The organism is Pleomorphomonas koreensis DSM 23070, from assembly GCF_000425185.1.
Taxonomy (GTDB): domain Bacteria; phylum Pseudomonadota; class Alphaproteobacteria; order Rhizobiales; family Pleomorphomonadaceae; genus Pleomorphomonas; species Pleomorphomonas koreensis.
Window position 1 is genome coordinate 56832 of record NZ_AULH01000015.1, and the last position, 57671, is coordinate 114502.

The window sequence follows — 57671 nt, forward strand, 5'->3', positions numbered from 1 at the left end:
GCACGATCCGCTCAGCCTGCGCATGATGCCGCAGGTGTTCGCCGCCGCCGTCGACGCCGTCGAGGCGGCCGGCCGCGTCGCCGTCGCCGACACCGCCCGAAACGACGACAATCCCGTGGTGCTGGGTGGCGCCGTGCTGTCGTCGGGCGGATCGCTGCCGCTCGACCTGACGCTGGCCGTCGAGGGTGCCACGCTGGCGCTCGCCCATCTGGCGCGCAACGCCATGAACCGCTGCATCCTGATCGTCAACGGCCGTCTCGTCGGCCTGCCGGTCAATCTGGTGGCGCCCGGCACCACCATGACCGGTTTCGGCCCCGTGCTGAAACTGGCCGGCGAGCTGTTCGCCCGCGTCCGCCATCTCGCCGTGCCGGTATCGACGGAGCCGCTGACCGTCGCCGACGGCATGGAGGACGAGGCGACCTTCCTGCCGCTCGCCGTCGACAATCTCAGCCGTGCCCTCGACGCGCTCGATCTGCTCGCGGCGCTGGAAGCGCTGATCGCCGCCGCCGCCTTCGACGTCGCCGGCCTCAAGCCGAATGGCCTCGCCGGCTGCGTCCATGCGGCCGTGCGCCGCCTCGCCGAGCCGCACCAGCGCGACCGGCGGCTGTCGCTGGAGATCGAGGCGATCGCCGCCGACCTTGCCTCGCCGGAGCGGATCGCCGAACTGGCGAAAGCCGCGCCACTGACAGATTTCGACAATTTTTTTGCTATCTTCGACCTCGCCTGAGAATTCCATGCCTCTCAAAGGCGGGAAAACGCTGAAAAAATAGAACGGGATTACCCGCAACCAGTCAGGAGAACAGTCACATGAAAGCTCTGAAATACGCCGCCGCCGCGCTTGCCCTCGGCCTCTTCGCCGGCACCGCCGACGCCAAGGTCGTGGTGTCCTCGAAGATCGACACCGAGGGCGGCGTCATCGGCAACCTCATCCTGCTCGCCCTTCAGAACGCCGGCATCGAGGTCGAGGACCGCATCCAGCTCGGCGGCACGCCGGTGGTGCGCCAGGCGATCACCGCCGGCGAGATCGACATCTATCCCGAGTACACCGGCAACGCCGCCTTCTTCTTCAACAAGGCCGATGATCCCCTGTGGAAGGATGCCGCCAAGGCTTATGAAGAGGCCAAGACGCTCGACTACGACGCCAGCAAGATCGTCTGGCTGACGCCGTCGCCGGCCAACAACACCTGGGCCATCGCGCTCCGGAAGGACGTGGCCGACGAGGCCGGCGTCAAGACGCTCAGCGACTTCGGCGCCTGGGTCGCCAAGGGCGGCAAGGTCAAGCTGGCCGGCTCGGCCGAGTTCGTCAATTCGGCCTCGGCGCTGCCGTCCTTCCAGACCACCTACGGCTTCAAGCTGACGCCCGACCAGCTCATCGTCCTCTCCGGCGGCGACACGGCGGCCACCATCAAGGCGGCGGCCGACCAGACCAACGGCACCAATGCCGCCATGGTCTACGGCACCGACGGCGCCATCGCCCCGTCCGGTCTGGTGGTGCTCGACGACGACAAGGCGGTGCAGCCGGTCTACCAGCCGACCGCCATCGTCCGCGAGGAGGTGCTGAAGGCCAATCCGGCCATCGCCGACACGCTGAAGCCGATCTTCGAGAGCCTCGACCTTGTGACGCTACAGACCCTCAACGCCCGCGTCCAGATCGGCGGCGAGCCGGCGAAAGCGGTGGCCGAGGACTACCTGAAGTCCAAGGGCTTGCTGAAGTAACAAACCTGCCGGCGGCGGGGCCTGCCCCTCCGCCCCTTCCCTACCCGAGGACCGCCATGACGATGCTTGCCGACGCTGGACCGGACGAACCCGCCGCATCGTGGCGGATCGACCGGCTCGGCGTCGTCATCGCCCTGCTGCTCGTCGTGGCGCTGGCCCTGCCGTTCGCCACCTTCCGGGCCACCCGCATCGCCTCCGGCACCGGTCTGCTGCTGCACGAAGCGCTGCCGGCGCCGGCCGCCGCGGCGGCGGCGGCCGCGCTTGTAGCCGCCCTCGCCGGCGCGGTGACCCTTCGCCGTCCGGCCCTGCGCCTCGCCGCCGGCGTGCTGGCCCTCGTTGCTCTGGCGCTCGGCGTCGGCGCCGCCGCCGCCTTTCTCACCCCGGCCGACAACCCCTATGCCCGCATCGCGCCGGGCAGCGGCTTCTGGGTCGGCGTGTTCGCCGCCGCCATGCTGGTCACCGACGCCATGGTCCGTCTGAGGCTCGGCCCGGCCGGCCGGCTGATCGCACTTGCCATGACCGCGGCGCTGATTGCCGCGTTGCTGGCTTCCGGCGCCTGGAGCCGGCTGTCGCTGCTGGCCGAATACCGCAGCCGCGCCGACGTGTTCTGGCGCGAGGCCAACACCCATGTCATCCTTGCGGCCGGCTCGCTGGCCGCCGCCGTCGCCGTCGGCCTGCCGCTCGGCATCCTCGCCCACCGCGTCCGCCGGCTGCGCGATCCGATGATCAATGTCCTCAACGTCATCCAGACCATTCCGTCGATGGCGCTGTTCGGCATCCTGATCGCCCCGCTCGGCTGGATCGCCGCCAATGTGCCGGGCGCCCACGCGCTGGGCATCCGCGGCATCGGCATGGCGCCGGCCTTCCTGGCGCTGTTCCTCTATTCGCTGCTGCCGATGGTCGCCAACACCATCGTCGGCCTCAACGGCGTGTCGCGCGCCGTGGTCGACGCGGCGCGCGGCATGGGCCTCACCGGCCTTCAGCGCCTCTTTCAGGTGGAGATGCCGCTCGCCTTGCCGGTGATCCTCACCGGCATCCGCATCGTGCTGGTCCAGAACATCGGCCTCGCCACGGTGGCGGCGCTGATCGGCGGCGGCGGCTTCGGCGTCTTCCTGTTCCAGGGGCTCGGCCAGACGGCGACCGACCTCATCCTGCTCGGCGCGCTGCCGCCGGTGGCGCTGGCGTTTGCCGCCGCCGTCGTGCTCGACGCCGTCATCGAGATCTCCGGCAGGGGCAAGCCATGATCGAACTCAGCCACCTCACCAAGGTCTACGGCGACATCCCCGTCGTCAACGACGTCGACATGACGATCGCCACCGGCACCATCACCGTCATCGTCGGCACCTCCGGCTCGGGCAAGTCGACGCTGCTGCGCATGGTCAACCGGCTGATCGAGCCGACCGAGGGCCGCGTCTTCATCGAGGGACGCGACGTGTCGCATCTGCCGGCGCACGAACTGCGCCGCTCGATCGGCTACGCCATCCAGAACCACGGCCTGTTCCCGCACTGGACGGTCGCCCGCAACATCGCCACCGTGCCGCTGCTGCTCGGCTGGGACCGGGAGAAGGTACGGGCGCGCGTCGCCGAGCTGATGGAGCTGTTCCAGCTCGATCACGACCAGTTCGCCGACCGCTACCCGCACGAACTCTCCGGCGGCCAGCAGCAGCGCGTCGGCGTCGCCCGCGCCATGGCGGCGCGACCGGCCCTGCTGCTGATGGACGAGCCGTTCGGCGCCCTCGACCCGATCATCCGCGCCAAGGCGCAGGCCGACCTCAAGGCGATCCAGCGCCGCACCGGCACCACCATCCTGCTGGTCACCCACGACATGGCCGAGGCGATCCACCTCGGCGACCGCATCGCCGTCATGGACGGCGGCCTTCTCAAGCAATACGCGCCGGCCGCCGACATCCTGGCCCGGCCGGCCGACGCCTTCGTCGACGACCTGATCGGCGTCGTCGACCGGCCCTTCCACTACCTGACGCTCGGCACGGTCGGCGCGGCCGTCGAGCCGGGCGAGGCCGACGGCGCGCCGCTCAACGCCGACGCCAGTCTCTACGAGGGCCTCGGCGCGCTCTTGTGGTCCGGGCGCAAGGCGGCGCCGGTCGTCGACGCCGCCGGCCGGGACGTCGGCCGCGTCAGCCTCGACAGCATCGCCGAACGGGCGGCGCGCCCGACATGATCCGCGATACGATCCGTCCCGGCACCATCCTGCGGGTTCTGGTCCTCGTGGCGCTCATTGCCTTTCTCGTGGCACCGGAGCGCTTTGCCGGCCTTCTCGCGCCGCTCACCACCAACAACGCGCCGCCGATCTACAACCAGGGCAGCCTCGTCGACCTGACGCTGTCGCATCTCTTTACCGTGGCCATCTCGACGCTGGCCGCCGCCGTCGTCGCGGTCAGCCTCGCCGTCTTCGTGACAAGGCCGGCCGGCCGCGAGTTCCTCGCCCTGTCGCGCGCCGTCGTCAACATCGGCCAGACCTTCCCGCCGGTCGCCGTGCTGGCGCTGTCGGTGCCGGCCATGGGCTTCGGCGAGGCGCCAACCCGCATGGCCCTCTTCCTCTACGGCCTGTTGCCGATCTTCGAGAATACGCTTGTAGGCCTGTCGACTCTGCCGCCGGCCGTGGTCGAGGCGGCCTCGGCCATGGGCATGACCGGCCGCCAGCGGCTCCTGAAGGTCGAGCTGCCACTCGCCATGCCGCTGATCCTCGAGGGGCTGCGCCTTTCGGCCGTCATCGGCCTCGCCACGGCAACCATCGGCTCGACGGTGGCCGCCAAGGGCCTCGGCGAGGTGATCATCGCCGGCCTCCTCTCCAACAACCTCGCCTTCATCGTCCAGGGCGGCGTCATCACCGGCGTGCTGGCCGTGCTGATTTCCGACGGCTTCCAGGCCGTGGCGCGACAGGCGGCGAAAAAGAGCGGCACCCGGCCGCAGACGGAGACCTGACATGTCCGATTTCGACCTCGTCCTCGCGGGCACGCTGGTTCTGCCGGACGCCCTGGTGCCACGCGGTTTCGTCGCCGTGCGGGACGGCAAGGTGGCGCTGGTCGGCCGCGGCGCCGCGCCGGCCGCCCGTGAGCGGCACGACCTCGGCGAAGCGCTGATCCTGCCCGGCGCCATCGACGCGCAGGTGCATTCGCTCAGCCAGAAGGGGCAGGAGGACTTTATCTGGTCGACGCGGGCGGCGGCGGCCGGCGGCGTCACCACCATCGTCGACATGCCCTATGACGAGGGCGACGTCGTCAACTCGGCCGACGCGGTAAAGCGCAAGATCGCCCACGCCGAAAGCCAGGCGCGCGTCGACTTCGCGCTGCACGGCACCATCGACCCGGCCGAAGGCGCGAGCCGCATCCCCGAGATGATCGCCGCCGGCGTCGCCGCCTTCAAGTTCTCGACCTTCGGCACCCATCCGACCCGCTTTCCGCGCATTCCGCCCGAACTGCTCTACGACGCCTTCGCGGCGATCGCGCCCTATGGCCTTGTCGCCGGCGTCCACAACGAGAACCACGAGGCGGTCGAGGCCCACATGGCCAGGGTGAAGGCGACCGGCATCACCGACTGGCGGGCGCACGGCCTCTCCCGGCCGCCGATCACCGAGACGCTGGCCATGGCCGAGATCTACGAGATCGGCGCCGCCACGGGCTGCGACGCTCACGTTGTCCACTGCTCGGTGGGGCGCGGCTACGAACTGGCCGCCCGCTACCGCGCCGAGGGCCACGTCGCCACCGCCGAAGCCTGCATCCACTACCTCACGCTCGACGAGGAGCACGACGTCGCCCGCCTTGGCGGCAAGGCCAAGATCAACCCGCCGATAAGGCCGCGCGCCGAGGTGGAGACGCTGTGGCGCCACGTCGCCGCCGGCAACGTCTGGCTGGTCTCCACCGACCACGTCGCCTGGTCGGAGGAGCGCAAGACCGATCCCGACATGCTCAAGAATGCCTCCGGCGCGCCCGGCCTCGAAGCGATGCTGCCGCTGTTCGTCAAGGGCGCCATCGAGCGCGGCGTGCCGCTCACCTGGGCGGCAAAGCTGATGGCCGAGAACCCGGCCCGGCATTTCCGCATCGATCACGTCAAGGGCGCGCTGACGGTCGGCCGCGACGCCGACATCGTGGTGATGACGCCCGAGCCCTTCGTCTACGACGCGGCAAGGAGCGGCAACACCGTGGTCGGCTGGTCGCCCTACAACGGCATGACGCTCCCCTGGCGCATCGCCGCCACCTACAACCGGGGCGAACAGGTCTACGACGGCACCAAGGTGCTGGCCGAGCCTGGCCGCGGCCGCTTCGTGCGGCCGCCGATGACGCGGGTGATCGCGCCATGACCGCCCGCCCCGACCGCATCGCCGCCGACATCGACGCGCTCGCCGCCCTCACCGATCCCGACCGTCCCTGGACGCGCCGCGCCTTCACGCCGCGCTTCCTCGACGGCCGGAAATACATCGCCGAGGCGATGGCCGCCGCCGGCCTCGCCACCCGCATCGACGCCGCCGGCAATCTGATCGGCCGCCGGCCGGGACGCCGGCCGGGCAAGGTGCTCGCCGTCGGCTCGCATTCCGACACCGTGCCGGACGGCGGCCGCTTCGACGGTATCGCCGGCGTCGTCGCCGGGCTGGAGATCGCCCGCGTTTTCAATGAGACCGGCCTCGTCCTCGACCACGACTTCGAGGTGATCGACTGCCTGTCCGAGGAGGTGTCGATCTTCGGCGTCTCCTGCGTCGGCTCGCGCGCCATCGCCGGCGTGCTGCCGGCCGACTGGCTCGGCCGCGCCGCCGACGGCCTGACGCTGGCGGACGGCATCGAAGGCGTCGGCGGCGATCCGGCCCGGCTCATCAAGGCCAAGCGCACCGACATCGCCGCCTTCCTCGAACTGCACATCGAGCAGGGGCCGGTGCTGGAGGCCGGGCGCCGCGACGTCGGCGTCGTCACCGCCATTTCCGGCATCACCCGCGTCGAGATCGTCGTGGAGGGCCGCGCCGACCACGCCGGCACCACGCCGATGACCGCCCGCGCCGACGCGCTGGTCGCCGCCGCCGACCTGGTGCTCGGCATCCGCGCCTTGGCGCTGGCGCGGTCGCGCGGGCCGGCGCATTTCGCCGCCACGGTGGGCGAATTCTCCATCCTGCCGGGCGCCGCCAACGTCGTGCCGTCGTCGGCCCGGCTGCTGATCGATGCGCGCGCCGAGAAGCGCCCCGACATGGATGCCTTCCTCGTCGATCTCAACGGCCTTTCGGCCGAAGTCGCGGCCCGCCACGGCGTCGCGGCGACGCCGCGCCTCGTTTCCGACAATCAGCCGACGCCGGGCGATCCGCGCCTTCTCGAAGCGCTGGAAGCCGCCGCCGACGCGGTCGGCGCCAGCCATCGCCGCATGGCCTCGGGCGCCGGCCATGACGCCGCCTTCTTCGCCAAGGTGGCGCCGGCCGCCATGGTCTTCGTGCCCTGCCGCGACGGCCGCAGCCATTCGCCCGACGAGTGGGCCGAGGCCGCCGCCATCGCCCGCGGCGCCGACGTGCTGATCGAAACCATCCGCCGCCTCGACCGGCGCCAAGACACGGAGTGACACCATGGGCCGCATCCTCACCGAACGCGACGTCGAGGCCGCCGTGCGCGGCGGCTCGGTCTACGCCGCCGGCGGCGGCGGCTGGGTCGATCACGGCCGCATGCTCGGCGGCGCCGCCGTGCGCATGGGCAAGCCGGAGCTGGTCTCCGTCGACGAACTCGACCCCGAGGCGATCGTCGCCACGGCGGCGGCGATCGGCGCGCCGGCCGGCACCACGCCCTGGGAAATGCAGGGCGTCGACTACGTCAAGGCGGCGCAGTTGCTGCAAGAGGCGCTGGGTAAGAGGATCGCCGGCTTCATGGTCGGCCAGAATGGCCGCTCGTCGACGCTGAACGGCTGGCTGCCGGCCGTGGCGCTCGGCGCCAAGGTGGTCGACGCGGTCGGCGACATCCGGGCGCATCCGACCGGCGACATGGGTTCGATCGGCCTCGCCGGCTCGCCCGCCCCGACCATCCAGACCGCCGTCGGCGGCAACCGGGCCGACAACCGCTACATCGAACTGGTGGTGCGCGGCGCCACGGCCAAGGTGTCGCCGATCCTCCGCACCGCCTCGGACATGTCGGGCGGCTTCATCGCCTCGGCCCGTGCGCCCGTCACCGCCGCCTACGTCAAGGCCAACGCGGCGCTCGGCGGCATCTCGCTGGCGCTGGCGCTCGGCGAAGCCATCCTCGACGCCGAGGAGAAGGGCGGGCCGGCGGTGATCGACGCCATCCTCAAGGCGACCGGCGGTACAATTCTCTCGGAAGGCCGTATTACGAGTAAGGCCGTCGCCTATACCAAGGAAGCCTTCGACATTGGCACCGTCACCCTCGGCGAGGGCAAGGCGGCGACGACGCTGCACGTCATGAACGAATACATGGCCGTCGACGATGCCGAGGGGCGGCGCGTCGCCACCTTCCCCGACGTCATCACCACCCTGACCCCGACGGGCGAGCCGCTGTCGGTCGGCCAGCTCGAAGAGGGCATGACCATCCTGGTGCTGCACGTGCCGAAGACGCTGATTCCCTTGGGCTCGTCGGTGCTCGATCCCACCGTCTATCCGCCGGTGGAAAAGGCGATGGGCATCGATATCGCCCGCTACGCGCTCAGTGCCGACGTCTGACCGGAGGAAACACCATGGCCAATCCCCGTTTCCCCGTGCCCGGCGGCCCGACCTTGCGGGCAAAAGGCTGGCGGCAGGAGGCGCTGCTGCGCCTTCTCGAAAACGTGCTCGCCGTCGGCGAGGACCCCGACAACCTGATCGTCTACGCCTCGCTCGGCCGCGCCGCCCGCAACTGGGCGGCGCACGCCAAGATCGTCGAGACGCTCACGACCATGGACGAGGACCAGACGCTGGTCATCCAGTCGGGCAAGCCGGTCGGGCTTCTGAGGACGCACCCGCAAGCGCCGCTGGTGATCATGGCCAACTGCAACATCGTCGGCCAGTGGGCCAAGGCGGAAGTGTTCTACGAGTTGCAGGAAAAGGGCCTGATCTGCTGGGGCGGCCTGACGGCCGGCGCCTGGCAGTATATCGGCAGCCAGGGCGTCATCCAGGGCACCTACGAGATCTTCATGCGCATCGCCGAGAAGCGGTTCGGCGGCACGCTGGCCGGCCGCTTCGTGCTGACCGCCGGCCTCGGCGGCATGGGCGGCTCGCAGCCGCTGGCCGGCCGCATGGCCGGCGCCGCCATCCTCTGCGTCGACGTCGATCCGGAGAGGGCGGCAAAGCGCAAGGCCATCGGCTATCTCGACGTGATCGCCCCCGACCTCGACGCCGCCCTCGCCCTGGTGCTGGCGGCGAAAGCCGAGGGCCGGGCGCTGTCGGTCGGCCTCGTCGCCAACGCCGCCGACGTCTACCCGGAAATCCACCGGCGCGGCATCATCCCCGACGTCGTCACCGACCAGACCGCCGCCCACGACCTCGTCTACGGCTACGTGCCCAACACCCGCACGCTCGACGAGGCGCGGGCCATGCGCAAGACCGACCCGGCAACGCTGATGGCCGAGAGCCGCGCCGCCATCGCCGTCCATGTCCGCGCCATGCTGGACTTCCAGCAGGCCGGCGCCGAAGTGTTCGACAACGGCAACCTCATCCGCACCCATGCCCGCGACGGCGGCGTCGCCGACGCCTTCGACATCCCGATCTTCACCGAGGCCTATCTCAGGCCGCTGTTCTCCAGGGCCATCGGCCCGTTCCGCTGGATGGCGCTTTCCGGCGATCCCGAGGATATCCGCAAGATCGACGACAAGGTGCTGGAACTGTTCCCCGACGACCGCATCGTCGCCAACTGGATCCGCCTTGCCCGCGACAACGTGCCCTTCGAGGGCCTGCCGGCCCGCATCGCCTGGCTCGGCCATGGTGCGCGGACGAAGCTGGCGCTGGCCGTCAACGCCATGGTCCGCGACGGCGCGCTCACGGGGCCGGTCGCCTTCTCGCGCGACCATCTCGACGCCGGCGCCATGGCCCATCCCAACATCATGACCGAGAAGATGAAAGACGGCTCCGACGCCATCGCCGACTGGCCGCTCATCGACGCCATGACGCTCTGTTCGTCGATGGCCGACCTCGTCGTAGTCCATTCGGGCGGCGGCGGCTATGCCGGCTTCATGACCTCGGCCGGCGTGACGCTCATCGCCGATGGCACCGACGCCGCCGACCGCCGCCTCGGCCTGTCGCTGACCAACGACACCTCGCTCGGCGTCATCCGCTATGCCGACGCCGGCTACAGCGAGGCGGTCGACGAGGCGGAGAAAAAGGCGGTCGGCTGGCTGGGGCTCTAGGCTTTTCAGCGGGAACCGCCTGAAAATTCGCGTCAGACGGCCGCCGGAGTTGACTTTCACCGCCAGCCGCGGCCGCGCTCGCGGCTATGGGCGACGGCCGCCAGCACCCGCAGGCGGGAGAGTTCGAGCAGCCGGCGCATCGCCGCTTCGGCCCGTTCGCCGTCGCGCGCCAGGATGGCCGACAGCACCTCCTCGTAGGGCGCGAGATCGATCGGCGTGCCGCTGGCGTCCTTCTGCGTCAGGCTGAACGAGGCCTTCAGCGCCGTCTTCACCGCGCCGCCAATGGTCACGAACAGGCCGTTGTGGGTCGCCGCGATGATCGCCAGATGGAACTCGCTCTCGGCGCCGGCGGCCAGCGGCGCCTGATCGAGCATCGACACCATGTCGGCATAGCGCCGACAGATGCGGTCGTGGTCCTCGGCGGTGGCGTAGCGGGCGGACAGATAGCAGGCGCGCGGCTCGAAGCACTGCCGCACCTCGTAGAGATCCTCGATGATCCTTTCGTCGAACTGGGCGCTGAGCCGCCAGGACAGCACGTCGGGGTCGAGGAGGTTCCAGTCGGCGAACGGCAGCACCCGCGTGCCGAGCTTGGGCGCCACCTCGATCAGCCGCTTGGCGGCGAGATTCTTCACCGCCTCGCGCACCGTCGATCGGCTGACGCCGTATTCCTGACAAAGCTCCGCTTCGATCGGCAGCGAGTCGCCGGGGCCGAACTCGCCCGAGACGATGCGGGTGCCGATGATTCGCGCGACCTGGGCGCTCATGGTGCCGATGGTGGAATCTCTTTCGAACATGCTCTTCTTTCCCGGAGCTTCCGCCGATCGGCCCGATCCGGCCTGACCGAAAGCGGCTCTTCAGCCAACACCATTCGGAGCGTCGTCCGCCGGCCCAACCTCCGGGCCGTCGCTCGCTCTGGGGCTGCTCCCGACCGGGAAACGCCCCCTGTTCAAGTCCTTGCGCATATCCCCCGTCCCGGATCACTCCCATCCGGGCCGAATATGCTCTGGCCGTCCGGCCGACGCCCCGCCGGCTCCGGCGACACGCCCGTTCGAGGCTCCGGCGCGGGAAATATCCCGGCAAAACCCGCGCCTTCCAAGGGGCCGCGAGCCAGTTCTTACCTTTTACTCGCCGAAAATGTCCAACGCGAGGATTGACAAGCTCCCGGCTCGCCGTACAATCTTATCATCATACCATAAGAAGAAAACTGGTTTTGTGGAGGAGAATGCAGGTGAGCAGCATCGAACTGGATTCGGTGTCCAAGCGGTTCGGCTCCGTCGAGGTGATCTCGGAGCTGTCGCTGACCATCCACTCCGGCGAGTTCATCGCCTTCCTGGGGCCGTCGGGCTGCGGCAAATCCACGCTGCTGCGCATGATCGCCGGGCTGGAGACGGTCGATGGCGGCGAAATCCGCATTGGAGGGGAGCGTGTCGACAACCTTCCCCCCGGAGCGCGCGGCGTCGCCATGGTGTTCCAGCACTATGCACTCTATCCGCACATGACTGTCGCCGATAACCTGGCTTTTGGTCTCAGGAACATCGGCACGCCGAAGGACGAAATCGCCCGCCGCATTGAGGAGGCCGCCCGCATCCTGGAGATCGGCCATCTGCTCGCCCGCAAGCCGGGCCAGCTCAGCGGCGGCCAGCGCCAGCGCGTCGCCATCGGCCGCGCTCTCGTCAAGGACCCCAAGGCCTATCTGTTCGACGAGCCGCTCTCCAACCTCGACGCCGCCCTGCGCGTTCGCACCCGCGTCGAGCTGGCCCGCCTGCACCAGCAGACGCGTGCCACCACCATCTTCGTCACCCACGACCAGGTCGAGGCCATGACGCTGGCCAGCCGCATCGTGGTGATGAACGCCCGCAAGGTCGAGCAGGTCGGCTCGCCGATGGAGATCTACGGTCGCCCGGCCACCGAATTCGTCGCCCGCTTCGTCGGCTCGCCGGCCATGAATTTCCTGCCGGTGCAGATCCGCGACCGTGGCGGCCTCGCCACCGCCGCCCTCGGCGACGGTTCGATCGTCGAGACCGACGTGCCGCTCGCCGGCCTGCCGTCCGGCGGCGAGCTGCGGGTCGGCGTCCGCGCCGAGGCGATCCACGTCCGCGAGGACGGCAGCGTTCCCGGCCGCGTCGAGGTGATCGAGCGTCTCGGCGACCGCACCCACCTGCACGTCCGCCTGATGGATGGCTCGACGCTGATCGCCGAGGACAAGGGGTTCAGCCGCATCCAGCCCGGCGACACCGTGCATCTGGCCTTCGAGGGTGCCACCGCGCATCTGTTCGACGCCGCCGGCCTTGCCTATCACGCGCGCCAGTAACGGAGGGACAGATGACCGACGTCACGCTTTCCTCCGCCCGGCCCGTCGCCGCCAAGCGACCCGGCGGCGCCTCGATCGGCCCGCGCTGGACCAATGCGCTGTTCGTGGCGCCCTATATGGTGTTCTACGTCCTGCTGCTGGTTTATCCGCTGTTCAAGGGCATCTGGATGTCCTTGCTGCAGTCGGACATGTTCGACGACACGTCGAAATTCTCCGGTCTGGCCAACTACTACCGCCTGTTCAACGACAAGGTGTTCATCGGCACCGTCTGGAACACCGTGCTGTTCGTGGTGATGACGGTGCCGGTGTTCGTGGTGATCGGCCTCCTCCTGGCGCTCGCCCTCAACCGCAGCGACCGCACGGCGGCAGCCTTGCGCGCCATCTTCTTCGGCACCTCGGTGCTGTCGGTCACCATCGTCACCATCATCTGGAAGATGATGTACATGCCCGGCAATGGCGCCATCGCCAGCGTCATGCGCTACTTCGGTCTGGACCCGATCGCCTTCACCACCACGGCGTCGCTGGCGCTGCCGGCCATCGCCATCACCACCATCTGGTGGATCATCGGCCTGCCGATGATGCTGTTCCTCGCCGCCCTGCAGCAGATTCCCGGCGAACTCTACGAGGCCGCTGCCCTCGACAACGCCAGCCGCGCGCGCTCCTTCTGGTCGATCACCCTGCCGTCGATCCGGCGCACCATGCTGGTCGTCGTCATCTACGAGATCGTCGCCCAGTTCCAGCTGTTCGGCCAGGCCCAGCTGCTCACCCAGGGCGGCCCCAACAACGCCTCGCGCCCGATCGTCCAGTTCATCTACGAACAGGGCTTCCGCTCGTGGAATCTCGGCTACGCCGCCGCCGCCTCGGAAATCCTGTTCGTGATCATGGCGGTCGCCGCTCTTGCCCAGTTCTTCGCATCCCGCAAGCGCGTGGAGGAATAAGCCATGGCTGCCAGTGAACACATCGTCGGCCGCGGCATCGGCAACAAGCTGATCCTCTTCACGGTCATCCTCGTCGCCGTCTTCTGGATGCTGCCGATCGCCTGGACGCTTCTCCTGTCGTTCAAGCCCAACTCGGAGCTGATGATCTCGACGGCCTCGGCCTTCCAGCCGCCCTACACGCTCAAGAACTACACCGACATCTTCCAGTCGTCGGGCGTGTTCCGCTGGCTGTGGAACAGCGCGGTGGTGTCGGTGGGCGTCACCGCCGGCATCCTGATCCTGTCCTCGCTGGCCGGCTACGGCTTTGCCCGCGCCGAGTTCAAGGGCCGCGACGTCATCTTCATCCTGGTGCTGCTCGGCCTCGCCGTGCCGGAGCAGGCGGTGATCATCGCCCGCCACCAGATCTTCTCCGACCTGAAGATGCACAACACCTATCCGGCGATCATCCTGCCGGGCCTGTCGAGCGCCTTCGGCGTCTTCCTGATGACGCAGTATTTCAAGGCGATCCCCAAGGACATCGACGAAGCGGCGATGCTCGACAACGCCTCGCGCTTCAAGATCTTCTGGAAGGTGCTGTTGCCGCTGACCATTCCGGCCCAGGCCACCCTCGGCATCTTCTCTTTCCTCGGCGCCTGGAACGACTATCTGTGGCCGTTGATCTCGGCGACCAAGCCGGAAATGTTCACCATCACCGTCGGCATGGCCTCGACCCAGACCAACTTCGCCCAGTCCGAAGGCCTCGGCTTCCTGATGGCGCAGGCGATCTTCGCCGGCCTGCCGGTGTTCATCGTCTACCTGTTCTTCCAGAAATACATCGTCCGGGCCGTAGCCGGCGCGGCGATCAACTGATCCCCCGGAGGAGGGGATCGGGTTAGCGGAATCCAGCGCATATCCGGCCGAGCGCGAAGGATTTATCGACAGAGATCGGCCGTATTGGAGGAGGTCCAATGAGAAAGCTTTCCACCGTCCTGCTGGCGGGTCTGGTCGTCACGGCCGGCGCCGGCACCGCGCTCGCGGCCGACAAGACCGAGATCTCCGTCTCGCGCTTCTTCGGCGCCTGCGAAGCGGACTACGGCTCCGTCACCGACGTGACCAAGGCCAACGGCGAGTGCGGCATCATCACCGCGCTGATCAACAAGTTCAACGCCGAGAGCACCACCACCGTCGTCAAGCCGGAAATCGTCGAGTGGCCGGGCTACGACCAGCTCACCGCCCGCATCCGTTCGGGCGAGCCGCCGGTCATCTCGGTCATGCACGAGGCCGTCATCTCCAACTACTCGTCGCGCGGCCTGCTTGAGCCCCTCGACGAGGACTTCGCCAAGGCCGGCATCGACGTCAACGACATGACCGACGCCGCCCGCCAGGGTGTCACCAAGGACGGCAAGATCTTCGCCATGCCGTTCGACACCCACACCTGGCTGTGGCACATCAACATGAACCTCTTCAAGCAGGCCGGTCTCGTCGACGAGGCGGGCAAGCCGATCCTGCCGAAGAGCACCGAAGAGCTGTTCGCGCAGGCCGAGCAGTTCAAGCAGAAGACGGGCAAGCCCTACTTCATCTCGACGCTGGCCAACGAGACGGCCTTCTACACCCGCACCTTCGACACGCTGCTCTACCAGCAGAACGCCGACTTCTTCGCCGATCCGAACAAGGTGAACTTCTCCTCGCCGGAAGCGAAGGGCGCCCTGCAGCTGCTGTCCGACATCTACACCAAGGACTACACCACCAAGAACCAGGACTACGCGGCGTCGGTGTCGAGCTTCGCGGCCGGCGACGGTGGCGTGTTCATCTGCGGCACCTGGCTGGTCGACACCTACGACCAGGAAGCCAAGAAGGAGGGCGTCGCCCTCTCCAACGGCTACGCCGTGATGCCGTTCCCGCAGATCTATTCCGGCAGCCCGCGCGTCTGGGCCGACGGTCATAGCTGGGTGCTTCTGAAGCAGGATCTCTCCGACGCGCAGCGCGCCTCGGCGATCGAGTTCATGAAGTTCCTCTGGGACAACAACTACGAGTGGGCCCGCACCGGCCATCTGCCGATCCGCAAGTCGATCATCGACAGCGATCAGTTCAAGGCCCTGCCGTTCCGCGCCGACCTCGCCCCGCTTGCCGTCAACGGCACCGCCCTGCCGTCGGCCGTCAAGCTGCAGTTCTCGATCCAGGACATCGAGGGCGAGGAAGTCGGCTCCGCCATGCGTGGCGACAAGCCGGTCGATCAGGCTCTGGCCGACGCCGAGAGCCGCATCAACGAGCTGCTCGCCAACGCGAAGTAAGCCACGACACCCTGCCCGGCCGGTCGTTCGCGACCCGGCCGGGCGGCACCCACCGGAACCGTTCGACCAGCCGCCCGCCGGCTCCCGGACGACGACCGGCGCCGCCTGCGGCACGACCCCGGGAACGCGGCCGCCCTCCCCCGATCGCGGCGCCGCAACCTTCCGAGACCAATCAAACCCGAAAGCTGAAAGCTCATGACGTCCGCTCGTCTAATCGTCGACGCCGATTTTGCCATTTCCGATCTCGACCGCCGCGTGTTCGGCACCTTCGTCGAGCATATGGGGCGCTGCGTCTATACCGGCATCTTCGAGCCGGGCCACCCTTCCGCCGACGAGAACGGCTTCCGCCAGGACGTCGCCGAACTCACCAAGGAACTCGGCGTCACCATCGTCCGCTATCCCGGCGGCAACTTCCTGTCCGGCTATAACTGGGAAGATGGCGTCGGTCCCAAGGAGCAGCGGCCGCGCCGCCTAGACCTCGCCTGGTTCTCGACCGAGACCAACGCCTTCGGCACCAACGAATTCATCGACTGGTGCCGCCAGGTCGGCGTCGAGCCGATGTTCGGCGTCAACCTCGGCACGCGCGGCATCGACGATGCCCGCCGCTTCATCGAGTATTGCAACCATCCCGGCGGCACCGAGCTTTCCGAGATGCGCAAGAGCCACGGCTACGAGAAGCCGCACGACATCAAGTTCTGGTGCCTCGGCAACGAGATGGACGGCCCCTGGCAGATCGGCGCCAAGACGGCGGCCGAATACGGCCGCGCCGCCCACGAGACGGCCAAGGTGATGCGCTGGGTCGATCCGTCGATCGAGCTGGCCGCCTGCGGCTCGTCCAACCGCGACATGGCCACCTACGCCCGCTGGGAATACGAGGTGCTCGACCACTCGTTCGACCACGTCGACTTCATCTCGCTGCACACCTACTTCATGAACCCGCATGACTCGACCGAGGAGTTCCTCGGCAACGTCGAGCTGCTCGACTATTTCATCAAGGAAGTGGTGGCCATCGCCGACGCCGTGGCGGCCAACCGCCGCTCGCAGAAGCGCATCATGCTGTCGCTCGACGAGTGGAACGTCTGGTACAAGGCGCGCGGCCACGACGACCTCAGGAAGCCCGGCTGGCCCGAGCATCCGCCGCTGATCGAGGAGGTCTACAACACCGAGGACGCCCTGCTGATCGGTGGCGCGCTGATCACGCTGCTCAACAACGCCGACCGCGTCAAGTGCGCCTGCCTTGCCCAGCTGGTCAACATCATCGGCCCGATCATGACCGAGCAGGGTGGCCCGGCCTGGCGCCAGACCATCTTCCACCCCTTCGCGCTGACGGCGAAATACGCCCGCGGCCGGGTGCTGCGGACGCTCGCCACCTCCGGCAGCTACGCCGGCAAGACGGCCGAGGAGATGCCCTACCTGATCTCGGCCGTCACCGAGGACGAGAGCACCGGCGAGGTGGTGATCTTCGCGCTCAACCGCAATCTCGTCGAGCCGATGGACCTCAAGGTCGAGTTGCGCGGCTTCGGCGGCACGCGCGAGGTAGCCGAGGCGCTGCAGGTCTATCACCCCAACATGAAGGCGGTGAACACCAAGGACGCGCCCAACACGGTGGCGCCGGCGCCGATCAAGTCGGTCGGCATCGAGAACGACACGCTGACGGCCAAGCTGATGCCCGGCAGCTGGAACGTCATCGTCACCAAGAAGGCCTGACGCGGGGCACCGGGCGGCGGCCGCTTCCCCGGCCCCGCCTCGCCCGCCGATCGTCCGCCGCGGCGCTCCGTGTCGCCGGCGGCCGATCCGCCGGCCGGCCGTCATCGGCCGGCCAGCCCGCAGGAACGCCGCGGCCTCCCCCGGTCGCGGCGTTCGTCGTTTCGGAAGGCGGGGCAGCCGCCGGACCGCCCAGCACAACGACGAGTGCCGGCGCCGCGCCCGGAGGGTTACAAATCGCCGGCGGTCGGGATATGCATAGACGGCGCCACCGAACTTCGAGACCAACGTGAAACCGCGCACGACAATCCGTGACGTTGCCAGCAAGGCCGGCGTGTCCGTCGGCACGGTGTCGCGGGTCGTCAACGGGCACCCATCGGTCACCGAGGCCAAGAAGCGCGCCGTGCTTGACGTTATTGCCGAGCTGGGATTCCAGCCGGACGCCGCCGCGCAGAGCTTGCGACGGGGCACCAACCGCACGCTCGGCGTGGTCATTCCCGACCTGCGCAATCCGTTCTTCGCCGAACTGATGCAGCACATCGAGCTGCGCGCCAAGGAACACGGCTACAGCGTGCTGTTCGCCAGCTCCGACGAGCAGGCCGACAGCGAGGCGGAGTTGATCGCCAACCTGGTGCGCCGCAAGGTCGAGGGCGTGGTGCTGGTGCCCAGCAACCGCGCCGAGACGATCGCCAATCCCGATGGCGTGCGGCTCGTCGTCGTCGATCGGCGCGTCGCCGGCCACCCCTTCGTCGCCGCCGACCACCGGGCCGGAGCACGGATGGCCAGCGAGTATCTGGTGTCGCTCGGCCACCGGCGCATCGCCTGCATTTCCGGCCCGGAAAACTCGTTCGTCGCCCGCGAGCGGCTGGCCGGTTTCATGGATGTGATGGCCGGCCGCCTCGCCGAATCCGGGCTCGATCCGGCATCCTGCGTCATCTCCGCTCCCTTCGACTACAACGGAGGCCGCGAGGCGGCCAAGGCGCTGCTGGCCGACGGCGGTCCGCAACCGACGGCGATCTTCGCCTGCTCGGACCAGCAGGCCATCGGCGTGCTGCGCGCCGCCTTCGACCGTCGCATTGCCGTCCCGGACCAGCTGTCGGTCATCGGTTTCGACGACATCCTGATTTCCGATCTGGTGGCGCCGCGCCTGACGACGGCCGCACAGCCGGTGGCGTCGATCGCCAATTGCGCCACCGATCTGCTGATCGGCGGCGAGCCGCTCGATGCCAAGGCAAGCTATATCTTCCCTTGCACGATGGTACGGCGCGAGACCTGCGCCCCGCCGCATCGAGACAAGTAACAATCGCGGCCGGACCAACGCGCCCTGCTTTCCTTGTAAATATTGAGTATTTCCGCCCGCCTCGACTTTGGTCGGAAGGCTCCCTCTTGCCTTGATGCCGCTGTTCCATACTGATATCGTCATTTGGAAACGTTTCATCGGGCCGTACATGGGTCTGGCTCAAAGAAAACGTTCGCTTGGGAGGACATGATGACTTCATTTTCTTCGGACGGCCGGACTCTGTTCGGCGTAAGCCGCCGCCAGTTGCTGGTGGCCGGCGCCGCCGGGTCGCTGGTTCTGGTCTCGGGTGCGCTGCCGGTGTTCGCGGCGGACAAGAAGCCCAAGGTTGGCCTGGTGATGAAGTCGCTCGCCAACGAGTTCTTCAAGCAGATGCAGGCCGGCGCCGAGAAATACGCGGACGAGAACAAGGACAAGTTCGACTTTAAGGCCGTCGGCATGAAGGACGAGCGCGACTTTGCGGCCCAGGTGGATGCGGTCGAGAATTTCGTCACCCAGAAGTACGACATCATCGTCGTCGCCCCGGCCGATTCCAAGGCCATGGTCACCCCGCTGGCCAAGGCGGTGAAGGCCGGCGTCGTCGTCATCAACATCGACGTCGAGCTTGATCAGGAAGCCAAGAAGAAGGCGGGCATCGATCTCGCCTTCTTCGGGCCCGACAACCGCGAAGGCGCCCTTCTGGCCGGCAATGCGCTGGCCAAGGACCTCGGCGAAGGCGGCAAGGTGGTCATCCTGGAGGGCAATCCGGAGGCCGACAACGCCCAGCAGCGCAAGAAGGGCTTCGACGACGCCGTCGCCGCTGGCAAGCTGCAACTGCTCGACAGCAAGACGGCCCATTGGGAAACCGAGGAAGCCAACACGCTGATGACCAACTTCCTGACGAAGTACAACGACATCCAGGGCGTCATGGCCGCCAACGATTCCATGGCCCTCGGCGTCGTCAAGGCGCTCGACAGCGCCGGCCTCGCCGGCAAGATCAAGGTGGTCGGCTTCGACAACATCCCCGCCGTGCAGCCGCTGATCAAGGCCGGCAAGATGCTGGCCACCGTCGAGCAGTACGGCGCCAAGATGGCCGCCATGGGCATCGACTACGGTCTGCGCCAGATGGCCGGCGAGACGTTCACCGGCTGGGTCAAGACCGACATCAAGCTGATCACCGCCGCCGATCTCTGACCGGTTGCCGCTGGTACGATCTCCGGCCCGGCGCGGGTATTCCCCGCGCCGGGTTCCGTTCCCGGCGCGTCGGCGCATTCAGCGTGCTTCATCCATGACCACAGACCTCAACGAGACGGCGCCGGACGCCGATCACCTCTCGGCGGCGCCGGGGCAGGACAGAACCGCCGGGCCGATCCTCAGGCTCCAGGGCGTCGGCAAGCGTTTTCCGGGCGTCGTCGCCCTGCGCGACGTCAGCTTCGAGGTCCGGCGCGGCGAGGGGCACGTCTTGCTCGGCGAGAACGGCGCCGGCAAGTCGACGCTGATCAACCTGCTCGGCGGCCTGTTTCCGCCCGACGAGGGGAGCATCTGGTTCGATGGTGCGCCCTATCGCCCGGCCTCGCCGCTCGAAGCGTTCAGCAAGGGCATCCGCGTCGTCCACCAGGAACTCAATCTGCTCTCCAACCTGACGGTGGCCGAGAACCTGCTGTTCGAGCGGCTGCCGAGCCGGCGTGGCCTCGTCAATTTCCGCGAGATGAATCGCCGCGCTACCGAACTGCTGTCGGAGGTCGGCCTGGACATCTCCCCGTCGACCCTCGTCAGCCGGCTCGGCGTCGCGCAGATGCAGCTGGTGGAGATCGCCAAGGCGCTCGCCCATGAGAGCAAGTTGCTGGTGCTGGACGAGCCGACGGCGACGCTGACCTCGAAGGAGGTCGACCGGCTGTTCGAGATCCTGCACCGCCTCAAGGCGCGCAACGTCACGACGCTCTACATTTCGCATCGCCTGCAGGAGATCTACGAAGTGGGCGATCGCGTCACCGTGCTGCGCGATGGCCAGCATGTGACGACGCGGCCGCTTCAGGGGCTCGGCATTCCCGATATCGTGCGCCTGATGGTGGGCCGCACCATCGAGGATCAGGGGGTGTTTCGCGACGACGTCCAGCCGTCGGGCGAGGCGCTGGCCGTCGAGAACCTTCGCCTGACCGAAACCAGCCCGCCGATCGGCTTCTCGGTACAGCGGGGCGAAATCGTCGGCATCGCCGGTCTGGTCGGCAGCGGCCGCACCGAAGCCGTGCGGGCCATCTTCGGCGCCGATCCCAGGGCGGCCGGTACCATCAGCGTCGGCGGTCGCCCCGTCACCATCGCCTCGCCCAAGGATGCGGTCGCCGCCGGCATCTGCCTGATGACCGAGGATCGCAAGCAGCAGGGCCTGCTGCTCGACATGAGCTGCGCCGAGAACATCACCATCACCGATCTCAGGCGCCTGTCGCACCGGGGGCTGCTCGACCGCGCCGGGGAGAACGCCGCCTCGAAAAGACTGGTCGCCGGCCTGCGCATCAAGACGCCGAGCGTCTTCCACAAGGTCGGCACCTTCTCGGGCGGCAACCAGCAGAAGGTGGTGATCGCCAAGTGGCTCTACCGCGGCTCGAGCGCGCTGATCTGCGACGAGCCGACGCGCGGCATCGACGTCGGCGCCAAGGCCGAGATCTACGAGTTGATGGGGCGCCTCGCCGCCGAGGGCAAGGGCATCCTGGTGGTGTCCTCCGACCTGCCGGAGCTGATGTCGATCTGCCATCGCATCCTGGTCTTCTCCAAGGGGCGCATCGCCGGCGAAGTGCCGCGCGCCGAATTCGACCAGAACCGCATTCTCTCGCTTGCCTATGAGGAGTATGGACGTGCCCGAGGGAACTGAACGCGCCGACGGGCGCAAGACCGGATCGGTGTGGGACAACGTCCTGCGCATCTCCATGCGCGAAGCGGGGGTTGCCATCGCGCTGGTGATCATCGTGCTGTTCTTCTCGGCAACCGCGCCCTATTTCGCGACCCCGGAAAACTTCCTGAAGATCTTCGTGCAGATCGCCATCAACACCGTGCTGGCCGCCGGCATGACCTTCGTCATCCTGACCGGCGGCATCGATCTGTCGGTCGGTTCGGTTCTGGCATTGTGCACGGTGATCGGCGCCACCATCATGGTCGACGAGAGCCTGTCGCCCTGGGTATCGATCCCGCTGGCGCTTGTCGCCTGCATGGCCACGGGCGCCGCCTGCGGTGCCGTCAACGGCTGGATCTGCGAGACCTGGAAGGTCCCCTCCTTCATCGTCACGCTCGGCATGCTCAACGTGGCGAGCGGTCTCGCCCGCGTGGTGTCGGGCAACTCCACCATCACCGGCCTGCCGCAGTCCTTCGTCGATTTCGGCAACGAGATCTACTTCGGCGTCTTCCCGTCCATCTTCCTGGTGGCGATCATCGTCATCCTGATCGGCTGGTTCATCCTGCGCTTCACGGTGTTCGGCCGGTTCGTCTTCGCCATCGGCACCAACGAGGAGGCGGTCCGCCTGTCGGGCCACAATCCCCGCGTCTTCAAGATCGCCGTGTTCACGCTGAGCGGGCTGACCGCCGGCATCGCCGCCATGGTCTACCTGTTGCGCCTCAATGTCGGCAGCCCGATCGCCGGCAGCGGCTACGAACTCAACGCCATCGCGGCGGTGATCATCGGCGGCACATCGCTGTCGGGCGGCAAGGGCTCGATCATCGGCACGCTGGTCGGCGCCTGCATCCTGCAAGTGCTGGCGACCGGCCTGCAGTTGCTCGGCGCCGAAGACAACGTCAAGCCGATCGTCATCGGCACGGTCATCGTCCTCGCCGTCGTCCTCGACACCTATCGCAACCGCCTGCTGCGCGTGCTCGAGTCGCGCTGAGGAAATCCCGGCCGCGACGGCATCGCTCACACCGAACTCCACGGCCGAAAGGCCGGACGGAGCCAATAGGTTCGCCGCCATCGCGGCGGTCCGAAACGGGCAATGAAAACCGCCGCCGACCGCATCGGCCGACCGCTCTTCATCGCGTCGATCTGAGTGAAATGTTTGGCACTCCCAACCGGACTCGAACCGGTGTTTTCGCCGTGAGAGGGCGACGTCCTAGACCGCTAGACGATGGGAGCGCGGTGCGCTTTTGCAAGCGTGGGGCGGATATAGCGAAGCCCGTGGGAGAGCGCAAGCGGGAATTTCATTTTCCGGCCCGGCTTTCCAAGGCGATTCTCCAAGGATCTGATCCTGCTGCCGGTTTGCCGCTCCGACCGGTGGTCGGAGCGCGGATTGCCGTCTTTCGCCCGCAGCTCCAGCCGGCGTCATTCCCCCGCCCGGCCGACTTGCCGCTGGACATCGGCGCCGCCAGCGGCCATAACAGGCCCGTTCCGAGGGGTGTCCTCCATCCGGGAGGGCTGAGATGATCCGCGTGGCGGATCGAACCCTTCGAACCTGATCCGGGTCATACCGGCGAAGGGACGGAACCTCATGGCCCCGCCGCGCTGCTCGCGGCCCATCGGCCATGCTTCCCCCGACGCCGCCGGCCCGCCGCCCTTTGCGGGGCGACATGTGACGGGGGGTCCGATGGCGCGCTCAAAGACTGTCCTGGCGACCGGCCGCGGCGTCGCCGTGCAGGCCCTGCTGTCCTTCGGCGTCGTGCTCGTCCTCTGGCAAGCGGCGGCGAGCGCCCTGGCCCTGCCCGCCTTTCTGCTGCCATCGCCGGCCGATGTCGTCGGTGCCTACGCCGCCTACGGCTCGCGCCTTGTTGCCGAAGCCGGCGTCACGCTGCTGGAGACGCTGATCGGCCTTGTCGCCGGCGTCGCCTTCGGCATCCTCGCCGGGCTCGCCACCTCCGCCTCGCCGCTCCTCCATCGGCTGCTGTCGCCGATCCTGGTGGTCAGCCAGGCGCTGCCGGTGTTCGCGCTGGCGCCGCTCCTGGTGCTGTGGTTCGGCTTCGGCCTCGCCTCCAAGGTGGTGATGACCAGCCTGGTCATCTTCTTCCCCGTTGCCTCGGCCTTCGCCGACGGCCTCCGCCGCACGCCGCCGCACTTCCTCGACCTCGCCCGCCTCAACGGCGCCGGCCGCCTCAGGACGCTGCGGCTCATCCGCGTGCCGGCGGCGCTGCCGGCGCTCACCACCGGCATCCGCGTCGCCGCCGTCTACGCGCCGATCGGCGCGGTGATCGGCGAGTGGGTCGGCGCCTCGCGCGGCCTCGGCCTTCTGATGGTGCAGGCCAACGCCCGCATGCAGACGCCGCTGTTGTTCGCCGCCCTCGGCATGCTGGCCGCCGCGACGCTGCTCCTCAAGATCGCCGTCGACCGGCTGATGCTCCGCCTCATTCCCTGGATCGAGAAAGACTGACACAAGAAAGGACTTCGCCCGTGCGCCTTCTCCCCGCCCTTGCCGCTCTCGTGCTCGCCGCGGCACCGGCCGCCGCCGCCGACAAGCTGACCGTGCTGCTCGACTGGTTCGTCAACCCCGACCACGCGCCGCTGGTGGTGGCCGCCGAGAAGGGGCTGTTCGCCGCCCATGGTCTCGACGTCGACCTCGTCGTTCCGGCGGACCCGTCGGCGCCGCCGCGCCTCGTCGCCGCCGGCAAGGCCGACGTCGCCCTGCACTACCAGCCGAGCCTCGCTCTCGACGTCGACGCCGGCCTGCCGCTCGTCCGCTTCGGCACGCTGATCGAGACGCCGCTCAACACGCTGATCGTGCTGAAGGACGGCCCGGTGAAGACGCTCTCCGACCTCAAGGGCCGCACCATCGGCTATTCGGTGTCCGGCTTCGAGGATGCCATGCTCGGCCAGTTCCTGAAGAGCGCCGGCCTCAAGCTCGACGACGTGACGCTGGTCAACGTCAATTTCGCGCTGTCGGCCTCGCTGCTGGCCGGCCAGGTCGACGCGGTGGTCGGCGGCTACCGCAATTTCGAACTCAACCAGATGAAGATCGAGGGGCACGAGGGTCTGGCCTTCTACCCCGAGGAACACGGCATGCCGGCCTATGACGAGCTGATCTACGTGGCGAACCGGGATCTTGTCGGCGACAAGCGCCTGCCGGAGTTCCTCGCCGCCGTCGAGGAGGCGACCATCTACCTCACCAACCACCCGGACGACGCCTGGGCGCTGTTCGTGAAGGCCCACCCCGACCTCGACGACGACCTCAACCGCCGCGCCTGGGCCGACACGCTGCCGCGCTTCGCCAAGCGTCCGGCGGCGCTCGACGCCGGCCGCTACGACCGGTTCATGCGGTTCATGAAGGATGCCGGCCTCGTCAAAGAGGTACCGCCGGTCGAGACCTACGCGGTGGAACTGAGGTGAGGCTCACACCTTGCCGACGGCCTGAAACCTGATCGGCGCGGCGCAGCCGGTGTCGTGGCGACACACTTCAGCGTCAGCGCCGCCGGGCGGCTCGAAATCGGTGTCGATGGCGAAGCGGACGCCGGCCAGCACGTCGTCGATGCGCGGACGGGCCATCGGCATGGTCTGGACCATGCCGGCGTAAAGGCGGCCGTCGGGCTTGATGAAGAACATCGCCGGCTCGACATACCAGTCGGGCTCCTCGACGCCGTCGATGATCTTGCCGTGTCCTTCGCTGAGATAGAGGCCCCAATCGCGCGCCTGGTCGAGCGTCAGCCCCCAGCAGACCGTCAGTTCGTCGAGATGCCAGTCGCGCGCCGCCTGCTCGGCCCGCTCGAGACTGTCCGCCGAGATGGCCAGCACGCGCACGCCGAGCTTGCGGAATTCCTCGTAACGCGCCTCGTAGGCCTGCAGCTGCGCCTTGCAGAAGGAGCAATGCAGACCGCGATAGAACAGCACCAGCGTGAAATGCTTGGGCTTCTGGTCGCACAGCCGCCAGCACGGACCGCCGACGGTCTCCACCCTGAGCGGGGGAACCGGATGGTTCGGGATGAGACGGGCGGAGGTGGACATCGGAACGCGCTACTCGCAGGGCTTGCCGCATGGGTATACGACAGGAATGGCGCCAATCGCCACTCTTGGCAACCGTTCTAATCTGCTAATTGCGCGTTCACGGGGAAAGAAGCCGGCCATCACGTTTCGCGGAGGATGCCGGAAAATCGGCATAAGTCTTGCGTTGGAGCCTGAAAACCGGGCAGAGGCGGCCGATCAGCCGGCGAGGCCGGGGATATCCAGCCCGAGGGCGATGGCCACCAGGATGGCATTGAGCGCCAGCACGGCGGCGGTGGCCGCGATGGCGAGGCCGTCGGTCAGCCGGCTGTTGGCATAGGGGCCCATGATGTCGGCGCGGCGGGTGAGCAGCACCAGCGCGATCATCGGCACCGGCAGCGACAGCGACAGCACAACCTGACTGATCACCAGCGCCTCGGTGGCGTTGACGCCGGCCGCCACCACCGCGAAGGCCGGCAGCATGGTGACGAGGCGACGCAGGATCACCGGGATCTCGATGCGGACGAAGCCCTGCATGATCATCTGCCCGGCCATGGTGCCGACCACCGACGAGGAGACGCCCGAGGCGATCAGCGACACCAGGAATACGGCGGCGGCGGCGCCACCCAGCAGCGGGGTCAGGGTGTGATAGGCGGTTTCGATCTCGGCAACGTCGCTGTGGCCGGCGTGGAAGGCCGAGGCGGCCATCATCACCATGGCGATGTTGACGAGGCCGGCCACGGCGAGGGCGGCCACCACTTCGATGTTGGAGAACTTCAGCACCTTCTTCCGCTCGCCCTCGTTGCGGACGGGCGCCCGGTGCTGGGTGAGGCCGGAGTGCAGGTAGACGGCGTGCGGCATGACGGTGGCGCCGATGATGCCGACGGCCAGCGTCAGGGCACCGGCGTCCGGCAGCACGGGGGTGATGGCGCCGACGCCGGCCGCCGCCCAGTCGACCGGGGCGATCACCATCTCGATCAGGTAGCTGACGCCGATGACGCCGACGAGGCCGCCGATGATCAGTTCCATCGGCCGGTAGCCGCCGCGATCGAACATCAGGAGGGCATAGGTGACGACGGCGGTGATCGCCATGCCGGTGAGGAGCGAGGTGCCGAACAGCAGCGACAGGCCGATCGCCCCGCCCAGGAACTCGGCGAGGTCGGTGGCCATGGCGGCGATCTCGGCGACGATCCACATGACGACCACCACCGGGAAGGGGAAGTGGTCGCGGCTCATTTCGGCGAGGTTGCGGCCGGTGACGATGCCGAGCTTGGCCGACAGCGCCTGGAACAGCATGGCGACGAGGTTGGCCAGCACCACCACCCAGATCAGCGCGTAGCCGTAGCCGGCACCGGCGGCGATGTTGGTGGCGTAGTTGCCGGGGTCCATGTAGGCGATCGAGGCGATCACCGCCGGGCCGACGAAGGCCAGCATCGCCCTGGGTCCCTTCAGCCGGCCGGCCAGCACCTCGCCGATGACGGTCGATGTGCGATTGGTCATTCCGGTGGGAAGAGTACCAAGGGTGGACTGGGAAACGACGGACATCGCGAACACCTAGGGAGTTACCTACGCCCTGAAATATAGCAAAGGCTACATTTCCGTCAAGCGAATTGCGAGTGACTTGCAATAAAAACTGTGCCGTTCGCCGATGGTTCCCTGGAGGGCGTTGGCTCGATGACGGACAGGCCCGGCAGGTCCGTGCTACGCTCGCCTTCGACGGAACCTTGAGGGTCCGCGCCCTGCCCGCCTCCGACGAGGCAGGGCGTCGGCGACGTGGGTGCCATGCCGACGCCACCACAGCGGCGGCTGGAGCAAACGCTCCGACCCGACGAGGTCGGCGATTCCGCGCGCATGCCGCCTCCGCTCGCCTCGCTGCCACCTCCACCCCGACCGTTACCACCTTTGTTCTACCGCCGCCCTTGCCCCCTTGCCTCTGATTGTCGATTGCAAATCGTAGCCGGGGCTGCATAGTGTGCCACCGGAAGGAAGCGAGGCGATTCCGCCGGGAGGGAGCGGAGAAAATCCGCCGGCAACGAGGACCGAAGCCATGTCGAAGGAAGATCTGCCCGCCTCCGAAGAGGACACCCCGCCGGGGGCGAGCGACGCCGACCGCTTCACCAACGCCCGCGCCAACCGCTCGACGGCGCTGTTCGAGGACTATACCGAGCTGATCGCCGACCTCGCCGAGGAGTTCGGCGAGGCGCGCATCACCGACATCGCCCGCCGCCTCGGCGTCACCCATCCGACGGCCAACAAGGCGGTGCTCCGGCTGAAGCGCGAGGGCCTCGTCGTCTCCCGTCCCTATCGCGGCGTGTTCCTCACCGAGGCCGGCGCCGCCATGGCGCAACGGGTGAAGGCCCGCCACCGGCTGGTCGTCCGCCTGCTGCTCGCCGTCGGCGTGCCGCCGGAGGCCGCCGAGATGGACGCCGAGGGCATGGAGCACTACGTCTCCGAGACGACGCTGAAGGCCTTCGAGGCCTATCTCGCCGGCAAGGACTGAGGCGGCCGGCCCCGGCATTGACAACCACCCCGCGAGGTTCTACTTCCCCGTCCGGTCGCTGGCGCCGGCCGCCCGCATCAATGGTGAAGCCAGCCTTTCGTCTCCATCGGTCTTCGCGCTCCGACGTGCGGCAATGCGGGCCCCTCATCTCGTTGCTGGAGCGCACCAGGAGGCGAGGTCATGTCCGACCGAGACCAGACGAATCCCTATCTCCACGGCTCGCTGACGCGGGTCTTCCTGCGCACCGCCGCGCCGATCGTGCTGTTCATGACGGTGAGCGGCCTCTACACCGTGGTCGACGCCCTGCTGCTCGGCCGCCTCGCCGGCCCCAAGGCGCTGACCGCCGTGACGCTGATGTTCCCGGTGATGATGCTGATCGTCGCCTTGCAGAGCATGGTGTCGTCGGGCATGGCGTCGATCGTCGGCCGCCGGATCGGCGCCGGCGACATCGGCGCCGCCGAGGGCAGCGTCAACGCCGCCAGCCTCATGGCCGCCGTCGTCTGCGGCCTGCTGATCGTCGCGCTCATCTTCGCCGGCGGACCGCTGACGGGCGCGCTGTCGGAGGGCGATCCCGAGATCGCCCGCATGGGCTTCGTCTTCACCGCCATCATGGTGGTGTTCTCGCCGATGAGCTTCTTCCTGTCGATCCAGGGCGACGCCCTGCGCTCGGAGGGCAAGGTCGGCACCATGGCGCTGGTGGCCATCGGCGTGACGCTGCTCAACATCGTCTTCAACTACATCCTGATCGGCCCGTTCGGCCTCGGCGTCGCCGGTTCGGCCGCCGGCACGGTGCTGGCGCAGACGGTGGCGATCGCCGTCGTCGTCTGGCTCCGCCTCACCGGCCGGACGCGGCTGCCGCTCTACGCCCGCGGCACCGGCTCGCTGATCGGCAACTGGAAGGAAATACTCGCCCTCGGCGCGCCGCCGTCGCTGGGCCTTCTCGGCATCAGCCTGTCGAGCGGCCTGATCATCGCCGACATCCAGCTCTGGTCGACCGCCGATCCGGCCGCCACGGTCGCCGCCTACGGCGTCGTCACCCGCATCATGACCTTCGCCTTCCTGCCGCTGCTCGGCGTCTCCATGGCCTGCCAGTCGATCGCCGGCAACAACTTCGGCGCCGGCCGCGGCGACCGGGTGCGGGCGACGCTGAAGATCGCCTTCGGCGCCGCCGTGGTCTACGCCGCCGCCTTCGAGGCGGTGTTCGTGCTGCTGGCCCGGCCGGTCGGCGGCTGGTTCGTCGACGATGCCAGGGTGATCGCCGAGGTGGCGCGGGTCATGCCGATCACCACGGTCACCTACGTGCTGTCGGCGCCGCTGATGATCCTCGGCGCCTACTACCAGGCGCTCGGCATGGCCGGCAGCGCGGCCATCCTCAACCTCGTCCGCACCTATGTCATCGGCCTGCCGCTCCTGGCGCTGTTGCCCTTCGCGGCCGGCGAGATCGGCATCTGGATCGCCTATCCGGTCGGCGACGTCGCCATGCTGGCCGTGGTGGCGGCGCTCCTCGTCTGGAACGCCCGTCGCCGCCGCCTCGCCTGGGGCCTCTTCCACGCGACGGCCGCCTGAGAAACGAAAGGGCCGCCGCGGGTTGCCGCGACGGCCCTTCCTCATCTCAATTCGTCGCGCGCCTCATTCGAGGTTCTTGACGATGTTCTCCACCATCTTCTTGGCGTCGGCGAACAGCATCATGGTGTTGTCGCGGAAGAACAGTTCGTTCTCGACGCCGGCGTAGCCCGAGCCCATGCCGCGTTTCACGAACAGCACGGTGCCCGCCTTCTCGACGTCGAGGATCGGCATGCCGTAGATCGGCGAGGTCTTGTCGGTCTTGGCGGCGGGGTTGGTGACGTCGTTGGCGCCGATGACGAAGGCGACGTCGGCCTGCGCGAACTCCGAGTTGATGTCCTCAAGCTCGAACACCTCGTCATAGGGCACCGACGCCTCGGCGAGCAGCACGTTCATGTGGCCGGGCATGCGGCCGGCCACCGGGTGGATGGCGTATTTCACCTCGACGCCCTCGGCCTTCAGCTTGTCGGCCATCTCCCTGAGCGCGTGCTGGGCCTGGGCCACCGCCATGCCGTAGCCGGGCACGATGATCACCTTGGAGGCGTTCTTCATGATGAAGGCGGCGTCCTCGGCCGAACCCTGCTTGATTGGCCGCTGCTCCACCGCGCCGGCCGGCCCGGCCGTCTCGCCGCCGAAGCCGCCGAGGATCACCGAGATGAACGAGCGGTTCATGCCCTTGCACATGATGTAGCTGAGGATGGCGCCCGACGAGCCGACCAGCGCGCCGGTGACGATCAGCGCCGTATTGCCCAGCGTGAAGCCGATGCCGGCCGCCGCCCAGCCCGAGTAGCTGTTCAGCATCGACACGACCACCGGCATGTCGGCGCCGCCGATCGGGATGATGATCAGGCCGCCGAAGGCCAGCGACACCAGCACGATCGCCCAGAACACCAGATGGCTCTCGGTGTTGACCAGCACGACGATCAGCACGACGAGGAGCACGGCCAGCGCCCCGTTGATCACGTGGCGGAACGGCAGCATGATCGGCTTGCCGCTCATCCGGCCGTCGAGCTTGAGGAAGGCGATCACCGAGCCGGTGAAGGTGACGGCGCCGATGGCGACGCCAAGGCTCATCTCGACCAGAGCCTGGCCGTGGATCGAGCCGGGCAGGCCGATGCCGAACGCCTCCGGCGCATAGAGCGCGGCGGCGGCCACCAGCACGGCGGCGAGGCCGACGAGCGAGTGGAAGGCGGCGACCAACTGCGGCATGGCCGTCATGGCGATCTTGCGGGCGATGTAGGCGCCGGCGCCGCCGCCGATGATCAGACCGACGACGATCAGCGCATAGGCGCCGAACGACGGCTTGATCGAGGCGAGCGTCGTCAGGATGGCGATCGCCATGCCCAGCATGCCGAGAAGATTGCCGCGCCGGGCCGTCACCGGGCTGGAGAGGCCGCGCAGCGCCAGGATGAACAGGGCGCCCGAGACCAGATAGAGGACGGCGGAAAGATTGGCTGTCATGACCGTCCCCTCAGTGCTTCTTCTTGTACATGGCGAGCATGCGGCTGGTGACCAGGAAGCCGCCGAAGATGTTCACCGAGGCGAGCACCACGGCGACGAAGCCGAAGCCGCGCGACACGCCGGTGCCGGGCGCCATGAACTCGACGCCGACCGCCAGAAGCGCGCCGACGATGATCACCGAGGAGATGGCGTTGGTCACCGCCATCAAGGGCGTGTGCAGCGCCGGCGTCACCGACCACACCACGTAGTAGCCGACGAAGATCGCCAGCACGAAGATGGAGAGGCGGAAGACGAACGGGTCGATGACGCCGCCCGACAGGGCGTGGGCGGCGGCGCCGGCCGCGTCGGCGGCGGCGCCGGCCTGGCCGGACGCCACGGCATCGGCGGCGGCATTGGCGGCGGCTTCGGCGGCGCGTGCCGCCTCGGCGGCGGCGCGGGCGGCCTGTCGCGCCTGTTCGAGGGCCTGATCGGCCGTGAGAATCGAGGACATCGGATGGTCTCCGCGTCAGTTCAGGAAAGCGGGATGGATGACGGCGCCGTCGCGCGTCAGCGCGGTCGCCTTGACGAGTTCGTCGTCCCAGTTGACGGCGAGAACCTTCTCCTTCTTGTCGATCAGCGTCTCGACGAAGGCGAAGAGGTTCTTGGCGTAGAGCTGGGAGGCGGTGGCGGCGATGCGGCCAGCGACGTTGCGGTGGCCGACGATGCGGATGCCCTCCGGCGTCGTCGTCACCTCGCCGGGCTTCGAACCCTCGACGTTGCCGCCGCGCTCGACAGCGAGGTCGACCAGCACCGAGCCGGGCTTCATCGACTTCACCATGTCGGCGGAGACCAGGCGCGGCGCCGGCCGGCCGGGGATCAGCGCCGTGGTGATGACGATATCCTGCTTCTTGATGTGCTCGGCCACCAGCGCCGCCTGCTTGGCCTGGTATTCGGCCGACATCGGCTTGGCATAGCCGGCCGCCGTCTCGGCCTGCTTGAACTCCTCGTCCTCGACGGCGACGAACTTGGCGCCGAGGCTTTCCACCTGCTCCTTGGCGGCCGGGCGGACGTCGGTCGCCGTCACCACGGCGCCGAGCCGGCGGGCGGTGGCGATCGCCTGCAGGCCGGCGACGCCGGCGCCCATCACGAAGACGCGGGCCGCCGGCACGGTGCCGGCCGCCGTCATCATCATCGGAAAGGCGCGGCCGTATTCGTAGGCGGCGTCGATCACCGCCTGATAGCCGGCAAGGTTGGCCTGGCTCGACAGAACGTCCATCACCTGGGCGCGGGTGATGCGCGGCATGAACTCCATGGCGAAGGCGGTGACGCCGGTGTCGGCCATCGCCTTGATGGCGGCATCGTCGCCATAGGGGTCCATCATGGCGATGGCCAGCGCCCCCGTCTTGAGATGGGCGAGCACGTCCTGCGACGGCCGCCGCACCGTCAGCACGACGTCGGCCTCGCGCACCGCGTCGGCGGCCGTTTCGGTCACGACGGCGCCGACCATCGAATAGTCGAAATCGAGAATGAGCGACCTCAGCCCCGCCCCGGTCTCCACCAGCACCGTGGCACCGAGGCCGATGAATCGCTTGGCCGTTTCGGGGGTGATGGCGACGCGCCCTTCCTCCGGATCGGGTTCCTTCAACACCGCAATCTTCATTGATCTTCTCCAGGGTGTCTCGCTCTACCGGCACCGAAGGGAACCGCCTTGCGGGGCTTCCCTTCCCCCACGCTCTCCTTCCCAGGAACATGGGCCGGGGCCGGCCGGACCTCCGCAAATCCTCCTAGAGCCTTTTCCTTGCGTAATGCAACGTAACATTCGGAACATTCGGAGGCACCCCAAGAGCGGGAGGCGGCACTCAGGGCGACGACAGACCGTAATCGATTGAATGAAAAGGGAAAACCCGCCGGTCGCCCGGCGGGTTCATCGGTTTCCGCGCGAATACTTATATACGCCGCGCCGCCACTTCCGGGGCGGATTTACCCTTGCCGGGCGATTTCCGCGTCGAGCGTTTCGAGTTCGCCGATCATCCGCTCGATCACCGAGAGGCCCATCTGCCAGAAGCCGGGGTCGCCGGCGTCGAGGCCGAACGGGGCGAGCAGTTCCTTGTGGTGCTTGGTGCCGCCGGCCTCCAGCATGGCGAAATACTTCGCCTGGAAGCCGGCCTCGGCCTGCTGGAACACCGCGTAGAGCGAGTTCACCAGGCAGTCGCCGAAGGCATAGGCGTAGACGTAGAACGGCGAGTGGATGAAATGCGGGATATAGGCCCAGAAGGTCTCGTAGCCCGGCCCGAAGGTGATGGCCGGCCCGAGGCTTTCGCCCTGCACGGAGAGCCAGGCCTCGTTGATCCGCTCGGCGGTCAGCTCGCCCTCGCGGCGGGCGGCGTGCACCTTTCGCTCGAAGGAATAGAAGGCGATCTGCCGCACCACGGTGTTGAGCATGTCCTCGATCTTGGAGGCCAAGAGCGTCCGCTTCTCGGCCGGCGTCGCCGCCTTGTCGAGCAGCGCCCGGAAGGTCAGCATCTCGCCGAACACCGAGGCGGTCTCGGCCAGCGTCAGCGGCGTCGGCGCCATCAGCGCCCCCTGCCGGCCGGCCAGCACCTGATGCACGCCGTGGCCGAGTTCGTGGGCGAGCGTCATCACGTCGCGGGTGCGGCCGAGGTAGTTGACGAGCACGTAAGGATGCGCCGACGGCACGGTGGGATGGGCGAAGGCGCCCGGCGACTTGCCCGGCCTGACCGGCGCGTCGATCCAACGCTCGTCGAAGAAGCGGCCGGCGATGGCCGCCATGTCGGGCGAGAAGCGGCCATAGGCGTCGAGCACCGTCGCCTTGGCCTCCGGCCACGACACGTAGCGGGTGACGGCGCCCGGCAGCGGCGCGTTACGGTCCCAGTAGGGCATGCTGTCGCCGCCCATCCACTTGGCCTTCAGCTTGTAGTAGCGGTGGCTGAGCCGCGGATAGGCCGCCCGCACCGCCTCGACCAGCGCGTCGACCACCTCCCGCTCGACGCGGTTGGCGAGATGGCGCGAATCGGCGATGTCCTTGAAGCCGCGCCAGCGGTCGGAGATTTCCTTGTCCTTGGCCAGCGTGTTGGTGATGCGGGCGAAGATGCCGATGTTCTTGCCGAACACCTCGCCGAGCGCTTCCGCCGCCGCCTTCCGCTTGCCGGGGTCGGCTTCCTGGAGGAGGTGCAGCGTCGGCTCGATGGTCAGCTCCTCGCCGCCGACGGGGAAGCGCAAGGAGGCGATCGTCTCGTCGAACAGGCGATTCCAGGCCGAATAGGCGGTGATCGACTTCTCGTGGAACAGCTCCTCCACCCGGTCCTCAAGCTGGTAGGGCTTGTCGAGGCGGATGTCGGTCAGCCACGGCCGGTAGTGGGCGAGCGCCGGGTCGGCGAAACCGGCCTCGATCAGGCCGTCGTCGATGCGGTTGATCTCCAGCTCGAAGAACAACAGGCCCGAGGAGATGGCGGTAATCTTCTCCTGCACGTCGCCGTAGAACTTCATGCGCTGGGGATCGGTGGTGTCGCCGGAATAAAGGAGGCCCGCATAGGACATCACCCGGCCCATCAGGTCCTGAAGCGTCTCGTAGTCGGCGATCAGCGCCGCGAAGGCGGCGGCACCGCCCGAGGTCGCCAGGAGACCGGCCAGCTTGCCCTTGGCCCGGCCGGCGAGGTCGCGGGCGGCGTCGGCCGCCAGCCCGAGGTCGCGCTCGATGGCCGGGTCCTCGGGCGAGGCGTAGAGCGCCGTGAGATCCCATTCCGGCAGCGCCTCGGCGGCGGCGCCGACGTCGGTGGGATGGAACAGCGGACGGGGGAGACGGGAACGGATCATCGAACGACAACTCCAGGTTTGGCGCAACGCGCCCATGCGCAAGACTACGTGCTATGCCCCTCGTCAATCAACCGTCAGGACGGCGAAAAACCGGTGGGCGGCGGCCGGCGCATAACCTCCCCTTAACCCTTCGCCGGGCACAGTGCCCCGAATTGGCACAGCCGCGGAAGGACGGACTAACGCATGGCCGGTCGCATTCTGATCGTCGACGACGATCCGATCCAGCGCCGTCTCCTGGAGGAGGCGGTCAGGCGCTTCGGACACGAGCCGGTCACCGCCGACGGCGGCGAGGCCGGGCTCGCCATGCTCGCCGCGGCGCGGGGCGACTTCCAGTTGATGATCCTCGACCTCGTCATGCCCGACCTCGACGGCATGGCGGTGCTCGAACGCCTCGCCAAGGCCGGCGAGACGCTGCCGGTGATCGTCCAGACCTCGCGCGGTTCGATCGACACGGTGGTCGGCGCCATGCGGGCCGGCGCCTTCGACTTCATCGTCAAGCCGGTCAACCACGAGCGGCTGGCCGTCTCCATCCAGAACGCCTTGAAGGTCACCGCCCTCGAAGGCGAGATCCGTCGCGCCCGCCGGCCGGTCGCCGCCGGCCTGACCTTCCGCGACATCATCACCCGCAGCCCGGAAATGGCCCGCGTGCTGCGCCTCGGCGAGCGCGCCGCCACCTCCGGCATCCCGATCCTGATCGAGGGCGAGAGCGGCGTCGGCAAGGAGCTGGTGGCCCGCGCCATCCAGGGCGCCTCCGACCGGAAGACCAAGCCCTTCGTCACCGTCAACTGCGGCGCCATCCCCGAGAACCTCGTCCAGAGCACGCTGTTCGGCCACGAGAAGGGCGCCTTCACCGGCGCCGTCGACCGCCACACCGGCAAGTTCCAGGAGGCGCACACCGGCACGCTGTTCCTCGACGAGGTCGGCGAGCTGCCGCTCGAAGTGCAGGTGCAGCTGCTGCGCGCCATCCAGGAGGGCGAGATCGAGCCGGTCGGCGCCCGCCGCAGCCAGAAGGTCGATTTCCGGCTGATCTCGGCCACCAACCGCCGCCTCCTCGACATGGTGAAAGAAGGCCGCTTCCGCGAGGACCTCTACTACCGGCTCAACGTCTACCCGATCTTCGTGCCGCCGCTCCGCGACCGCCGCGAGGACATCCCGCTCTTGGTCGAGCACTTCGTCTCCCGCTTCGCCGCCGAGGAAGGCAAGCGGCGCATCGCCGGCATCCGGCCCGACGCCGTCGCCATGCTCTCGGCCTTCAACTGGCCGGGCAACATCCGCCAGCTCGAAAACGCCGTGTTCCGCGCCGTCATCCTCTGCGACGGCGGCGAACTGACTGTCGACGAGTTCCCGCAGATCGCCGCCCAGACCGGCCATGTCTCGGCCATCCGCCGCGTCGAGGGCGCCGACGCGCCGCCGCCGGCCGAGCCGATCGTCGTGGAAACGGCGAGCCCGCCGGCCGCCGCGCCGGTTTCCGACGCCGGGCTGATCGGCGTCGCCGTGCCGGTGTCCGACCATCGCGACCCCGCGCCCTTCGGCTTCATGCGCTCGCTGGCCGACGACGGCCACGTCCGGCCGCTCACCGAGATCGAGGAGGAGATGATCCGCCTCGCCATCGACCACTACGGCGGCCGCATGGCCGAGGTGGCGCGCCGGCTCGGCATCGGCCGCTCGACGCTCTACCGCAAGCTCAAGGAATACGGGCTTGCAACCGGCGACGACGACGCGGGTGTGGCCGCCGAGTAACAAAAAGCACGTAATCGACTTTTGACGCTGTTGCGGCCTTGCCGACGCAGCGCCGAAACGCCAAACAAACTTAAGACGTCCCAACCGGCCTCGCGCCGCGCGGGAATCGGCCGTGGTGAACGTGATGACCTCCTCGCTGTCCAGACTGCTCCTGTCCACCGCCGTGATCGGTGTCGGCCTTGCCCTGCCGGCCGCCGCCGAAACGGGTTTCGACCCGCTCAAGGCCAAGGCCCCGACAGAGACGGCGGCGCCGGCGGCGGTCGAGACCAGGCCGCTGCCCGAAGCGGCGACGGCGCCCGCCCCCGCCGTCGAGGCGCCGGCTCCGGTGGTCGAGACACCGGCCGCCGTTGCCACACCCGCCCCCGTCATCGAGACACCCGCTCCGGTCGTTGAGACACCCGCCGCCACCGTCGTAACGACGCCGGCCGCCCCGGTCGCCGAGGCGATCGTCGCCGAGATCGGCAAGGTGATCGCCTCGGCGACCGGCGATGCCCGCCGCCGCGCCGATGCCGTTGCCAAGGTCTACGCCGCCCGCGGCAACCAGCCGCTCTGGGTGGTCGGCGACCACTATTCCGACAAGGCCAGGGCGGTGCTCGCCCGTCTGTCAGACGTGATCGAGGACGGCCTCAATCCGATCGACTATGCCCTGCCCGCGGCCGATCTCGCCGCCCCCACCGCCGAGCTGGTCGCCAACGCCGACCTGCGCGTCTCCATGGCGGTGGCGACCTTCGCCGAGCAGGCATCCGGCGGCCGCGTCGCGCCGTTGTCCATCTCCAAGGACATCACCCGCAAGCCCGAGCGCATTCCGGCCGACAAGGCGCTCGCCACGGTGGCCGACGCCACCGACGTCGCCGCGGCGCTCGACGGCTTCAACCCGCCGACCGACGGCTTCCGTCGCCTGAAGGCCATGCTGGCCGAGGTCCGCGCCTCCAAGGAGAAGGACGCGCCGGCGCCCGAGCCGGTGGAGTTGTCGAAATCGCTGAAGCCCGGCATGAGCGATATCGGCGTGCCGGCCCTGCGCACGCGGCTCGGCGTTGCCGCGCCGGAGGCGGAGGCCGATCCCGAGGTCTACGATACGGCGCTGGTCACCGCCGTCGAGGCTTTCCAGAAGGACAACGGCCTCTCCGCCGACGGCGTCGTCGGCAGCCGCACGCTGGCCATGCTGAACGGCGCCCATCGCGACGTCGAGGGCGACATCATCGCCAACATGGAAATGTGGCGCTGGATGCCGCGCAACCTCAGCCAGGACTACGTCTTCGTCAACATTCCCGAGTTCAAGGTGCGGGTCATCCGCCACGGCCAACAGGTGCACGAGGCGCGTGTGGTGGTCGGCAAGACCACCAACCAGACGCCGGTGTTCAGTGGCGAGATGCAGTATCTCGTCGTCAATCCCTATTGGCACGTGCCGGAATCGATCAAGATCAAGGAGATGCTGCCGGCCATCCAGGCCGATCCGGCCGGCTACTTCGCCCGCCACGGCTACGAGGTGACCTGGGACGGCCAGTTGATCGACCCCACCCGCGTCATCTGGGACGAAAACGCGGTGAAGGCGGTCGGCATCCGCCAGGTGCCCGGCGAGGCCAACGCCCTCGGCAACATCAAGTTCATGTTCCCGAACCAGCACGCCGTCTACCTGCACGACACGCCGCTCAGGAGCCTGTTCAACCGCGACGTCCGCGCCTTCAGCCACGGCTGCGTGCGCGTCGACGACCCCATGGCCTTCGCCAACGCGGTGCTGGAGGGCGACCCGGAGTGGACGGTGCCCAAGCTGCAGGCGATGTTCGGCGGCAACGAGCGGCGGGTGGATATCGCCACCCATCTCAAGGTGCACCTCGCCTATTTCACCGCCTTCGTCGACGACGCCGGCAAGCTGCAGATCCGCGACGACATCTACGGCCACGTCCAGGCGATCAAGAAGGCGCTCGGCATGTCGCAGGTCTGAGGCGGCCATCCCACCATCGCCCTGGCGATGATGCCCGGCTCCCCTGGAGAGCCGGGCGTTTTGGCATGTCTGCCATGCAAGAAACTACCCACTTGGCCTTTCGGCCGGTCGCGGCTATTGTACGCCCCGTGAAAAGGGGACGCTTCCGATCACAGGAACCGAAGCCGGCGGCCGCCGATCCGCGACCATGGCCGTACGGTAAACCGTTGCTTAATTCTCTCCGCCAATAATCCGAACCGGCTGGAGACGATAGCAATCGGACGAAGACGCGTGAACACCCGGACAACGATCACCACGGCAGGCAGAGGAATCGCTTCGATGAAGGCAGCCAGGGCTTTCGGCGCAAAGGTGGGCGTCTCCCCGTCCCATCGCGCCCTCGCCGTCGGCCGTGCCGCGCTCGGCACGTTCGTCGGCGCCGCGGCGGCGCTGGCGATCCTCGCCTCGGCGGCGGCCGCCGCCGACAACCGCACCCTCGACCTCTACAACGTCCACACCAAGGAACGGCTGACCATCACCTTCAAGAAGGACGGCCGGTTCATTCCCGCCGCCCTTGGTGAACTCAACCGCTTCCTGCGCGACTGGCGCCGCAACGAGGCGACGCGCATGGACCCGCGCCTGTTCGACACGGTGTGGGAGCTTTATCAGAAGTCCGGCTCGCGCCAGCCGATCCACGTGGTCTGTGGCTACCGGTCGCTGGCCACCAACAACGCGTTGCGGTCCCGTTCGTCGGCCGTCGCCAAGCACAGCCAGCACACGCTCGGCCGGGCGATGGACATGAACATTCCCGACGTATCCGTCGACAAGCTGCGGCTGATCGCCGTGCAGATGCAGAACGGTGGCGTCGGCTGGTATCCGTCGGCCAACAGCCCCTTCGTGCACATCGACGTCGGCTCGGTGCGCGCCTGGCCGCGCCTCAGCCGCACCCAGCTGGTCGGCCTGTTCCCGGACGGCAAGACCGCCCACATCCCGACCGACGGCAAGCCGCTGCCCGGCTACCAGCAGGCGCTCGCCGAACTGCAGCGCGACAAGGGCGCCGCGCCGGTCGCCATGGCCTCGGCCGCGCCGACCACCGGCAAGTCCGGCAAGGGCGGCGGCCTCCTGGCCATGCTGTTCTCCAACGACGAGGAAGACAGCGCCGAGGAGATCGGTGCGGCCGGCAGCGGCGAGGATGCTCCGGCCGTGGCCGTCAAGCCGGCTCCGGCCGCTCCGAAGGTCGCTCCTCCGGTCGCCGTGGCCGCCGCCCCGCCGGCTGCCGTGGCGCCGCCGCCGGCGCCGGTGCTGACCGCCGCCTTCGCGCCGCGTCCGGCCGCCGCGCCCGAACGGCCGGTGACCAGCCTTGCCGAGGCAACGCTGCCGGCCGGCCTCGAGCCGGTCGTCGTGCCGAAGCTCACCGGCGCCGACCGCCTGGCCATGGACAACGTGCCGCTGCCGCAGGCCAAGCCCTCGGAGATCGCCGGCGGCACCGTCGAACTGGCCATGCTGTCAGACCCGGTGATGCTGCCGCCCGACAAGCCGCCGGCTCCGGTCGAGGCGCCGCTGCCGCCGGTCGCCGCCCGTCAGGATGCCATCGCTGCCCAGCTGGCTTTGGCCGAGGTGGCCCAGGAGGAGGCGCCCACTCCGGCCGCCCTGTCCTTTGCCGCGCCGGCCGACATGCCGCTGCCGCCGGCCGCCGCGCGATCCGCCCAGCAGATGGCCGCCCTCGTTCCGGCCGTCCGCAAGGCCGCGCCGCCGACGCCGACCTCCGAGCTGTCCCGGCCGCTGATCGACGGCGGCAAGAGCGACATGTTCGGCAATCTCGAACTGCCGGAGATCGCCTCCGAGGACGGCCCGCTGCTGCTCGACGGCGGCCAGTCCGTCTACTGGGGCCGCTTCCGGACGCTGATCCATCCCGACCAGTTGCACCTCGCGGCGCTGTTCGAGGCGCCGGTCCGGGTGGAGGGCAGCGCCTTCTCCGCCCAGCCCTACGGCGCCCTGGTATCGACGCGCTTCGCCGGCCCGGTGACGGCGCCGACCGAGATCATCGACTTCACGCCGCGCCAGCTCGCCATGCGCTGAGGATCGGCGTGACGAAACGAGAAACGCCGGCCCAAGGGGCCGGCGTTGTCGTCTCAAGGCCGGCGGCGCGGCGCGCTTTCACTCGACGATCGCCGCCTCGCCATTGAAGACGCGCAACACCGTGAGACGGCCGGTGGCGAAGGCGCCGGTGTCGATGCCGATGCGCCCTGCCGCGAACACCGGCTCCTTGCCGGGCGTGTGGCCGTGCACCACGGTGACGCCGAGCCCGTTCGGCTGGCTGACGAAAGGTTCGCGGATCCACATCAGGTCGTCCTCGGCCTGCTCGTCGAGCGGCACGCCGGGGCGGACGCCGGCATGCACGAACAGCACGTCGCCGAAGCGCACCGCCGCCGGCAGGCGGCGCAGCAACTTGACATGCGCCTCGGGCACGACGTCGCGCAGCGCCTCTCCGAGGCCGGCGAGGCCGTTGCCGCGGCGGGCAAGGCGCAGCATGTCGACGCCATAGGATTCGAGCGTCTCCTCGCCGCCGAACTCCAGCCAGCCGGGATTGGCCTGGGGATCGTCGAGGAAGGCGAGGAAGGTCTCGTCGTGGTTGCCGCAAAGCGACAGGCGCTCGAAACCGGCTGGCGGAGCGCCGGTCAGGTGGTCGAGCACGTCCGCCGACTGCGGCCCGCGGTCGACGAGGTCGCCGAGGCAGAGAATGATCCGGCGCGTCGCCGGCAGGCGGGCGGCATCGGCGACGATCCGCCGCTCGGCCGCCTTCAGCTCGGCAAGGCAGCCGTGCACGTCACCGATGGCATAGACGACGGTATCCTCGGGATCGATGACGAGGCGGTCGCGACCGACCGGCGGCGGAGCCGGTTCCGATTTCCTGCCAAGACCGAAAAACGATCGAACCGCTGTGATCAACGCCAGGCTTCCTCTCGCAGGCCGACGAACGGCCCGCTCCGTATGATGGCTACCACCGAATTGCCTTGTCCTTACGTATTTATCCGGTCTAGGTTCCACAAGGTCCAGCGGTTTCTACCTGGCGAAGGTGAATTTGCGCGAGACGGTTAAGGTGGTTCGCGCTAGAGAGGTGGCCGGCTGCCGCCGCGCCTGACAATGGCCTGGGATGGAGTGTTGGGGATGTTGTCGCTGAAGCTGTCCGCGCCCGTCATCGGCCTGTTCTCGGCCGGCCTGCTCGCGCTCGGGCTCTACGGCATGAGCATCGAGTCCAGGCCCTTCCTCAGCACCACCGGCACCGCCGCCGACCGGCTGGCGGCGGCGACGGACGACTCGGATGTCCCGTTCCTCACCAGCAAGCGGGCGCTCAGCGTCTACGACCTCGACTGCCGCACACTTGCCTTTGGTCAGATTGCCGACACCATTCCCGCCGAGGACCGTCCGCGTCTCGACCAGGCCTGCTTCGAGCGCGCCCGCTCGCTGCTGGCGGTGGCGCCGGGCAACGCCCGCCTATGGCTGACCTTTGCCCAGTTCGCCGCCCGGCAGGCTGGTGCGCGCGATCTCGTCTTCCACGCCATCGCGCGCAGCCGGGCGCTCGGCCCCTGGCAATACGCCTTCGCCATCGACCGGATCAGGCTGATCGACACCCTGCCCGACGCGCCGCCGGACATCCAGGCGATCATCGATGCCGACATCGAGACGCTGGGCGCCAGTTGGCGCGGCCGCGAGGCCCTGGCCGAGCGTTACGTCGCCATGCCCGAGCAGCGGGAGCGGATCACGGCAGCCATCGAGAAGCTGCCGCAGATCCAGCAGCGGCAATTCCTGAGCCGCGTCCGGCGCGCTTTTCAGTAGCGGCCAGGCGTCAGCGCACCACCCGCCGAACGTCGGCCAGCACCCGCGGCAGCAGCGGATCGACCTCGTTGCGGGTCATGCCCGGCCGGATGCGCCGGTCGTAGAGCATCGACACCACCGCCCGGTCGAAGGGCATGAAGCGATCGTGCCGCGAGCTGTCGTTGAACACCGAGGCATAGAGCGCCGCGTTGTCGTTCATCGGGCCGAGGCCCTGCAGGATTTCCTCGACCATGCAGCGGCGGAACAGGCTGTCGCCCTCGTCGGAGACGATCACCGCCGTTGAGCGGACGATGCCGAGCGAGCCCGGATAGACGCGCACCAGGCACTGGCCGGGCGCCGCGCCATGCGTCGAGCCGATCACGTCGGAGCGAACGGTGGCGACATAATCGGCGCGGTCGACGACGTAGACGGTGAAATTGGCATTGTCGCGCGGCCCGGCCATGCGGATGTCGAGCCCCTGCACCAGGCGCGGCAGACGGGCGACGAAGCCGGCGATCTCCCGCTGCCGGTCCTTGTCGGCGAGGTTGACCACCTTGATGCGCACCGGGCCGGTGAATTTCTTGACGCCACGCCCCGCCAGCTCGCCGCCGTATTCGACGCCGAATACCGTCTTCTGGAAGCCGTCCATCAGTTCGTTGTCAGAGAAGCCGGCGATGCTCTCGGCCCGGACCGGAGCGAGAAGAAAACCGCCAAACGCCACCAACGCAGCCGCTAACAGCAGCAGCCGCGACATCGTCCACAAAGCCGTCATGACCACCTCGCCGTGAGGAATAGAAATGCCTGGCCCCCGCGTGAAAGAATTAACCGGTCGTTACCGCCGGTCAATGCGGACGATCACGCGGACGTGAGTTAATTGTGATCATTGACGACCAACAAATGATCACATTCCCCATGCTTCGGCGGTGGTCGTCGCCGGCCGTTTCCCGTCATGCTTGGCAATGGCGCCCCTTTCGTGCAAAACGAAAGGCGAACGGATGGCGCCGGGCGCGCCGAGTCGGAGATGATCGGACCACCATGAGCGAACCAAGCCGCCTCGTCTCGGGCGACAAGCGCGACGAGGACGTCGAGCAGTCGATTCGCCCCGGTGCGCTCGCCGAATTCGTCGGCCAGGCGTCGGCCCGCGCCAATCTCTCGGTGTTCATCGAAGCGGCCAAGACGCGCCGCGAGGCGCTCGACCACGTGCTGTTCGTCGGCCCGCCCGGCCTCGGCAAGACGACGCTGGCCCAGATCGTCAGCCGCGAGCTGGGCGTCAATTTCCGCGCCACCTCCGGTCCGGTGATCGCCAAGGCCGGCGATCTCGCCGCCCTGCTGACCAACCTCGAGGAGCGCGACGTCCTGTTCATCGACGAGATCCATCGCATGAGCCCGGCGGTGGAGGAGATCCTCTATCCGGCCATGGAGGATTACCAACTCGATCTGATCATCGGCGAGGGCCCGGCCGCCCGCTCGGTCAAGATCGACCTCGCCAGGTTCACCCTGGTCGGCGCCACCACCCGGCTCGGCCTGTTGACCACGCCGCTGCGCGACCGCTTCGGCATTCCGATCCGCCTCGAATTCTACACCGTCGACGAGCTGGAGCTGATCGTCCGGCGCGGCGCCCGCATCTTCGGCATCGGCATCACCGACGACGGCGCCAACGAAATCGCCAAGCGCTCGCGCGGCACGCCGCGCATCGCCGGCCGCCTGCTGCGCCGGGTGCGCGACTTCGCCATCGTCGACGGCGCCGAGGCGATCACCGCCGCCATCGCCGACCGGGCGCTCTCGCGGCTCGACGTCGACCCGATCGGCCTCGACGCCCTCGACCTGCGCTACCTCAACACCATCGCCCTGAGCTTCGGCGGCGGCCCGGTCGGCATCGAAACCATCGCCGCCGCCATCGCCGAGCCACGCGACGCCATCGAGGACATCGTCGAGCCCTATCTGATCCAGAAGGGCTTCGTGCAGCGCACCCCGCGCGGCCGTCTGTTGACGCCGCACGCCTTCCGCCACCTCGGTCTCGCCGTGCCCAGGGCCGCCGAGGAGGCGCAGTTCACGCTGTTCTCCAGCGGCGAGGAGGAGTGAGATGAGCCGCGCCCTCGTCATCATCGACGTCCAGGCCAACCTGTTCGACGAGCCGCGCGCCGACCGGATCGGTGAGGTGGCCACAATCCTCGAACGCAAGGCCGCCGAGGCGCGGGCCGCCGGCGCGCCGGTGATCTTCGTCCAGCACGAGGAGGCGGGCTGCGAATGGGAGCGCGGCACGCCCGGCTGGGAATTCCACCCCTCGCTCAGCCCGAAGCCCGGCGACACCGTCGTCGCCAAATCCTTCTGCGACGGCTTCCGGGATACCGACCTCGCCGCCGTGCTCCAGCGGCTCGGCGTCGATGGCATCGTGGTCGGCGGCTACGCGTCCGACTTCTGCGTTGACACCACCATCCGCGCCGCCGCCTCGCGCGGCATTCCCGCCACGGTCATCGCCGACGGCCATACCACCTCGAGCCGGCCGCATCTCCCGGCCGCCGACGTGGTGCGCCACCACACCTGGGTGTGGTCGCGATTCGACGCGCTGGTGTCGGTCGCTCATGCCGAGGATATCGTGTTTTGACCATCCACCACCTCGCCGTCCGCGTCTACTTCGAGGATACCGACGCCGGCGGCATCCTCTACCACGGCAGCCACATGCGTTTCTTCGAGCGCGGCCGCACCGAGTTCCTGCGCGACCTCGGCATCAGCCAGAGCGCCAGCGCCGACCGCACCTCGCCGGAGGCGCTGCTGTTCGTGGTGCGCAAGTTCACGATCGAATACTTCAGGCCCGGCCTGCTCGACGATCTCCTGACGGTGGAGACCGAGATCGCCGCCATCACCGGCCCCCGCTTCAACGTCGCCCAGCGCCTGAGGCGCGGCGAGGAACTGCTCGCTTCGGCCGACGTCGAGGTGGTGGCGATCGGCGGCAACGGCCGGCCGCGCCGCCTGCCGGCCGACATGGCCACGCGCATCGCGGCGGCGTCCTGAAAGCGGCCGCTCCGTTAAACTCTTCCTTAACCATACCATAGGATGACAGGACAGGGACGCCGGTGCCTGTGGCGCCAAAACGCGTCCCGGCGGCAGAGGGGCGAAATCCCTCGGTTTTCCTGACCGTCAAGTCCCGTTTTCGCCAAATTTGGGCGGCATGTGGAGCCCTGGGGATACCCGGAACGCCGCCACAGCCCGCCCCGGCCGAAGCGGGCTCGCGCCAGGAAAAACGTCGCCCCATCCTGAGGACAACGGAATACGCCCATGAATGCGGTCGAACTGACCCAGAACGCGCTTGCAGCTCCGGCCGTCGAGGTGTCCGTCTGGGCGCTGTTCTGGCAGGCGAGCTTCGTCGTCAAGGCGGTGATGCTCGGCCTGCTCGCGGCGTCCATATGGTGCTGGGCGATCATCGTCGACAAGATCATCGCCTACAATCGTGCTCGCCGGTCGATGGACCGCTTCGAGAAGGTGTTCTGGTCCGGCCAGTCGCTGGAGGAGCTGTACCGTTCGCTGACCGCCCGCTCCAACGAGGGGCTCGCCGCCATCTTCGTCGCCGCCATGCGCGAATGGAAGCGCAGCCACGAGGCCGGCCGCGTCTCCTTCCAGGGCATCACCGACCGCATCGGCAAGGTGATCGACGTCACCATCTCCCGCGAGATGGAGCGCCTTGAGGCCCGCCTGATCTTCCTCGCCACCGTCGGCTCGGCCGGCCCGTTCATCGGCCTGTTCGGCACCGTCTGGGGCATCATGAGTTCGTTCCAGGCGATCGCCACCTCCAAGAACACCTCGCTCGTCGTGGTGGCGCCGGCCATCTCGGAAGCGCTGCTCGCCACCGCCATGGGTCTCGCCGCCGCCATTCCGGCGGTGCTCGCCTACAACAAACTCTCCGCCGATGCCGCCAAGCTCGGCTCGCGCATGGATGGCTTCGCCGACGAGTTCGCCGCCATCCTGTCGCGCCAGATCGACGACAGGAGCTGAGCCATGGGCATGGGTGTCGCAGGAGGAGCCTCGCAGGGCAGCCGGCGCCGCCGGCGGCGCCACGCCAGCGGCGTGATGAGCGAGATCAACGTGACGCCGATGGTCGACGTCATGCTGGTGCTGCTCATTATCTTCATGGTGGCGGCGCCGCTGATGACCGTCGGCGTGCCGATCGACCTGCCGCAGACCGCCGCCAAGCCGATGGAAGGCCAGACCGACCCGATCAACATCTCGGTCGACGCCACCGGCAAGGTGTTCATCCAGGACAGCGAAATCACCCTCGAAGAACTGGTGCCCAAGCTGATGGCCGTCGCCAAGAACGGCGTCGAGGACCGCATCTACGTGCGCGGCGACAAGTCCGCCGACTACGGCACGGTGATGCGCGTCATGGCCCGCATCTCGGCCGCCGGCTTCAAGAAGATCGGTCTCATCACGCAAGAGGAACAGGGGACGGCCGCGGCGCCGTCCGGCTGATACATGCGCATAGGTCTCACGACATCCGTCATCGGTCACGTCCTGCTGTTCGCCTGGGGATTCGCGTCCTTTTCCGGCGCGAAGCCGTTCGACACCCAGCCGATCGACGCGTTGCCGGTCGATCTCGTGCCGATCGCCGATGTCTCGAAGATCGCCGAGGGCACCAAGACCGCGCCAAAATCCGATAACGCTTCGCAGGCCAAGGTGAAGACACCGGCGCCGCGCCCCGAATCGCAGCGGGCCGGCGCCGCCAAGGTCGACCAGGCGGCGCCAATCACCGAGAAGGCCACCGACGCCGCCGCCGCCAAGTCGGCCGAACCGCCGCCGCCGCCGCCCAAGGCTGCGCCGCCGCCGAAGCCGGTGGAGACGCCGCCGCCGGTGGAAAAGCCGGCCGAGACCAAGGTCGCCACGGCCGAGGAAGCGCCCAAGGCCGACACCGGCGAGATCGCCGAGAAGATCAAGGAAGCCGACAAGCCGAAGCCGGTGCCGCCCAAGCTGCCGCCGGTGAAGCCGAAGCCGCCGGCGCCGACGCCGGCCGAGACCGCCGACGACGCGCCGGACAAGCCCGACGCCAAACCGGCCAAGGAAAAGCCCAGGCAGACGCAGAAGGACTCCAAGAGCGAGACCTTCGACCCCAACGAAATGGCCGCCCTGCTCAACAAGGTCGATCCGTCGGGCGGCGGCGGCAAGGCATCCGACAAGGACGCCTCGCTCGGCTCGGAAAACCGCACTGGCCCGGTGGCCGAGATGAGCCAGAGCGAGCTTGACGCGCTGACCGCGGCAGTGACCGCCTGCTTCAATCCGCCGGTCGGCGCCGACGGCGTCGACCAGATGGTGGTGCCGCTGCGCGTCACCTTCACCGTTGACGGCGACCTCGCCGGGCCGCCGGAGATCCGGTCGGTCCCGGCCGGCCCGGCCGGTCAGGCGGTGGCCGAGGCGGCCGTACGCGCCGTCCAGCGCTGCGCGCCCTACCCCTTCCTGCCCAAGGACAAATTCGACAGCTGGCAGGTCGTGAACATGAATTTCACCCCGCCGTCGTCCTACTGACCGCGGCGAACGACGAGTCGAACCGGACTGCCGCATCGCCCGATCGGGGCAGGTCCGGACCATCCGTTTGGGAGCACCTCAGGATGCGAAAACTGTTCCGCAATCTCCTCGCCGCCCTGGCGACCGTCGCCGCCCTCGCCGCGGCGGCGCCGTCGAGCGCCGAGATCACCATCAACATCAACGGCGGCAACATCCAGCCGCTGCCGATCGCCATCCCCAACTTCGTGGGCGGCGCCGACACCGCCGCCGTCGGCCAGCAGATGGCCGGGGTGATCGCCGCCGACCTGCAGCGCTCCGGCCTGTTCCAGGTGCTGAACCAGGCGTCCTACGTCGACCGCATCACCGACCCCAACGCGGTGCCGAACTTCCAGAACTGGCGGGCGATCAACGCCCAGGCCCTCGTCTCGGGCGGCATCGTCCGCGCCGCCGACGGCCGGCTGCAGGCCGACTTCCGCCTGTGGGACGTCTTTGGCGGCACCCAGCTCACCGGCCAGCAGTATTTCACCACGCCGGAGAACTGGCGCCGCATCGCCCACATCATCGCCGACGCCATCTATGAGCGGCTGACCGGCGAGAAGGGCTATTTCGACACCCGCATCGTCTTCGTCGACGAGAGTGGCCCCAAGGGCAACCGCGTCAAGCGCCTCGCCCTGATGGACCAGGACGGCGCCAACGTCCGCTTCCTCACCAACGGCCGCGACCTGGTGCTGACGCCGCGCTTCTCGCCGACCTCCCAGCAGGTCACCTACATGTCGTTCGGCGCCGCCGAGCCGCGCGTCTACCTCCTCAACATCGAGAGCGGCCAGCGCTCGCTGGTCGGCAACTTCCCCAACATGACCTTCTCGCCGCGCTTCTCGCCCGACGGCAACTCGGTGGTGATGAGCCTCGAACAGGACGGCAACGCCAACATCTACGCCATGCCGATCGGCGGCGCGCCGGTGCGGCTGACCAACACGGCGGCGATCGACACCTCGCCCTCCTATTCGCCCGACGGCTCGCGCATCGTCTTCGAGAGCGACCGCGGCGGCAACCAGCAGCTCTACGTGATGAGCGCCGGCGGCGGTGGCGCCACCCGCATCTCCTTCGGCAACGGCCGCTATTCGACGCCGGTCTGGAGCCCGCGCGGCGACCTGATCGCCTTCACCCGCCAGTCGGGCAGCGGCTTCGCCATCGGCGTGATGAAGCCGGACGGCTCGGGCGAGCGCATCCTCACCGAGGGCTTCCACAACGAAGGCCCGACCTGGGCGCCCAACGGCCGCGTCATCATGTTCTTCCGCGACGCCGGCGGCCCCAACGGCGGCCCGCAGCTGTGGTCGGTCGACCTCACCGGCCGCAACGAGCAGCGCATCCCCACGCCGAACTTTGCCTCCGACCCGGCCTGGTCGCCGCTTCTGAAGTGACGAGATCGCCGCGCCGGATGCCAGTCCGGCGCGCGTTTACCATCGAAAAGCCGGAAATTCGAGATTTCATCCTTCGTTAACCACGTCTTTGAACGCCAGCTTAACCAAAGCCGTTTACCAAGACTCTCGAAACATCCGGTCAGAACGTATTCGAGGATTACCGGGATCATGACGACAGCCACCAGACTTTTCAGCCGCCGAAGCGCGCTTGCCCTCGGCCTTGCCCTTCTCGCAGCAGCCTGCGCCAAGAGCCCGAGCGAACTCGACGGCCAGCTGGCCGGCGGGGCCGGCGGCGCCGGCGCCGCCACGCCCGGCAGCGCCCAGGACTTCGTGGTCAACGTCGGCGACCGCGTGTTCTTCGACACCGACAGCACCTCGCTCAACGCCGAGGCCCAGAGCGTTCTCGGCCGGCAGGCCCAGTGGCTGGCGCTCTACCCGCGCTACACCGTCACCGTCGAGGGCCACGCCGACGAGCGCGGCACGCGCGAATACAACCTCGCTCTCGGCGCCCGCCGTGCCAAGGCCGCCCAGGACTTCCTGGTGGCCCGCGGCGTCACCAGCACGCGCATCAGGACGATCTCCTACGGCAAGGAGCGCCCGGTCGCCCTCTGCGATCAGGACAGCTGCTGGGCGCAGAACCGCCGCGCCGTCACCGTGCTGAACACCGGCGGCTGACCTCCGCCCGCAGGAGCCATTGCGGACGCAGAACCGGCTTCCACTCTTGCCGGACTTGCTCCAGGCCGCCCACCCCAGGCGCGATCATCCCGACCTTCCCGCGCGGAAGGCCGGGATTTTCGCGTCATGGCCGCAATACCGCCGAAGTCCGGGGCTTTATGTCGGGAAACGACCGGACCGCCGGCGGCCATTCTCCGGGTTGCACCGACGGCGGCATCATGGTCCTGTCCGTCACGACGGCGTCCACCGGACGGACGCCGCGACAATCGCCTGGGGTACCCGCGCCAATGAGCCGCCTCTTCCGTCCGCCATCCCGTTTCCACCGCGCCGCGCTGGCCGCCACGCTTGGCGCCGCCCTTGTCGCCGCCGCGCCGGCCTCGGCCGGCTTCTTCGGCTCCGATCCGACGCCGCCCGCCGCCATCCCCGGCCAGGCCGACGCCGCCCAGCAGGCCGTCCGCATGGACGACATGCAGCAGCAGATGCGCGTCCTCAACGGCCGCCTCGACGAGCTGACCCATCAGATCGAGCAGTTGCAGAACCTCCTGAAGCGCGCCCAGGAGGACAACGAGTTCCGCCTGAAGGCGCTCGAAGGCGGCAAGGCGCCGCAGAAGCGCTCCGAGGCCGCACCGGCCGCCACTGCGCCGCCCACCGCCGCCACGGTCGCGACCGAGGCGCCGATGGATCAGGTCGGCGACGGCGGGCCGCTGCCGGCCGGCTTCGCCATCGACGCGCCCGGCGCGGTGGCCACCACGCCGCCGGCCGGCGGCGTCGGCGCGCCGCCTGCCCCGCTGGGCACGCTGCCGGGCAGCATGGCCGAGGCCGCTCCGCCGTCGGCCAGCGCCGTCGGCGGGCCGCTCGACCTGTCGGCGATCGCCCGTGGCGAGTTCATCCCGGCCGATACCGCCATCGCCACCTCCGGCGGCCTGGCCGCCGCCGCCAGTCAGGATCTCGCCGTCGGCGCGCCGCCGGCCGTGGTGCCGGCGCCCGAGCAGATGGCCGCCATCGCGCCGGCCACCGTCGATCCCGGCGCCGACTACGACCGCGCCTATTCCTCGATCGTCGGCGGCGACTATGCCGCCGCCGAGGCCGGCTTCAAGAAGTTCCTGACCGACTTCCCCGGCGATCCGCGCGCCGCCGACGCCCAGTACTGGCTCGGCGAGAGCTATTATTCGCGCCATCAGTACCGCGACGCCGCCACCTCCTACCTCGCCACCTACAAGAACCATCCGACCAGCCAGAAGGCGCCCGACAGCCTGTTCAAGCTCGGCCTGTCGCTGGAGGGCCTTGGCGAAGCCACCGCCGCCTGCGCCACCTATGGCGAGCTGAGCAAGAAGTTCCCCAAGGCGCCGGCCGGCCTGGTGTCGCGCGTCGCCACGCAGAAGCAGAAGCTCGGCTGCAGCTGACATGCTTGACCCCGCCTCGGGCATCGCCTTCCCCGAGTTGTCGCCGGCCAAGCTCGCCGCCCGCTTCTCGCCGCTCGCCGGCCTCGCCCGCCTCGGCGTCGCCGTATCGGGCGGCCCCGATTCCACCGCCCTGCTCATTCTCCTCGACCGCTGGCGGCGCGAGGGCGCTGTCCCCCCGGCCCTCGTCGTGCTCACCGTCGACCACGGTCTCCGGCCGGAAGCCGCTCGGGAGGCCGACGCCGTCGTCGCCCTCGCCACCCGCCTCGGCCATGCCGCCGAGAAACTGATCTGGCGCCATGCCGGCCCGCCGCCCGTCAGCGGCATCCAGGCCGAGGCGCGCGCCGCCCGCTATCGCCTGCTCTGCGAGGCGGCCCGCCGCCACCGGCTCGACGCCGTGCTCCTTGCCCACACCCGCGACGACCAGGCCGAGACGCTGCTGATGCATCTGGCGCGCGGCTCCGGCGTCGCCGGCCTCGCCGCCATGCCGGCCGAGCGGACGTTTGACGGCGTGCGCTTCCTGCGGCCGCTGCTCGACGTCGCCAAGGCCGACCTCGTCGCCCTGCTCGATGCCGCCGGCATCGCTTACGTCACCGATCCCTCCAACGCCGCCGACCGCTACGCCCGCGTCCGCGTCCGCAAGGCGATGCCGGCGCTGGCCGGCCTCGGCCTCACCGCCGACCGCCTCGCCGGCACCGCCCGCCGCATGGCCCGTGCCGAGGCGGCGCTCGCCGCCGCCACCGACGATCTCCTCGCCCGCTCTGCCGTCGATCACGCCGGCGTCTGGTCGGTGGACGCGGGCGTGCTGGCCGCCGCCCCGGACGAGATCGCCCTCCGCCTGATCGTCCGGCTGATCCGCGCCATCCGCCCGTCCGAGCATCCGCCGCGCGCCGAGGCGCCCGAGACCTGGCACGCCGCCTTCCGGGCCGGCGCTGCGCCGCGCCGCGCCACCATGGCCGGCGTGGTGCTGCATCTCCGGAGCGATCGCCTGTGGCTCTATGCCGAGGCCGGCCGCCGCGGCTTGCCGGAAACGCCGGTCGACGGCGACGGCATCCACCTCTGGGATGGCCGGCTCGGCGTCTCCATCGCCGGCTCGAATGGACGACGCCTGATCATCGGTCCCGGCGGCGGCGACCCCGGCGGCATGCCGGCCGCCGCCGCCGCCAGCCTGCCGGCGGTTCGCGCCGCGGACGGCGCCGATCTGCCGGCCGGGCTGACGATCGATATCCGGCCGATCGGTCCGGAATCCGTCGGACAGGACGAGGATTACCTACCCATGGCTTGGCAAGGCGGCGCCGACAACCTATCTTAACCCGACATGGGCCATGATGGCGCCGGGCCGAGCCCGGTCTCCCGGCACCTCCCGCATCCCGCGATGCGCCGCAAAGGTCGACGATGAACGCTAATTTCCGAAATTTCGCCCTCTGGGTCATCATTCTCCTGCTGCTGGTCGCGCTGTTCCAGCTGTTCCAGGGCTCGGACACCCGCCAGCCCGGCAACGATGTGGCCTTCTCCGACTTCCTGAAGAACGTCGACCAGGGGTCCGTGCGCGACGTGACCATCGTCAACCAGACGATCACCGGTCACATGCAGAACGGCGCCACCTTCCAGACTTACGCGCCCTACAACGCCGACTATATCAGCGACCTGACCAAGGCCGGCGTCACCATCGTCGCCCGGCCGCCCACCGAGAGCATCTCGCTGATCGGCATGCTGCTCAACTGGCTGCCGATGCTGATCCTGCTCGGCCTCTGGATCTTCTTCATGCGCCAGATGCAGGGCGGCGCCGGCGGCAAGGCCATGGGCTTCGGCAAGTCCAAGGCCAAGCTGTTGACCGAGGCGCACGGCCGCGTCACCTTCGACGATGTCGCCGGCATCGACGAGGCCAAGGAGGACCTGCAGGAGGTCGTCGAGTTCCTGCGCGACCCGCAGAAGTTCCAGCGGCTCGGCGGCCGCATCCCGCGCGGCGTGCTGCTGGTCGGCCCGCCCGGCACCGGTAAGACGCTGACCGCCCGCGCCGTGGCCGGCGAGGCCAACGTGCCCTTCTTCACCATCTCCGGCTCGGATTTCGTCGAGATGTTCGTCGGCGTCGGCGCCAGCCGCGTCCGCGACATGTTCGAGCAGGCCAAGAAGAACGCCCCCTGCATCATCTTCATCGACGAGATCGACGCGGTCGGCCGCCATCGCGGCGCCGGCCTCGGCGGCGGCAACGACGAGCGCGAGCAGACGCTGAACCAGCTCCTCGTCGAGATGGACGGCTTCGAGCAGAACGAAGGCGTCATCATCATCGCCGCCACCAACCGTCCCGACGTGCTCGACCCGGCCCTGTTGCGTCCCGGCCGCTTCGACCGCCAGATCACCGTGCCGAACCCCGACGTCAACGGCCGCGAGAAGATCCTGAAGGTGCATGTGCGCAAGGTGCCGATGGCGCCCGACGTCGACCTGAAGGTGCTGGCGCGCGGCACGCCGGGCTTCTCCGGCGCCGATCTGATGAACCTCGTCAACGAGGCCGCCCTCCTGGCCGCCCGCCGCAACAAGCGCATCGTGACGATGGGCGAGTTCGAGGACGCGAAGGACAAGGTGATGATGGGCGCCGAGCGCAAGTCGCTGGCCATGACGCCGGAGGAGAAGCGCAACACCGCCTATCACGAGGCCGGCCACGCCATCATCGCGCTGGTGCTCGACAAGACCATCGACCCCATCCACAAGGCGACCATCATCCCGCGCGGCCGGTCGCTGGGCATGGTGATGACACTGCCCGAGAGCGACCGCTACAACTGGACCTACGAGAAGGCGGTCGCCCGCCTGACCATGCTGTTCGGCGGCCGCGAGGCGGAGATCCAGACCTTCGGCCCGGAGAAGGTCACCACCGGCGCCGCCGGCGACATCCAAATGGCCACCAGCCTCGCCCGCTCGATGGTGATGGAATGGGGCATGAGCGAGAAGCTCGGCCGCGTCCGCTACCGCCCCAACGAGCAGGAGGTGTTCCTCGGCCACTCGGTCAGCCAGTCGACCAACATGGCCGACGAGACCGCCAAGCTGATCGACGAGGAGGTCCGCCGCTATATCGAGGAGGGCGAACAGAACGCCCGCCGCATCATCACCGACAACCACGACAAGTTCGTCGCCATCGCCGAGGCGCTGCTGGAGTTCGAGACGCTGACCGGCGAGGAGCTGCGCGGCATCATGGACGGCCGGCCGCCGGTGCGCGACGCCTTCGACGACACGACGCCGCCGCGTGGGTCGGCGGTGCCCGCCACCAAGCCGCGCCCCAAGGGCGAGGAGCCCGACGGCGCCGCGCCGCAGCCGTCGACCTGAGCGGCCGACGATCGCCATCGACAAGGACGCCGGGAAGCCGTTTCCCGGCGTTTTTCATTGGCGGGCCGTCAGTTCCCTCCGGCGATCCTGCCGATCAGATCGATCCGCCCGCAGCTACCGGTGGCCGGGACGATCTCCAGGCGCTCGCCGACCTCGAAGCGGTCGCGCGGCGTGCCGATCTCGAAGGCGTGACGGCAGGCATGGGTTCGGCCGTCGCGGTCGGTCCGCTCGAAGCGGAGGTCGGCCATCGTCACCGTCTTCGGCCCGTCCCGGTCATGGCGCTGTTCCTCCCACACCGCTTCGATGCGGGCGACGGCATGATCGAAAGATCTGAGCCGCCAGAAATAGAGCCCACCCAATCCAAGCCAGAACAGCAGGCCGCCGAACAGCAGCACGATATTCAGCGTCCGGAGCTGCCGCCTCACCCTGTCGTCAAGCTCCCGTCGCCTCATGAAATCTCCTGCCGGCGCCGGCGTCCGCCGGCCCGCCCTTGCGCCAAACGGCAATCTGCACCCATGCGCGGCCTGGCGAAAGCGTCGGCCGTCGGGAAAGGCAAAACGGCCGCCGGTGCTCCGGCGGCCGTCTGCAATCTCTCGCCGGAAAGGCGGGGGCCTTATCCCTGGGGGGTGCTGAGCGCCTGGCGCGCCGGCCCGTAGCCCGGCTTCAGCACCAGCGCCCGGTTGATCGAATCGCGGCCGGTCTGCGCGTCGCCGGTGCGGATCTGGGCGATGCCGAGGTTGGTCCAGAATTCGGCCGACTGCTTGTTGCGGTTGACCGCCGCCGCGAAGTCCTGCAACGCGTCCTTCAGCTTGCCGACCTGCATGCGGCTGAGGCCGCGGGCGTTGTAGGGCTCGGCGGCATTGGCGTCGAGCGCGATGGCGGCGTCGAGGTCGGCGATGGCGCGGATGTGGTTGCCCTGGCTCTGGTAGATCAGCGCCCTGTTGTAATAGGCCTTGGCGTCGGAGGTGTTCAGCGTCACCGCCTGGTCGAAGTCGGCCATGGCGAAATCGAGCTGGCCGGACTGGCGGTAGAGGATGCCGCGGCCGAGATAGGCCGGCTGGTAGCCGCCGTTGAGGCTGATCGCCTGATTGTAGTCGGCGAGCGCCGCCTGAGCCTGATTGAGCTGGCGGTAGATCAGGGCGCGGTTGTTGTAGGCCTGATAGAAGCCGGGATTGAGCTGGATCGCCATGGTGAAGTCGGCGAGTGCCGACTGGAACTGCCCGGCCTGACCGTAGGCGGAGCCGCGCACGTTGTAGTTCATCGCGTTCTGGGGATCGCGCTGGATGGCGGCGGTGAGCGAACCGATGTTGGCGGTGGAGCCGGCATTGGGATCGACCACCCAAGTCGTCGCCTCACGCCCCGAATCCGAAGTGGTGCAGGCGGCAGCCAGGAGACCGAGGGCGAGCGCGCCGGCAAAACCCCGAAGACGCGAAGAGTTCGCATGAAACCGCATCAATCCATCCCTTTCAGGCAAGGCCGCCGGCCCGGCGGGTTCGGCCTTCGGGCGGCGCCCCGATCGGCGCCGTTCGCCGGTCCGGACGGAAAAGGCCTCGCCGCCCGCCACCGGCATAACAAAAGAGACGGTCGACTCGCGTGACCGTCCCTCGACTTCGACAAACAACTGCGGGCGACGGTGCCCGGGGTATCAGTGGGTGCGGCCCTTGACCGACACCAGACCCTCGCGCTGCGCCCGCTTGCGCGCCAGCTTGCGCGACCGGCGAACGGCCTCGGCCTTCTCGCGCGCCTTCTTCTCGGACGGCTTCTCGTAATGGCCGCGCAGCTTCATCTCGCGGAAAATACCTTCGCGCTGCATCTTCTTCTTCAGCGCCTTGAGAGCCTGGTCGACGTTGTTGTCGCGAACGAGTACCTGCACGCCTGTTCTTCCCGTGTCCGGTCGCCGTGAAACCCGTCTCGCCGGGGCGGACCCACCCGCGGCAACGCATCTCAGGCGACATGATGAAACCAATCTCGCGGAAACGACGAATCTCCGCCGCAGCGCACCGGGGCACCGCAAGAGTGGTGGTTCTCTAGCAAATCGAGGCCGGCCTGTCCACAGCAGATCGGCGGATAGGCCGGAAAATGCGCCCGTCGCCCGGCGCGGCGCTTCCAGGATGCGGCCTCGGCGCCCCGGCGCACCAACCGTCCCGCCGCCCCGAGACTTCCGCGCCGATACCGGAAACCGCGTCACCCGGCTCGGGGTGATTGCCTATCCGAGGCCCGGTAGCGCATGGTTAACGCATTTTCGCCAAGATGCTCGGCATGGGATTTGCGAGAGGGACTCCGGGCCGGAGGCACGGTCCGCCCTTGATGAATGCCTGTGCGTCGGGATTGTCCTCACCATGTGCCGTTGGCTCGCCTATTCCGGTCGTCCGATCTTTCTGGATACCCTGGTTTCCAAGCCCTGCCATTCCCTGATCCACCAGAGCCAGTCGGCCACCGAATGCCTTGCCGCCACCAACGGCGACGGCTTCGGCCTCGGCTGGTACGGTGCCTGGGAGGAGCCGGGCCTCTATCGCGACGCCATGCCTGCCTGGAACGACGACAATCTGAAAAGCCTGACGCATCAGATTTCATCACCGCTGTTCTTCGCCCACGTGCGCGCCTCCACCGGCACGCCGACGACGCGCGTCAACTGCCACCCCTTCGTCAGCGGCCGCTGGATGTTCATGCACAACGGCCAGGTCGGCGGCTGGGACCGCATCCGTCGCCGTCTGGAGGCGCGCCTCTCCGACGCCCGCTACCGCGAGCGTTGCGGCTCCACCGATTCCGAAGCGCTGTTCCTGCTGCTCGACGCCGAAGACCTCGCCGCCGATCCGATCGCCGCCATGCGGGCGATGCTGGCCGAGACGCGCCGGGCAATGACCGAGGCCGGCGTCGACGAGCCGTTGCGCCTCACCGCCGCCCTCACCGATGGCAAGCGCCTCTACGCCTTCCGCTACTCCTCCGACGACCGGCCGCCCAGCCTCTACTGGCGGCAGGGCGACGACGGCATCACCGTGGTGTCCGAGCCGATCGACGCCGCCCACGAACAATGGACGGCCGTGGCGCCCAACAGCGTGCTGACGGTGGAACCGGGCGGCCGCGTCCGCCTCGGAAGCTTCGAGGTGGAGACCAGTCGCCGTCTCGCCACCCGCGTCGCCTGAGCCTT

General features: G+C 68.6%; 50 protein-coding genes, 1 tRNA gene and 1 riboswitch (1 of these 52 only partly in view). Of the genes, 38 read left to right on the forward strand and 13 right to left on the reverse strand.

All coding sequences use genetic code 11. The features are described 5' to 3' along the window. From H512_RS0113605 to H512_RS0113645, 9 genes are all read left to right on the forward strand, one after another. Positions 1-727, forward strand: partial view of an aromatic amino acid lyase gene (locus tag H512_RS0113605; RefSeq protein WP_084798483.1) — the 3' portion only. It extends 884 nt beyond the left edge of the window; only the last 727 of its 1611 coding nucleotides appear in the window; the start codon falls outside the window, past its left edge; its stop codon occupies positions 725-727. An 80-nt stretch (positions 728-807) separates the two neighbouring features. Next, positions 808-1716 carry a glycine betaine ABC transporter substrate-binding protein OsmF gene (osmF, locus tag H512_RS0113610; RefSeq protein WP_026783926.1) on the forward strand — a complete coding sequence of 303 codons (909 nt, stop codon included), beginning with the start codon at positions 808-810 and terminating at the stop codon, positions 1714-1716. Positions 1717-1772: 56 nt separating this feature from the next. Further along, positions 1773-2960, forward strand: coding sequence for an ABC transporter permease (locus H512_RS0113615; protein WP_084798484.1), 1188 nt, complete (start codon positions 1773-1775; stop codon positions 2958-2960). Next, entirely contained in the window at positions 2957-3895 is a 939-nt protein-coding gene (locus H512_RS0113620) for an ABC transporter ATP-binding protein (protein WP_026783928.1), read from the forward strand. Before H512_RS0113615 ends, H512_RS0113620 begins: the two co-directional genes overlap by 4 nt. Next, the gene (locus tag H512_RS0113625) at positions 3892-4659 is read left to right on the forward strand and encodes an ABC transporter permease (RefSeq protein WP_026783929.1); all 768 of its coding nucleotides are present in this window, start codon (positions 3892-3894) and stop codon (positions 4657-4659) included. The genes H512_RS0113620 and H512_RS0113625 overlap by 4 nt, the downstream gene beginning before the upstream one ends. Before the next feature lies 1 nt (position 4660). Next, positions 4661-6034 carry a dihydroorotase gene (locus H512_RS0113630; RefSeq protein ID WP_026783930.1) on the forward strand — a complete coding sequence of 458 codons (1374 nt, stop codon included), beginning with the start codon at positions 4661-4663 and terminating at the stop codon, positions 6032-6034. Continuing rightward, positions 6031-7269 (forward strand): Zn-dependent hydrolase, encoded by a 1239-nt coding sequence (locus tag H512_RS0113635; RefSeq protein ID WP_026783931.1) that lies wholly within the window; start codon positions 6031-6033, stop codon positions 7267-7269. The genes H512_RS0113630 and H512_RS0113635 overlap by 4 nt, the downstream gene beginning before the upstream one ends. Before the next feature lie 4 nt (positions 7270-7273). Continuing rightward, positions 7274-8371 (forward strand): thiohydantoin desulfurase, encoded by a 1098-nt coding sequence (locus tag H512_RS0113640; RefSeq protein WP_026783932.1) that lies wholly within the window; start codon positions 7274-7276, stop codon positions 8369-8371. Positions 8372-8385: 14 nt separating this feature from the next. Next, positions 8386-10029: a thiourocanate hydratase gene (locus H512_RS0113645; RefSeq protein WP_026783933.1), complete on the forward strand. Its 1644-nt coding sequence runs from the start codon at positions 8386-8388 to the stop codon at positions 10027-10029. Between the two features lie 56 nt (positions 10030-10085). On the opposite strand, the gene H512_RS24005 is transcribed toward H512_RS0113645, so the two are convergent. Further along, complete coding sequence (locus H512_RS24005) at positions 10086-10823, reverse strand: FadR/GntR family transcriptional regulator (RefSeq protein ID WP_053239862.1); 738 nt, start codon at positions 10821-10823, stop codon at positions 10086-10088. Positions 10824-11257: 434 nt separating this feature from the next. Here H512_RS24005 and H512_RS0113655 point away from each other — a divergent pair, with 434 nt between their 5' ends. The 9 genes from H512_RS0113655 to H512_RS0113695 all read left to right on the forward strand — a co-directional run bounded on the left by H512_RS0113655 (position 11258) and on the right by H512_RS0113695 (position 22400). After that, the gene (locus tag H512_RS0113655) at positions 11258-12340 is read left to right on the forward strand and encodes an ABC transporter ATP-binding protein (protein ID WP_026783934.1); all 1083 of its coding nucleotides are present in this window, start codon (positions 11258-11260) and stop codon (positions 12338-12340) included. Positions 12341-12351: 11 nt separating this feature from the next. Continuing rightward, positions 12352-13278, forward strand: coding sequence for a carbohydrate ABC transporter permease (locus tag H512_RS0113660; protein WP_026783935.1), 927 nt, complete (start codon positions 12352-12354; stop codon positions 13276-13278). Between the two features lie 3 nt (positions 13279-13281). Further along, complete coding sequence (locus tag H512_RS0113665; protein WP_026783936.1) at positions 13282-14127, forward strand: carbohydrate ABC transporter permease; 846 nt, start codon at positions 13282-13284, stop codon at positions 14125-14127. Positions 14128-14225: 98 nt separating this feature from the next. Beyond that, positions 14226-15548 (forward strand): extracellular solute-binding protein, encoded by a 1323-nt coding sequence (locus tag H512_RS0113670; protein ID WP_026783937.1) that lies wholly within the window; start codon positions 14226-14228, stop codon positions 15546-15548. A gap of 195 nt (positions 15549-15743) precedes the next feature. Then, entirely contained in the window at positions 15744-17255 is a 1512-nt protein-coding gene (gene arfA, locus H512_RS0113675; RefSeq protein ID WP_026783938.1) for an arabinosylfuranosidase ArfA, read from the forward strand. A gap of 286 nt (positions 17256-17541) precedes the next feature. Further along, positions 17542-18552 carry a LacI family DNA-binding transcriptional regulator gene (locus H512_RS0113680; protein ID WP_026783939.1) on the forward strand — a complete coding sequence of 337 codons (1011 nt, stop codon included), beginning with the start codon at positions 17542-17544 and terminating at the stop codon, positions 18550-18552. 186 nt (positions 18553-18738) lie between these two features. Beyond that, entirely contained in the window at positions 18739-19722 is a 984-nt protein-coding gene (locus H512_RS0113685) for a sugar ABC transporter substrate-binding protein (protein WP_245585412.1), read from the forward strand. 94 nt (positions 19723-19816) lie between these two features. Next, positions 19817-21394, forward strand: a complete 1578-nt coding sequence (locus tag H512_RS0113690) for a sugar ABC transporter ATP-binding protein (protein WP_084798485.1) — start codon at positions 19817-19819, stop codon at positions 21392-21394. Beyond that, positions 21378-22400: an ABC transporter permease gene (locus H512_RS0113695; protein ID WP_425414179.1), complete on the forward strand. Its 1023-nt coding sequence runs from the start codon at positions 21378-21380 to the stop codon at positions 22398-22400. Before H512_RS0113690 ends, H512_RS0113695 begins: the two co-directional genes overlap by 17 nt. A 166-nt stretch (positions 22401-22566) precedes the next feature. On the opposite strand, the gene H512_RS0113700 is transcribed toward H512_RS0113695, so the two are convergent. Continuing rightward, positions 22567-22642: transfer RNA gene (locus H512_RS0113700), tRNA-Glu, on the reverse strand. A 245-nt stretch (positions 22643-22887) separates the two neighbouring features. Then, positions 22888-23002, forward strand: a riboswitch (TPP riboswitch). Positions 23003-23090: 88 nt separating this feature from the next. Between H512_RS0113700 and H512_RS0113710 the strand changes: the two genes are divergently transcribed. Beyond that, the gene (locus tag H512_RS0113710) at positions 23091-23867 is read left to right on the forward strand and encodes an ABC transporter permease (RefSeq protein WP_036791720.1); all 777 of its coding nucleotides are present in this window, start codon (positions 23091-23093) and stop codon (positions 23865-23867) included. 20 nt (positions 23868-23887) lie between these two features. Then, positions 23888-24820: an ABC transporter substrate-binding protein gene (locus H512_RS0113715; RefSeq protein ID WP_026783945.1), complete on the forward strand. Its 933-nt coding sequence runs from the start codon at positions 23888-23890 to the stop codon at positions 24818-24820. Between the two features lie 3 nt (positions 24821-24823). Here H512_RS0113715 and H512_RS24010 read toward each other — a convergent pair whose 3' ends face one another. Together H512_RS24010 and H512_RS0113725 are read right to left on the reverse strand one after the other, a co-directional pair. After that, positions 24824-25432 (reverse strand): redoxin domain-containing protein, encoded by a 609-nt coding sequence (locus H512_RS24010; protein ID WP_053239864.1) that lies wholly within the window; start codon positions 25430-25432, stop codon positions 24824-24826. Between the two features lie 195 nt (positions 25433-25627). After that, complete coding sequence (locus H512_RS0113725; RefSeq protein ID WP_053239865.1) at positions 25628-26953, reverse strand: Nramp family divalent metal transporter; 1326 nt, start codon at positions 26951-26953, stop codon at positions 25628-25630. A 502-nt stretch (positions 26954-27455) separates the two neighbouring features. Here H512_RS0113725 and mntR point away from each other — a divergent pair. Next, positions 27456-27908, forward strand: coding sequence for a manganese-binding transcriptional regulator MntR (gene mntR, locus H512_RS0113730; RefSeq protein ID WP_156899491.1), 453 nt, complete (start codon positions 27456-27458; stop codon positions 27906-27908). A gap of 180 nt (positions 27909-28088) precedes the next feature. Then, positions 28089-29474, forward strand: coding sequence for an MATE family efflux transporter (locus tag H512_RS0113735; RefSeq protein ID WP_026783948.1), 1386 nt, complete (start codon positions 28089-28091; stop codon positions 29472-29474). Positions 29475-29537: 63 nt separating this feature from the next. Here the strand turns inward: H512_RS0113735 and H512_RS0113740 are convergent, their stop codons facing one another. The 4 genes from H512_RS0113740 to H512_RS24015 form a co-directional block, all read right to left on the reverse strand. Beyond that, the gene (locus tag H512_RS0113740; protein WP_026783949.1) at positions 29538-30932 is read right to left on the reverse strand and encodes an NAD(P)(+) transhydrogenase (Re/Si-specific) subunit beta; all 1395 of its coding nucleotides are present in this window, start codon (positions 30930-30932) and stop codon (positions 29538-29540) included. A gap of 10 nt (positions 30933-30942) precedes the next feature. Next, a complete protein-coding gene (locus H512_RS0113745) occupies positions 30943-31422 on the reverse strand; it encodes a proton-translocating transhydrogenase family protein (protein WP_026783950.1) in 480 nt (159 codons plus the stop codon). Between the two features lie 15 nt (positions 31423-31437). Then, positions 31438-32571: a Re/Si-specific NAD(P)(+) transhydrogenase subunit alpha gene (locus H512_RS0113750; RefSeq protein WP_026783951.1), complete on the reverse strand. Its 1134-nt coding sequence runs from the start codon at positions 32569-32571 to the stop codon at positions 31438-31440. Between the two features lie 320 nt (positions 32572-32891). Then, the gene (locus H512_RS24015) at positions 32892-34745 is read right to left on the reverse strand and encodes a M3 family oligoendopeptidase (protein WP_084798486.1); all 1854 of its coding nucleotides are present in this window, start codon (positions 34743-34745) and stop codon (positions 32892-32894) included. Positions 34746-34928: 183 nt separating this feature from the next. On the opposite strand from H512_RS24015, the gene H512_RS0113760 reads away from it, so the two are divergent. The 3 genes from H512_RS0113760 (at position 34929) to mepK (ending at position 40482) form a co-directional block, all read left to right on the forward strand. After that, complete coding sequence (locus H512_RS0113760; RefSeq protein ID WP_026783952.1) at positions 34929-36485, forward strand: sigma-54-dependent transcriptional regulator; 1557 nt, start codon at positions 34929-34931, stop codon at positions 36483-36485. Between the two features lie 112 nt (positions 36486-36597). Continuing rightward, complete coding sequence (locus H512_RS24020; RefSeq protein ID WP_053239866.1) at positions 36598-38427, forward strand: L,D-transpeptidase scaffold domain-containing protein; 1830 nt, start codon at positions 36598-36600, stop codon at positions 38425-38427. 318 nt (positions 38428-38745) lie between these two features. Beyond that, entirely contained in the window at positions 38746-40482 is a 1737-nt protein-coding gene (gene mepK / locus H512_RS24025; protein WP_053239867.1) for a peptidoglycan L,D-endopeptidase MepK, read from the forward strand. A 78-nt stretch (positions 40483-40560) separates the two neighbouring features. Here mepK and H512_RS0113775 read toward each other — a convergent pair whose 3' ends face one another. After that, positions 40561-41352 carry a metallophosphoesterase family protein gene (locus H512_RS0113775; RefSeq protein WP_026783953.1) on the reverse strand — a complete coding sequence of 264 codons (792 nt, stop codon included), beginning with the start codon at positions 41350-41352 and terminating at the stop codon, positions 40561-40563. A gap of 219 nt (positions 41353-41571) precedes the next feature. Between H512_RS0113775 and H512_RS0113780 the strand changes: the two genes are divergently transcribed. Further along, entirely contained in the window at positions 41572-42240 is a 669-nt protein-coding gene (locus H512_RS0113780; RefSeq protein ID WP_026783954.1) for a hypothetical protein, read from the forward strand. A 10-nt stretch (positions 42241-42250) separates the two neighbouring features. Here the strand turns inward: H512_RS0113780 and H512_RS0113785 are convergent, their stop codons facing one another. Beyond that, entirely contained in the window at positions 42251-42991 is a 741-nt protein-coding gene (locus H512_RS0113785; protein ID WP_210162696.1) for a DUF2927 domain-containing protein, read from the reverse strand. A gap of 263 nt (positions 42992-43254) precedes the next feature. Here H512_RS0113785 and ruvB point away from each other — a divergent pair, with 263 nt between their 5' ends. The 11 genes from ruvB to ftsH all read left to right on the forward strand — a co-directional run bounded on the left by ruvB (position 43255) and on the right by ftsH (position 54523). After that, entirely contained in the window at positions 43255-44301 is a 1047-nt protein-coding gene (gene ruvB, locus H512_RS0113790) for a Holliday junction branch migration DNA helicase RuvB (protein WP_026783956.1), read from the forward strand. A 1-nt stretch (position 44302) separates the two neighbouring features. Continuing rightward, positions 44303-44824, forward strand: a complete 522-nt coding sequence (locus H512_RS24030) for an isochorismatase family protein (protein WP_053239868.1) — start codon at positions 44303-44305, stop codon at positions 44822-44824. Next, complete coding sequence (locus H512_RS0113800) at positions 44821-45231, forward strand: YbgC/FadM family acyl-CoA thioesterase (protein WP_026783957.1); 411 nt, start codon at positions 44821-44823, stop codon at positions 45229-45231. The genes H512_RS24030 and H512_RS0113800 overlap by 4 nt, the downstream gene beginning before the upstream one ends. A 279-nt stretch (positions 45232-45510) precedes the next feature. Continuing rightward, positions 45511-46209, forward strand: a complete 699-nt coding sequence (tolQ, locus tag H512_RS0113805; protein WP_210162698.1) for a protein TolQ — start codon at positions 45511-45513, stop codon at positions 46207-46209. A 3-nt stretch (positions 46210-46212) separates the two neighbouring features. After that, positions 46213-46683, forward strand: coding sequence for a protein TolR (gene tolR / locus H512_RS0113810; RefSeq protein ID WP_026783959.1), 471 nt, complete (start codon positions 46213-46215; stop codon positions 46681-46683). Between the two features lie 3 nt (positions 46684-46686). Further along, positions 46687-47730, forward strand: a complete 1044-nt coding sequence (locus tag H512_RS0113815) for a hypothetical protein (RefSeq protein WP_026783960.1) — start codon at positions 46687-46689, stop codon at positions 47728-47730. Between the two features lie 83 nt (positions 47731-47813). Further along, positions 47814-49130 (forward strand): Tol-Pal system beta propeller repeat protein TolB, encoded by a 1317-nt coding sequence (tolB, locus tag H512_RS0113820; protein ID WP_026783961.1) that lies wholly within the window; start codon positions 47814-47816, stop codon positions 49128-49130. A gap of 168 nt (positions 49131-49298) precedes the next feature. Continuing rightward, positions 49299-49805 (forward strand): peptidoglycan-associated lipoprotein Pal, encoded by a 507-nt coding sequence (gene pal / locus H512_RS0113825; RefSeq protein ID WP_026783962.1) that lies wholly within the window; start codon positions 49299-49301, stop codon positions 49803-49805. Between the two features lie 287 nt (positions 49806-50092). Continuing rightward, the gene (gene ybgF, locus H512_RS0113830; RefSeq protein ID WP_053239869.1) at positions 50093-51208 is read left to right on the forward strand and encodes a tol-pal system protein YbgF; all 1116 of its coding nucleotides are present in this window, start codon (positions 50093-50095) and stop codon (positions 51206-51208) included. 1 nt (position 51209) lies between these two features. After that, a complete protein-coding gene (gene tilS / locus H512_RS24035; RefSeq protein ID WP_084798488.1) occupies positions 51210-52517 on the forward strand; it encodes a tRNA lysidine(34) synthetase TilS in 1308 nt (435 codons plus the stop codon). A gap of 83 nt (positions 52518-52600) precedes the next feature. Then, positions 52601-54523, forward strand: coding sequence for an ATP-dependent zinc metalloprotease FtsH (gene ftsH / locus H512_RS0113840; RefSeq protein ID WP_026783964.1), 1923 nt, complete (start codon positions 52601-52603; stop codon positions 54521-54523). 68 nt (positions 54524-54591) lie between these two features. Here the strand turns inward: ftsH and H512_RS0113845 are convergent, their stop codons facing one another. The 3 genes from H512_RS0113845 to rpsU form a co-directional block, all read right to left on the reverse strand. After that, positions 54592-54975 carry a hypothetical protein gene (locus tag H512_RS0113845; RefSeq protein WP_245585413.1) on the reverse strand — a complete coding sequence of 128 codons (384 nt, stop codon included), beginning with the start codon at positions 54973-54975 and terminating at the stop codon, positions 54592-54594. Between the two features lie 161 nt (positions 54976-55136). Beyond that, the gene (locus tag H512_RS0113850) at positions 55137-55976 is read right to left on the reverse strand and encodes a tetratricopeptide repeat protein (RefSeq protein ID WP_036791724.1); all 840 of its coding nucleotides are present in this window, start codon (positions 55974-55976) and stop codon (positions 55137-55139) included. Between the two features lie 192 nt (positions 55977-56168). After that, positions 56169-56396, reverse strand: a complete 228-nt coding sequence (gene rpsU, locus H512_RS0113855; RefSeq protein ID WP_026783967.1) for a 30S ribosomal protein S21 — start codon at positions 56394-56396, stop codon at positions 56169-56171. A 466-nt stretch (positions 56397-56862) separates the two neighbouring features. Here rpsU and H512_RS24040 point away from each other — a divergent pair, with 466 nt between their 5' ends. Continuing rightward, entirely contained in the window at positions 56863-57666 is an 804-nt protein-coding gene (locus H512_RS24040) for a class II glutamine amidotransferase (RefSeq protein WP_084798489.1), read from the forward strand. Positions 57667-57671: the final 5 nt, after the last annotated feature.

Excerpts from the sequence above, each read along its gene's own strand:
- H512_RS0113850 (WP_036791724.1), bottom strand. The coding sequence starts at position 55,976 with ATGCGGTTTCATGCGAACTCTTCGCGTCTTCGGGGTTTTGCCGGCGCG.
- H512_RS0113670 (WP_026783937.1), top strand. The coding sequence starts at position 14,226 with ATGAGAAAGCTTTCCACCGTCCTGCTGGCGGGTCTGGTCGTCACGGCC.
- ruvB (WP_026783956.1), top strand. The coding sequence starts at position 43,255 with ATGAGCGAACCAAGCCGCCTCGTCTCGGGCGACAAGCGCGACGAGGAC.
- H512_RS24015 (WP_084798486.1), bottom strand. The coding sequence starts at position 34,745 with ATGATCCGTTCCCGTCTCCCCCGTCCGCTGTTCCATCCCACCGACGTC.
- tolB (WP_026783961.1), top strand. The coding sequence starts at position 47,814 with ATGCGAAAACTGTTCCGCAATCTCCTCGCCGCCCTGGCGACCGTCGCC.
- H512_RS0113620 (WP_026783928.1), top strand. The coding sequence starts at position 2,957 with ATGATCGAACTCAGCCACCTCACCAAGGTCTACGGCGACATCCCCGTC.
- tilS (WP_084798488.1), top strand. The coding sequence starts at position 51,210 with ATGCTTGACCCCGCCTCGGGCATCGCCTTCCCCGAGTTGTCGCCGGCC.
- H512_RS0113665 (WP_026783936.1), top strand. The coding sequence starts at position 13,282 with ATGGCTGCCAGTGAACACATCGTCGGCCGCGGCATCGGCAACAAGCTG.
- H512_RS0113780 (WP_026783954.1), top strand. The coding sequence starts at position 41,572 with ATGTTGTCGCTGAAGCTGTCCGCGCCCGTCATCGGCCTGTTCTCGGCC.
- ftsH (WP_026783964.1), top strand. The coding sequence starts at position 52,601 with ATGAACGCTAATTTCCGAAATTTCGCCCTCTGGGTCATCATTCTCCTG.
- H512_RS0113845 (WP_245585413.1), bottom strand. The coding sequence starts at position 54,975 with ATGAGGCGACGGGAGCTTGACGACAGGGTGAGGCGGCAGCTCCGGACG.
- H512_RS24030 (WP_053239868.1), top strand. The coding sequence starts at position 44,303 with ATGAGCCGCGCCCTCGTCATCATCGACGTCCAGGCCAACCTGTTCGAC.
- H512_RS0113625 (WP_026783929.1), top strand. The coding sequence starts at position 3,892 with ATGATCCGCGATACGATCCGTCCCGGCACCATCCTGCGGGTTCTGGTC.
- H512_RS0113745 (WP_026783950.1), bottom strand. The coding sequence starts at position 31,422 with ATGTCCTCGATTCTCACGGCCGATCAGGCCCTCGAACAGGCGCGACAG.
- H512_RS0113740 (WP_026783949.1), bottom strand. The coding sequence starts at position 30,932 with ATGACAGCCAATCTTTCCGCCGTCCTCTATCTGGTCTCGGGCGCCCTG.
- osmF (WP_026783926.1), top strand. The coding sequence starts at position 808 with ATGAAAGCTCTGAAATACGCCGCCGCCGCGCTTGCCCTCGGCCTCTTC.
- mepK (WP_053239867.1), top strand. The coding sequence starts at position 38,746 with ATGAAGGCAGCCAGGGCTTTCGGCGCAAAGGTGGGCGTCTCCCCGTCC.
- mntR (WP_156899491.1), top strand. The coding sequence starts at position 27,456 with ATGTCGAAGGAAGATCTGCCCGCCTCCGAAGAGGACACCCCGCCGGGG.
- H512_RS0113645 (WP_026783933.1), top strand. The coding sequence starts at position 8,386 with ATGGCCAATCCCCGTTTCCCCGTGCCCGGCGGCCCGACCTTGCGGGCA.
- H512_RS0113630 (WP_026783930.1), top strand. The coding sequence starts at position 4,661 with ATGTCCGATTTCGACCTCGTCCTCGCGGGCACGCTGGTTCTGCCGGAC.
- tolR (WP_026783959.1), top strand. The coding sequence starts at position 46,213 with ATGGGCATGGGTGTCGCAGGAGGAGCCTCGCAGGGCAGCCGGCGCCGC.
- H512_RS0113690 (WP_084798485.1), top strand. The coding sequence starts at position 19,817 with ATGACCACAGACCTCAACGAGACGGCGCCGGACGCCGATCACCTCTCG.
- H512_RS0113725 (WP_053239865.1), bottom strand. The coding sequence starts at position 26,953 with ATGTCCGTCGTTTCCCAGTCCACCCTTGGTACTCTTCCCACCGGAATG.
- H512_RS0113640 (WP_026783932.1), top strand. The coding sequence starts at position 7,274 with ATGGGCCGCATCCTCACCGAACGCGACGTCGAGGCCGCCGTGCGCGGC.
- H512_RS0113760 (WP_026783952.1), top strand. The coding sequence starts at position 34,929 with ATGGCCGGTCGCATTCTGATCGTCGACGACGATCCGATCCAGCGCCGT.
- pal (WP_026783962.1), top strand. The coding sequence starts at position 49,299 with ATGACGACAGCCACCAGACTTTTCAGCCGCCGAAGCGCGCTTGCCCTC.
- H512_RS0113685 (WP_245585412.1), top strand. The coding sequence starts at position 18,739 with ATGATGACTTCATTTTCTTCGGACGGCCGGACTCTGTTCGGCGTAAGC.
- H512_RS24005 (WP_053239862.1), bottom strand. The coding sequence starts at position 10,823 with ATGTTCGAAAGAGATTCCACCATCGGCACCATGAGCGCCCAGGTCGCG.
- H512_RS0113615 (WP_084798484.1), top strand. The coding sequence starts at position 1,773 with ATGACGATGCTTGCCGACGCTGGACCGGACGAACCCGCCGCATCGTGG.
- ybgF (WP_053239869.1), top strand. The coding sequence starts at position 50,093 with ATGAGCCGCCTCTTCCGTCCGCCATCCCGTTTCCACCGCGCCGCGCTG.
- arfA (WP_026783938.1), top strand. The coding sequence starts at position 15,744 with ATGACGTCCGCTCGTCTAATCGTCGACGCCGATTTTGCCATTTCCGAT.
- H512_RS24040 (WP_084798489.1), top strand. The coding sequence starts at position 56,863 with ATGTGCCGTTGGCTCGCCTATTCCGGTCGTCCGATCTTTCTGGATACC.
- H512_RS0113660 (WP_026783935.1), top strand. The coding sequence starts at position 12,352 with ATGACCGACGTCACGCTTTCCTCCGCCCGGCCCGTCGCCGCCAAGCGA.
- H512_RS0113785 (WP_210162696.1), bottom strand. The coding sequence starts at position 42,991 with ATGACGGCTTTGTGGACGATGTCGCGGCTGCTGCTGTTAGCGGCTGCG.
- H512_RS0113635 (WP_026783931.1), top strand. The coding sequence starts at position 6,031 with ATGACCGCCCGCCCCGACCGCATCGCCGCCGACATCGACGCGCTCGCC.
- H512_RS0113815 (WP_026783960.1), top strand. The coding sequence starts at position 46,687 with ATGCGCATAGGTCTCACGACATCCGTCATCGGTCACGTCCTGCTGTTC.
- H512_RS0113710 (WP_036791720.1), top strand. The coding sequence starts at position 23,091 with ATGGCGCGCTCAAAGACTGTCCTGGCGACCGGCCGCGGCGTCGCCGTG.
- H512_RS0113750 (WP_026783951.1), bottom strand. The coding sequence starts at position 32,571 with ATGAAGATTGCGGTGTTGAAGGAACCCGATCCGGAGGAAGGGCGCGTC.
- H512_RS0113735 (WP_026783948.1), top strand. The coding sequence starts at position 28,089 with ATGTCCGACCGAGACCAGACGAATCCCTATCTCCACGGCTCGCTGACG.
- H512_RS24010 (WP_053239864.1), bottom strand. The coding sequence starts at position 25,432 with ATGTCCACCTCCGCCCGTCTCATCCCGAACCATCCGGTTCCCCCGCTC.